The sequence below is a fragment of the Halomicrobium sp. IBSBa genome (assembly GCF_017612575.1).
Taxonomy (GTDB): Archaea; Halobacteriota; Halobacteria; order Halobacteriales; family Haloarculaceae; genus Halomicrobium.
The window spans coordinates 1-54929 of record NZ_JADPQC010000004.1 but is presented as its reverse complement, the minus strand read 5'-3'; the positions used below and the strand labels follow the sequence as shown (position 1 = coordinate 54929).

The following is a 54929-nucleotide window of genomic DNA, read 5'->3' as shown; positions in this document are numbered from 1 at the left end:
GCGATGGAGTACTCGTCGAAGTGGAAGATCGAGGCCGCGAGCCCGGCGTCGGCACCGGCCTCGGTGAACACCTCGTACATGTCCTCGGGACTGCCACAGCCCGAGGAGGCGATCACCGGCGTGGAGACGGTGTCACAGACGGCTTTCGTCAGCGGGATGTCGTAGCCGTCCTTGGTGCCGTCGGCGTCGATCGAGTTGACGAACAGCTCCCCTGCGCCGCGGTCCTCGGCCTCGGTGGCCCACTCGACCACGTCGAGGCCGGTGCCTTCGCGGCCGCCCTTGACGGTACACTCGAACCAGCAGGACTCGCCGTCGACGTCAGCGTAGTGTTCGCCCTGCTCGTCGAAGCGTCGCCGCGCGTCGACCGAGATGACGATACACTGGCTGCCAAACGCCGCCGCGCCCTCCCCGATCAGCTCCGGTCGCGCGATCGCACCGGAGTTGATCGAGACCTTGTCCGCGCCGGCCCGCAGCGTCTCCTTGATGTCTTCGCGAGTACGGATTCCGCCGCCGACCGTCAGGGGGATGAACACCTCGTCTGCGACCTGCGAGACCGTGTCGAGCATCGTCTCGCGCCCCTCTGCGCTGGCGGTGATGTCGAGAAAGACGAACTCGTCGGCCCCCGACTCGTTGTACTTCTTGGCCATCTCGACGGGGTCGCCGGTGTAGGCCAGGTCCTCGAAGTTGACGCCCGTGTACACCGCGGCGTTGCCGTCCTCGTCGAGGTCCACGTCGATACAGGGGATGATCCGCTTCGTGAGAGTCATTTACTACCTGTCCGTTCGTCGCTCCGGGCTTTGTCGGTTTCGGCTGGCGCAGCCGGGACGAGATTCCGACAGGAATAGGTACCACCGCGGGGAACGACCGGACATGAGCGACGACCACGGGCACGACGAGGACCGTCCCGACTACGACCCAGCACACGTCGAACTGCCATCGCGCGAACCGCCGCTTCGCGAGACCGCACCCCAGAGTGACTTCACGATGGGACAGGTCGCCCGCGGGGGCGCGGTCGCCGCCGTCGGACTCCTCCTGATCTTCGGACTGGCGTTCGTCCTGGTCTGAGACTGTCGCCGTCACTGCTTCTATCGCCGAAACCGAAGAGAGCGTGTGCGCCCGCCGTCGACGAACGAGGGCGTCCAGCGGACAGCCGACGACGGCGTCATACGACTTATTGTAGCGGTTCACCGCTGATCGTCTCCCCCGCGGTGCCGATCGTCGGGAAGCACCAGGAATAAACCGTATCAGGCCAGTTCGTCGGCGATGATCGACCGCAGGCCGGCGATCGTCTCGGCGTCGTAGCGCAGCGACTCGCCGGCAATCGTCAGATCGAGCCGTCCGCTGTCGTCCGCGGAACCCAGCTCGTAGACTGGTGCGACACCGTCGAAGGCCTCGCGTACCGCGCGGGCGTCCGTCGTCTCGATCACGACGCGTCCCGGCTGTTCGCCGAACAGCAACTCGGCTCCAGTGCCCTTGTTCGCAGCGTCGATCTCGACGCTCGCGCCCCCATCCTCGTGGACCATCTCCGCCAGTCCGACGGCGAGGCCGCCGTGGCTCAGGTCGTGGGTCGCGAGCGTCGCCGCGTCGTCGGCTACGTCGGCGAGCGTGTCGACGAATGCGTCGGGGTGGTCCAGCAGCGTCGGGAACCGGTCGCTCCCGCCGAACTGCCCGAGATACTCCGAGCCGCCGAGACGTGGCTCCGCGTCGCCTTCGAGCGCCCGCGCTCCCACGAGCAGGAGGTCACCCTCACCCGACAGCGACAGCGGCGGCGCGTCGTACCCGTCCTTGGTGCCGACCATCGCCAGCGTCGGCGTCGGCGGGATCGGACCGCTGACGGAGTCGTTGTACAGCGAGACGTTGCCGCCGACGACCGGCACGTCGAGCGTCGAGCACATGTCGGCGAGCCCGTCGACGATCCCCTTGAACGCGCCGTACACGTCGGGCTTCTCGGGGTTGCCGCCGTTGAGACAGTCGACCGCCGCCAGCGGCGTCGTCCCCTTGGCGGCGAGGTTGGTGGCGTTCTCCAGCGCGACGGCGCGTGCGCCCTCGTAGGGTGCCGCGTCCGTCCAGTTGGGATCTGCACCGGCCGTGTAGGCCAGCCCGACGCCGCTCTCGTTGTCGTCGCTCGCCTCCGCGCCAGTCTCTCGGATGGCAAGTACTGCCGCGTCGTCGCCGGGCGGAGTCGCCGTCCGGACCTGCACCTCGTGGTCGTACTGGCGGTAGATCCAGCGCTTCGAGGCCGTGTTCGGGCTGGCGACGACTGCCTCGAAGGCTTCTTCCAGGGCGACCTCGGGGAGGTCACGCTCTGGCTGGGTCGGCTCCTCGGCCGGCAGGTCGTTGAACGGCGCGCCCTCGCCGAGGAACTCGGCGTCGCAGTCGACGACCGTCTCGCCCTCGAACGTACAGACGTAGTCGCCCGTGTCGGTGACCTCGCCGATGACGGAGGCACCGAGGTCGAAGCGCTCGGCGATGGCCTTCACGCGGTCGACGTTCTCCGGCGCGACCTCGTAGCACATCCGCTCCTGGCTCTCGGCGAGCAGGTACTCCATGGCGTTCATGTTGGGCTCGCGCTCGTGGACTTCGGTGAGCTCGATCTCCGCGCCCAGCCCGCCCTTCGCGACCAGTTCGGAGCTCGCACCGCCGAGGCCGGCCGCGCCGAGGTCGCGGGCCGACTCGATCAGTCCCTCGTCGATGAGCTGTTCGTTGGCCTCGATCAGCAGCTTCTCGGTGTAGGGGTCGCCGACCTGAACGGCCGGGCGGTCCTCCGTCTCGGCGTCCTCTGCGAGGTCCTCGCTGGCGAAGGAGGCCCCGCCGAGACCGTCCCGTCCGGTGGAGTTGCCCACCAGGACGAGCGTGTTGCCCGGCTGCTGGGCCTCGGCGGTGATCATCCGCTCTTCGTCGACCAGGCCGATACAGGAGACGTTGACCAGCGGGTTGCCCTCGTAGTCCTCGTGGAAGGCCGTGCTCCCGGTGACGGTCGGGACGCCGATACAGTTGCCGTAGTGGCTGATCCCCTCGACGACGCCTTCGAGCAGATAGCGGGAGTGTTCGCGGTCGAAGTCGCCGAAGTACAGCGAGTCAGCCAGCGCGATGGGGTAGGCCCCCATCGACAGCGTGTCCCGGACGATCCCGCCGACGCCCGTGGCCGCGCCGTCGAACGGGTCGACGTAGGAGGGGTGGTTGTGACTCTCGATCCCCATCGTGATGTAGGTGCCGTCGCCCTCGGGCAGTGCCACGACGGCGGCGTCGTCGCCCGGACCGACGACGACGTTCTCGCCCTCGGAGTCGAACGCGCCCAGCAGTGGGCGCGACGATCGGTACGCACAGTGCTCGCTCCAGAGGTTCTCGAAGAGGGCCGCCTCGGCCTGGGTCGGTTCTCGGCCGAGCTCCTCGACCACGAGATCGTGGTCAGCATCGGAGAGGCTCATTACCTCCCCGTGGCTTCCGGCCGGCTAAATCGCTTTCCATGCGCGCCCGACGCGGTCCACTCTGTCCACCCATACCGTCGGCCCCTGCATACTTAGGGGGGTTTTCACCTGGTGGGAATCCCCTTGCTCGGCTATAAGGGAGTACTACCTACGCCAAAGTGTAATGACTGATCGCATCGGAGCCCCCGGAACGAGTATGAGTCGCCGAGAGTTCGTCGCTGCAACGGGCCTGAGCGGTTCGCTGGCACTTGCCGGCTGTCAGGCACCCACGTCGTCCTCGAAGGTCTCGACGACGAGCGAGACGGCGACGGAGACCTCGATGGCGAGTCAGTCCGAGTCGCTGCCGACGACGTCGCCCCCGGAGATCGTCAACGTCGACGAGCAGGGCGGCGAGGTCACGATCTCGACCGTCGCCTCGAAGCACATGGTCCACCCCGAGGAGACGATGGGTGGTCCCGTCGAGTTGCCGAAGGTGTGGGCGTTCCAGGCCGACGACGGCGAGCCCAGCGTCCCCGGTCCGATCCTCCGGACGACCGAAGGTGAGGACATGAAGGTGACGCTCGACAACACCGACGCCAACATGCCTCACACGCTGCACTTCCACGGCGTCCGCAAGACCTGGGAGAACGACGGCGTGCCGACGACGACGGGCATCACGGTCAACCCCGGCGAGAAGCACACCTACGAGATTCCGGCCAACGTCCCCGGGACGCACCTCTATCACTGTCACTACCAGACCCAGCGTCACATCGACATGGGGATGTACGGCATCTTCCGCGTCGACCCGAAGGGGTACGAGGAGGCCGACCAGGAGCTGTTCATGACGCTGAAAGACTGGGACTCGACCCTGAACAAGCAGATGGCCGGCATGGACGCCACCTACAGCCCGCGGGACCGCGACCCCGACGTGTTCACGATCAACGGCAAGAGCGCGCCCCGGACGCTCCACCCAGAAGACGGCTCGCCGGTCATCGTCTCGCAGGGTGACACGGTCCGTATCCACCTCACCAACAACGGGTACATGAGCCACCCGATGCACACGCACAACCACCGCTTCCGCGTGGTCGAGAAGGACGGCTCGGAGGTCCCCGAGGCAGCGCAGTACGAACAGGACATCATCAACGTCGCTCCCGCGGAGCGAAAGACAATCGAGTTCGACGCCGACGCCGACCCCGGCATCTACCTCATGCACTGCCACAAGGTCAGCCACGCGATGAACGGCAACACCTACCCCGGCGGGATGGTCGGCGGGATCGTCTACAAGGAGGCGATGGACTCGGACATCTTCGGCGAGCTGATGGACTACGCCGGCTACGAAGGCTAACCGCCGGCAACGACGGGCATCACGCGGATCGCAGTCTACGTTCGGGCACGCGGCGTCGCTGTCGGTCTGCCCTCTCCAGCCTTTGACACTGTCGACGGGCACACTTTCGCATTCTGAAGCTGTGGTGGATGGATTATACTGCTAGCACCGGAACCACCGGGTATGGATTGGTCTCACTCGCACTCGGACGCCGACTCGAACCCACAGACGTCGACTCGACGCCGCGTTCTCGCCACGGTCACTGTCGGCGCGGCGACGGCGCTCGCGGGCTGTACGATCTCGGGGCAATCGGAACGGGACACGACGGACGTGGAGTACAGCGTCGCCGACGTCGACGCGGTGGCCGTCGACGGCGACGACGGCGAGACGACCGTCGAGCCGTGGGACGGCGACGAAGTCCAGATTCAGGCGACGAAGTACGCCATCGGCGGGACGGAGCTGAGCGACGTCCAGGTCACCAGAAACGTCGACGACGGCCAGCTCTCGGTTGGCGTGAAAGACACGACGGGGGTCGCGATCGGGACCGTCGGGGGCGGACTCGAATCGCTCACGGTCAAGGTGCCGTCCGGCGTCCGGGTCACCGAACTCACCGTCGACGACGGTGACGCGACGATCGGCGACGTGGCCGGGGACCTCACGCTCTCGGTCGACGACGGCAGCGCCGAGGTCGGTCCGCTCGACGGGGGCGTCCAGATCGACGGCGACGACGGCGAGATCGAGATCGGCGCAGTCGACAGCGTCGCGGGGACGGTCGACGACGGCGAGATCTCGGTGACCGAAGCGACCACGATCGGCGACGTCGAGGCCGACGACGGGATCATCGACCTCGCCGTCGAGAACGTCGACGGCCCGGCGACCGTCAGGGCCGACGACGGTGACGTGACGCTCCGACTGTCGCCGTCGCTGGATCTCTCGGTCACCGCCCGCAGCGACGACGGGACAGTCACGGTCTCGGACGGTGTCCTCGACGAGGTCGAGACCAGCGAGGACGAGACGCGCGGACGGGTCGGCGAGGGTGGCGACACGCTGACGGTCGCAGTCGACGACGGATCGATCACGCTCCAATCGCTGTAGTGCGCCGCCCACGAAAAGCCGTCTCAGACCACGTAGGACTGCAGTTCACCGCGAGACTGTACGTCGACGAACCGGTAGCGTCGCCCGTCGTCGAGGTCGCCAGCGAAGTCCGGTCCGTCGACGCCGTCCAGCTCGTAGACCTCGTCGGCCCCGCGACAGTCGTGGGCCAGGATCGACTGCTCGACGGGTTCGGGCAGGCTCTCGCCGGGCGGGACCTCGACGACGAACAGCCGGTCGGTGAAGCTCTTTGCCGTCCAGGCGTCCTGGACGCCGTCGCGGTCGGCGATCTCCTCGGCCAGCGCGCGCAGCTGTGTGGCCCGGTCGCTCATACACGACGGACGCAGCGTGAGAACGAGTGCTCGGTGCCGAAGGTGTTCGCCCGTCTCATACGGATTATTGTAGCCGTTTTCCCGGTCGACCGCACCACGGTGTGCGGTCAATCCGGTAAAGATCTACAATAATCCGTATCAGTCGTCGCTGCTCGCTCGCTCTTCCTCGCCACCGTCGGACCGCAGCTCCGGCGAGGCTCCGCTCACTTCGTTCTCGGAGCCGCCGTCGGTCAGCGCGGGCAGTCGCTCGGACGCGAACCACTCGAACTCGCGGGCTCGCATGCCGTCGCGGTCGAGGTCCCACGGGTCGCTACTGGTCACTCGCGGCCCCTCCATCCAGGAGGTGACGACGTTCCACAGGAAGAGGAGCTGGCCGACGACGAGCAGGACGACGCCAAGCGTCGCGATCTGGTGGAGCAGCGTGAACAGGTCGATCGGACCGACGGCCACGTCGTAGGTCGCGTACCGCCGGGGCATCCCGGCGTAGCCAAGCAGGATCATCGGGAAGAAGGTGATGTTGGTCCCGATCATCGTGAGCCAGAAGTGGGCTTTGGCCAGCGTGCGCTGGTACCAGCGGCCGGTGTAGATGGGGAACCAGTAGTAGATCCCGGCGAACACCGCGAAGGCGATCCCGCCCATGATGACGTAGTGGAAGTGGGCGACGACCTGGTAGGTGTCGTGCAACAGGAGGTCGACGGGGATCGCCGCCTCGAAGACGCCGGTCATCCCGCCGATGACGAAGTTGGCGATGAAGCCGACACAGAAGAGGAACGGTGCGGTCAGCCGCAGGCGGCCGTTCCACATCGTCGCCATCCAGTTGAACGTCTTGACCGCGCTGGGGATCGCGATCGAGATCGTGATCGCCATGAACGCGCCCCGAAGCCGCGGGTCCATCCCGGTCGCGAACATGTGGTGTGCCCAGACGCCAAAGGAGAGGACCCCGAGCGCCAGCGTGGAGTAGACGACGAACTTGAAGCCGAACAGCTTCCGACCGCAGAACTTCGGGAGGATGTAGCTGATCAGTCCCATCGGCGGGAGCACGAGGATGTACACCTCCGGGTGGCCGAAGAACCAGAACAGGTGCTGCCACAGCAGCGTCCCGCCGCCGTCGCCGATCGCGAAGAAGGTCGTCCCCATGTTGCGATCGAGCAGCAGCATCACGAGGGCGCTCCCCAGCAGGGGGAACGCAAAGAGGATCTGGCCGGACTGGACCAGGACGGTCCAGCTGAAGATGTCGAGGTTGGCCCAGTCGATGTCCTCGCCCTGTTCCGTGAAGATGGTCGCGATGAAGTTGATCGCACCCATCGTCGCGGAGACGCCGGTCAGATGCAGCCCCAGAATCATCAGGTCGATCGCGGGACTGGGCTGGTCCAGCGACAGCGGCGTGTACATCGTCCAGGCCGTCTGTGCGGGTGCGATGCCGGGGATGAAGAAACCGGCCCAGATCAGGACCGCCCCGAAGGGCAACAGCCAGAACGCGATCGCGTTGATCCGCGGGAACGCCATGTCGTCGGCCCCGATCAGGATCGGGACGAAGTAGTTCGAGAACGCCGCCAGGATCGGCGTCCCGAACAGGAACAGCATCGTGATCCCGTGGCTGGTCAGTAGCGCGTTGTACATCGCCGGTTCGAGGAAGTTCGAGGTCGGGGTGACCAGCTCGAACCGCATCAACACGACCGCCACGCCGCCCCAGGCGAAGGCCAGCACGGCGAAGGTCCCGTAGAGCAGTCCGATATCTTTGTGGTCGACCGTCGTGAGCCAGCGGGTCAGTCCACCGGGCTTCTCGCCGTGGTGGACCGTCTCGTCGGCCGTCCCGCCGCCGCCGACGGCCGGCGTGTACGAGCGCCAGTTCTCTAGCCTCGTTACGACCGCGGCCGCACCGGCCACCAGTGCGACCATCACCGTTGTCAGGACGAGCTGCGTTGCTGCCATTGCAGGCCGGTTTCGCCGCTCTCCACATCGGCGTTACTCCGAACACGTTCGTGCGGGCATTGATGGTCGTTCCCACGACTCACCCTCGCGCCACCTAGAACGGGGTGTCGAACCCGCCTTCGTCGGCCACGTCGTCGCCAGCCGTGGCGTCGCCCGCGTCGATATCGGAGGGGATCTCGCCGGTCTCTCGGAACACCGATTCGAGCTCTCGCAGCTTCGCGTTGATGGTCTCACTCTGGTGGTGCATCGGGTCGACCCGGACCCGCACGAGGTCGTACTCGTGGGACTCGCGACAGCCGTTCCAGGCCCGGAACGCGCCGACGGTCAGCGTATCGCTCTGTGGACAGAACTCGGTCGTCGGCGTGAACTCGGCCCGGAGGACGCGCTCGCCGTCGGTCTCGGTCTCGCGGGCGTACCGGAACCCCGACTCGGGATGTCGCCGGTCGAGGTTCAGCCGCGCGAGGTTGTAGCCGAAGGTCATGTCGATGACGCCCCGCCGCTCGAAGAGCGTCCGCGTCGCCCGGTGGAAGGCGGCGTGTTCGCGGCCGGTCAACACCGCGCCGTCGAGGAACGGTCCCGGGTCCGGGAGGTGTTCGGGGGCGAACTCGTCGTAGTCGTCGTACTCGGGGCCCTCGCCGTCGCGAGCGAATCCGGAGAGGAGGCTCATACGTCAGCGTTGGACCGCCAGCCCGCTGTGGTTGCTGGCGAACACGTTCGGGCAAACCCAGACCGCCGTCCCGGCCGACGCTTCGATTGTGACCGCAACGTCGATCGACGCCGAACGACGCTACGACGACGCACAGTTCTCCGCACAGACGATCCACGAGACCGAGCACCAGAAGGTCGTCCTGGGATACTTCGAGCCGGGACAGTTCATCCCCGTCCACGCGCCCGACAGCGACGTGGCGATCACGGTCGTGTCGGGTTCGGGCGTGATCCGCGACGGCGAGACCGACCACGCGGTCGAGCCGGGGAGCGTCGTCGTCGTGCCCGCAGGAACGGAACGCGGGGTGAAAGCCGACGACGACGAGCGACTGGCGGCGACGCTCGTCACCGCGCCACCGCCGACCGACGCCGAACACGAGCCGGTGCGTCGGGGCCTCCAGACGGGACAGTTCGATCCGGACTGACACCGCCGCCTCGGACCGAACACGTTCGGCCAAAGTCCTTCCCGCTCGTGGCCACTACCGTCGACCGATGCCAGCCGAAACACTCGATCTGCGCGAGGTACCGCCGCCACAGCGCCACCCCATGATCCACGAGGCGTTCCAGACCCTCGACAGCGGCGAGGCCCTGGAGATCGTCAACGACCACGAGCCAAAGCCGCTGTTCTACGAGTTCCAGGCCGAGGTCGAGGCCTTCGACGCGGAGGGGTACTCCTGTGAGGAACGGGACGACGGCAACTACGTCGCACGGCTCCCGAAAGCATGAGCGACACCGAACTGGTCTCGCTGGACGACCTCGACGACGACGGCCGGGCGACGCTGTTCGAGCACGAACCCCACACGGTCCGACTCAGCCTCGCGGCCGACGAGGGCGTCCCGGCCCACCAGCATCCAGACCGCCAGATCGTCTTTCACCAGCTCTCGGGGGAGCTGGACCTCCACCTCGGCGACGAAGTGGTGTCGCTGACGGCCGGCGACGTGGTCCGGTTCGACGGCGATCAGGACATCTCCCCCCAGGCCCGGACCGACAGCGAGGCGCTGCTGGTCCTCGCGTCTGCGACCTGACCTCTCGGTTCGATCGTCCCCGGCCTCACTCCCCGTTCTCGCCGCGAACGCACTCACCGACTGCCAGAGAACAGCTCCAGAGCGGCCGCCAGCGTCTCCTCGTCGCCGTCGCTCGCGGCCCGTTCGAGTTGGGCTTCCGGGACCGCCAGGAGCCGCTCGACGAGGCGGTCGCCGAGTCGCTCGACGGCGTCGCGCTCGCGTTCCGACAGCTCCAGTTCCGACAGCGCTCGCTCGACCTGACGGTCGCGGACGGACTCGCCGCGCTCTCTGATCCGTTCGATCGCCACGTTCTCTGCCGACCGCGTGGCGTCGCTCGCTCGCTCTCCCTCCGCTTTGCGTGTCCCGCTCTCTGGCCCGGTCACACAGTCGGTCATGCCTTCCAGATCGTCGTCACGGTCACGTCATCGCCCTCGACAGTGTCGTAGGCGAAGCCGCGGTCGTCGAGTTTCGGGTACAGGAACTCCGGCGCGCGATCGTTGAACTGGACGACGACCTCGTCGTCGTCGATCTCCGCCAGGGTTTCGAGGGTGTTTTGCAGTGGCTTCGGCGGGCCCAGCGAACGCACGTCGAGTTCGCGGGTCGGTGCGTCGTCGGGTGCGTCGGTCGTCTGCAGGGCCTCGGTCGCGTCCATACACGAACGGACGGCCGCCCCCGGAGCAACCGTTGTCCCGAACGTGTTCGGCCACACCGACAGCACGCTGGCGGACGAACGGACGGGTATGAGCGTCATTCCGGCCGCCGTCGACGAGTCGAGCGGTCCGCCGACTGCGATCCCGCTCGCGCACTTCCTCGTGGCACTGGCGTACCTGGTCGCGGGAGTGGCGACTGCCGCGGTGACGACCGGCTGGGCGGGGCAGGTCGCTCACGTCCACCTGTTCGTCGCGGGCTGGATCTGTCTGACCATCCTCGGGGCGATGACGCAGTTCGTCCCGGTCTGGTCGGGCGTCTCGCTGCACTCCAGACGGCTTGCGATCCTCCAGTTGCCCCTCGCGGGGCTCGGATTCGCCGGCCTCGCGGCTGGCTTTCTCACGGGCGCGCTCGGACTGCTCCCGATCGCTGGCGTGCTCGCGGTCGGCGGTGTCTGGCTCTTCGCCTACAACCTCGCCCGGACGCTCGCCGGGGCCCGTCCCTTCGACGCGACGGAGTCACACTTCGCCGTCGCCGTCGGCTGGTTCGTCGTCGTGACCACGCTGGGGATGGTGCTGGCGATCGACTTCGCCGCGAGCGCGTTACCCGTCGCGGGCCTCACCCACGCGACCGTCCGCTCGGCCCACGCGACGGCGGCGATCTTCGGTGCCGTGCTCACGACGGTGCTCGGGGCGCTCTATCAGCTGGCGACGATGTTCACCCAGACCGAGCTCGGCCCCGTCGAGCGCCGTTTCCAGCGGGTCGAAACGCTCGCGTACCCGGTCGGCGTGGCGGCGCTCGTCGTGGGGCGGCTGTTCGGCGTCGCTCCGATCGCCCGCGCTGGCGGGGTGGTCGTCGCCCTCTCCGTGCTCGGCATCGCCGTCGTCGTCGCCAACAGGCTCCGCCAGACTCGCGTCGAGTGGACGCCGATGCTCACCCGCTACGGACTCGCGGCCGCGGGGCTGGGCGTGTGGGCGGTCCCGGCGCTGGTCGGCTGGTCGCGGAACGCACTCGGGCCGGCCGTCACCTTCGGCGGCCCGGCGACGGGGTCGCTGTTACTGGCCGGTGGTCTGGCCTTCGTCGTCCTCGGAACGCTGTACCACATCGTCCCGTTCCTCGTGTGGGTCGACCGCTACAGCGATCAGGTCGGCCTCGAACCGGTGCCGATGGTCGACGATCTCTACCTCGACCGGCTGGCGGTCGTCGACGGCGTCGCCTACACCGCCGGGATCGCGCTGGTCGTCCTCGGCTCGGTCGCGCCGACGCTGCTCCCGTCGCCCGCGATCACTGCGGGCTGGGGACTGGCGGCCCTGGGCGCACTCGCCTTCGCGGCGAACCTGCTGCTGGTCGTCGTCGAACACGGCGACTACTCCGTCGGGACCCTCGTCAGTGCGTAAGTAAGGTCGCGTCCGCCAGCGGTGTCGTCAATCGACGTACAGCGAGTAGAGGATGATGGCGAAGGCGACCGTCGTCAGCAGACTCTGGACGAAGACACTGACCACGAGCCAGTCCTGAAAGCCACTGCCGGGGAGCCACGAGAGGCGGGCCAGGATCCTGGGGACGAAGATGTCGATGACGCCCCCTATCAACGCCCCGAATGTCATTATCCCGAACCCCCACGAGAGGGCCTGTAACTCTCTGGCGCTCGTTCGCTGGTAGGCCCGGTAGGAGTAGTACGTAATCAGCCCACCGAGGATGAGTGTGAGCGTCTTCGTCGCGACGATACCGACCTGTGAACTGGGGACATGTGGGCTCATGTTTCTTTTCTGACCTCCGACCAGAGGTTTTCGAGGCGTTCGTCCGGCGTCCGAGGCCGGTGAGAGATCTCGACTTCGAACGTCCGGTCGTCGTCCAGCGAGATGACGACGTCTTCGAAGCTGATCGCGTAGCGGCTGGCGTGTTGTCCGTCGGGACGCACCTCGACGCCCTCGTGAAGCAGCGACGCCTCCGTCAGTAGTTCGAGCTTTCGGTAGGTCGTCGACAGTGGCACGCCGCTTTCCTCCGCGATTTCGCTGGCTGTCATCGGCTCTTCCAGGACGCTGACGATCGCCCGACAGTCCTCGTCGTCCAGCGCGTCGAGTACGTCCTCTAGCGCTGGCGATAATTCGTCTTCGAACGGGTCCCGGACCATCCGTGACAGAGTCTCACCTGTCGAGGGGTAAAACAGCACCGACACGGATCGCCGAGTTCGGCCGCCATACTGCGGCTCTTGTCGCTATCGTCGCCGCCCGCGCCGACAGCGAACATGTTCCCCCCGTCGCCCGGTGCTGAGAACCCGACGCGGATTGATGTAGGGAGTCGGCCAATCGCCACCTGTATGCAAGTACAACGTGCGACGATCGCGAAGATCATCGCGGTGGTCTTCGTGTTCAATCTGATCGTCATGGGCGGTGGTGCGTGGCTCGCGTACCAGTCGGCACCGCCGATCCCCGACGAAGTCGTCGGACCCGACGGCGACACGATCGTGACCGGACAGGAGATCAGAGACGGCAAGAAGGCGTTCCAGAAGGACGGGCTGATGAACCACGGCTCGATCCTGGGCAACGGTGCGTACTACGGACAGGACTACACTGCGGACACGCTGGACCTGAAAGTCCAGCACATGCGGGACTACTACGCCCAGGAGCGCCACGGCAGCGCGTACGACGCCCTCGAAAGCGACGAACAGGCCGCCGTCGCCGACGTGGTCGAACGGGACCTCGACGGCGAGTACGGCGGCGGACCGATCGAGTACTCCGCGGCGGAGGCCTACGCTCACGAGCAGGTCCGCCAGGAGTACGTCGAGCGCTACCACGAGGGCGACCACGAACGGGGCGTACCCGTCGACATGATCGACAGCGAGGAGGAAGCCCGCCAGTTCGCGGACTTCGCGCTGTGGACGGCGTGGTTCTCCCACACCGACCGACCGGGCGGCGACCACTCCTACACGAACGACTGGCCCTTCCAGCCCGGTGCCGGTAACGACGCGACGGCGGCCGCGATGACCTGGAGCGTCATCGCGATGGTCCTGCTGGTCGCCGGGGCCGGCTTCGGCGTCTGGCTGTACAAGTCGATCTCGCTCCCCGAGCCGTCCGCGAAGGGTATTTCCGTCCCCGAACCCGGCGACGTGAAGGTGTTCCCCAGCCAGCGGGCCGCCTTGCGCTTCGTGCCCGTCGCCGCCGGACTCTTCCTGGGACAGGTGTTGTTGGGCGGGTTACTGGCGCACTTCTACATCGAACGCGCCGGCTTCTTCGGCATCGAGGAGATCTTCGGCGTCCACATCCTCCAGTTGCTCCCCTTCGCAATCGCCAAGACCTGGCACATCGACCTGGGGATCCTCTGGATCGCCGCGACGTGGCTCGGGGCCGGACTGTTCCTCCCGCCGCTGCTGACGGGCCACGAGCCCGATCGCCAGTCGACGTACGTCAACGGGCTGTTGGCGGCGATCGTCGTGGTCGTCGTCGGCGGTCTCGGTGGGATCTGGCTCGGCTCCAAGGGGTACATCGACGGGAGCCTCTGGTGGATCCTCGGCAACGAGGGCCTGGAGTACCTCGAAGTCGGGAAGCTCTGGCAGTTCGGCATCCTCGCGGGGTTCCTCATCTGGGCCGTCCTCTCGGTGCGCGGTCTGAAGCCGCTGCTGGACAGAGAACCCAGCTACGGGCTCGCACACATGATCCTCTATGCCGGCGGCTCGATCGCCCTCCTCTTTACCGCGGGCTTCCTCTTTACCCCGGACACCAACATCGCCGTCACGGAGTTCTGGCGCTGGTGGGTCGTCCACATGTGGGTCGAAGGGGCCTTCGAGTTCTTCATCGTCGCCATCATCGGGCTGACGCTGGTGTCGATGAACCTCCTGAAGCGCCGCAGCGCCGAGAAGGCGGTCATGCTCCAGGCGCTGCTGGTGATGTCGACCGGCGTCATCGGCGTCTCGCATCACTACTGGTGGATCGGGATGCCCGACATCTGGGTGCCCATCGGGAGCGTCTTCTCGACGCTGGAGCTGATCCCGCTGGTGTTCATCCTCTACGAGGCGCTGGGCCAGTACCGCGCCATGACCGGGGCCGGCGAGAGCTTCCCCTACCGGCTCCCGTTCATGTTCATCATCGCCAGCGGCGTCTGGAACTTCGTCGGTGCCGGGGTGCTTGGCTTCTTCATCAACCTCCCGTTGATCAACTACTACGAGCACGGCACCTACCTCACCGTGGGCCACGCCCACGCCGCGATGTTCGGGGCCTTCGGATTCCTCGCGCTGGGGATGGTCACGTACATGCTCCAGATCGCCATCGAGCCCGACCGCTGGGACGGCACCTGGCTGCGCTATGCCTTCTGGTGCTGGAACGTCGGGCTGGCGCTGATGGTGTTCGTCTCCGTGCTGCCGGTGGGCTTCCTCCAGTTGGAGGCGATCTTCACCGGGAGCTACGCGGCGGGTCGGAGCCTGGCGTTCTACAATCAGCCGCTGATTCAGGACCTCTTCTGGGCGCGTCTGCCCGGTGACACCCTGATGATCCTGGGGACGGTCATCTACGCGGCCGACATCGTCCGCAAGCGGTTCGTCCTCCGAAAGACCGCGGCGGACCCGGACATCGACGACGTCGCCGTCGCGAAAGGCGTCCTCGACGACGACTAACCGCGCGTTACCGCCGCTCTTTCGCGTGTTACTGCCGGCAGGCATCTCGACGGGTTCTCCTCGGTATGGTCTCTCTGACGAGAGGATAGGCAAGGGTTAAGCGGATCGAAAGCATACGGTTGCTACTCCTTCGATGACCACCGACGACCTCGGGGCCGTTCCCGAGTCGCCCGCCGCACTGCTTGCCGACCCTCGCATTCGCTCCGATCACTTCCGGCTCCTCGAAGACCCGGACGGAGCCGTCCTCCTGATCGGCGTCGTCCACGACCACCCTGCCAGCGTCTACCGGGTCGACAGCGCGATCCGGGCGCTCGACCCCGACACGGTCGCGGTCGAACTCCCGCCACTGGCACTGCCGCTGTTCGAAGCGGGCGGCGAGGGAGAGATGAGCGCCGCACTCGCCGCGACCGACGCCGACAGTGTTGCGATCGACGCCCACGGCCCCCGGTTCTTGGCGGCGCTGGCCGACGAGATCCGCGACCGCTCGCCAGGCTGTCAGACGATCGGTCGAATCGCCTCCAACGCGCTCACGGTCGGCCGGCAGGCACTGTCCTGTCGCCTCGCGAGCGTCTTCGGTCGCGATCGGTTCTCGACGCCACTGGCCGACGGGGGGATCGATCTCGACATCGAGCGGCCGACCGATTCCGCGGCCGTGGCCGCACACGAACGCCGACACCTCTCGCGGAGCTTCTCTGTCCTGCGGGCGTTCGAGCGCCCGGCGGCCGACGAGATCGTCGACGCCGCTCGCGAGCGCACGATGGCGCGGGCGCTGGCCGGAACCGACGGGACCGCGGTCGCCGTCGTCGGCTTCGAGCACCTCGACGGAGTCGCCACGGAGCTACGGGAACGCGGGGCGACGGCGCTGTCGGTCGACGCCGGGAGCCTGCGCGAGTACGCGGAAAAATAGCGGTCCGGAACACGACCGAGGTCGGTACGGGGCTTACTGGTGATTCGTGGTCGAGTCCGGACGGTCGGCACTCTCAGGGGTTGCGTTCGAGATGTACCTCGTCGTCCGATATCTGGGCGACCGACGAGTGCGAGAGCTCGTACACGTCTTCGCCCTCTGTCGTCCAGCCCAGTTTGGTGCGGACGCTCTGGTCCAGCGAGGACGACGGCGTGACGTGTGCGTTGCTCCCCTCGATGTTCTCGATCGTTCCGATCATATCGCCGTCGGCTGTCAGTACGTTCTTTCCTCTGTCTTCGGCCATGAAGTCTCGTGGCATGGTGAACTGCCGTCCCGGGATCGCCGGGCGGCAGACGAGATGTGAGACCAGTCGGCATTAAGTATACGTCCGTTATATTCTCGCGACCGAATCTGGATGTCCGTTCGCTTTCGTTACCACTCCGTCTGACCGCTCTCCGCCGGGCTACCGTTCGTAGGGTCGGCTTTTCGCCGCTGTCTCCCCGAACCGGTACGTCCCGTTCCCAGCCGATGGGAACGCGCTCCCCCGGTTTTGTGGGTCAGGACGTAACCGTCGGGTATGCCAGACGATCCCCTCTCTGTCACCGTCGACGAACCGCGCGAGGCCGTCACCCGCGAGTGGGAGCTGTTCGTCCGCGAGTCGTCCGAGGACACCCTGACGCACGCGGGCAGCGTCAGCGCACCGTCGGCCGACATCGCCCGCGAACAGGCTCGACAGCTGTTCGAGTGGACCGCCGGGGCGCTGTGGCTCTGTCCGGCCGACGAGGTCGAACGCGTCCAGACCGAGGCCGCGTCGCCGGTCGCCGCCACGGAGGTCGACGAGGCGTGATCTCCGTCAGCAAACTCCTCTGTGACCTCGACGCAGAGGGCGACGGCCTGCGCTACGACGCGGCCGAGGAGTCTCGCAAGGAACAGATCCGCGACCGCAAACAGCGCCGTCCGGTCGTCGTCTGGAACGTCACCAAGCAGTGCAACCTCTACTGTGACCACTGCTACGCCGCCGCCGACACCGAGGTCGCGGACGGCGAGCTGTCGACGGCCGAAGGGAAGGCGATGCTCGACGGACTGGCCGACTACGGCGTGCCGGTGGTCCTCTTCTCGGGCGGCGAGCCTCTGGTCAGAGACGACCTCGAAGAACTGATCGCCTACGCCGACGAGCGCGGCGTCCGCCCGGTCCTCTCGACCAACGGGACCCTCATCACCGAGGAGCGCGCCCGGTCGCTGCGCGACGCCGGGCTGAAGTACGCCGGGGTCTCCGTCGACGGCCTCCCCGAGCGCAACGACGCCTTCCGCGGGAAAGAGGGCGCGTTCGACGCCGCCGTCCGGGGAATCCAGAACTCCCTGGACGCCGGGCTGAAGACCGGCCTGCGGTACACGATCACCGAACGCAACGCGCCGGACCTCACGGGCGTCGTCGACCTGCTCAGCGACAAGGGGCTCGATCGGTTCTGCTTCTATCACCTCGACTACGGCGGTCGGGGGACGGAGATCCTCGACGCCGACCTGACGCCCGACCAGCGCCGCGACGCCGTCGAGACGGTCTGTGACATGACCCGGTCGTACCACGAGCGCGGCGAGGAGATCGAGACGCTGCTGGTCGGCAACTACGCCGACGCCGCCTACATCGTCGAGTACGCGCGCGACCACTACGGCGAGGCGAAGGCCCGCACCGTCTACGAGTACCTCCGGACCAACGGCGGCGATCCCACGGGCGAACGGGTCGCCGACGTGGACTACCAGGGCAACGTCCACCTCACGCAGTTCTGGCAGAACTACTCGCTTGGCAACGTCCGTGACCGTCCCTTCGGCGCAATCTGGGAGGACGAGTCGAATCCCCTGCTCTCGGCGCTGCGGGACCGCGAGTCCCGCCTGACCGGGAAGTGCGCCGACTGCGCGTACAAGGCGGTCTGTCGCGGCGGCTCCCGCCTGCGCGCGCTGACCGTCGAGGACGACCTCTTCGCGCCCGACCCGCAGTGTTACCTCACCGACGAGGAGATCCAGACGCCACCGCCGTCGCGGCCCGACACGGGGACGGCGGACTGACAGCGAGAGGCCGTCGCGCGACGACGCGCCGCTGGCCGCGACCGAGGCGCTTTTGCCGACCGCTACAGTACGTTCGCCCGTGCTAACGGTCGAGCTCCACTCCCACTCTGCGCTGTCCTACGACGGCCGCGATCCGGTCGAGCTCCTGCTCGAACAGGCCGAGGCGGTCGGCCTGGACGCGCTGGCCGTCACCGACCACGACGAGATCGACGCGAGCCTCGAAGCCGCCCGGCTCGCGCCCGAGTACGGACTGATCGGCATTCCGGGGGCGGAGATCTCCAGCCAGGCCGGCCACGTCCTGGGGCTGGGCATCGAGGAGCTCGTCCCGGCCGGGCTCTCCTTCTCCGAGACGCTCGACCGCATCCACGAGCAGGGCGGGGTCGCTGTCGTCCCCCATCCCTTCCAGGAGTCTCGCAGCGGCGTCCTGGACGAGATCTCGAAAGACGAGCTGACGGCGGCCGACGCCATCGAGGTGTACAACTCCCGGCTGTTGACCGGGCGCTCGAACCGCCAGGCCCACCAGTTCGCCAGTCGCCGCGGGCTGCCGATGACCGCCGGCAGCGACGCCCACATCAGCGAGATGGTCGGGCAGGCGGTGACACACGTCGACACCGACGAGCGAAGCGTCGCGGCGATTCTCGACGCCATCCGGGAAGGACAGACGACGGTCGAGGGCAAGCGCACCCCCTGGCACATCAGCTTCCGCCAGGCCGCTGGCGGGGCCAAGCGCCGGGTGAAGAACCGCTTCTCGCAGCTGATCGAATGATCCGGGGTGCCGACGCGTCGCTCGTCCGGCGAGCGATCCGGGACCGCGATCCACTGCCGGGAACACGGGGGTTCGCCGGACGAGTGTCCGTCGAGGGCCGGCCCACGCTCGTCAGGGACGTGCTCGGCCGGGTCCCGCTGTTCGTCGAGCGCGGGGCCGCCGATCCGACCGCCGACGGCGCGTGGGCGTTCGATCCGACGGCGCTCGACGACCCGGTGTCGGTGCCAGCGGGCCACTGTCTACCGGCCGACGTGGACGACGCTCGCTGGACGCTCCCCGAGGGCGACCGGAGCGACGACGACACCGCGGTCGCTGCCGTCCGGCGGGCGATCCGGACCGCGACTGACGCCGTCGACGCGGCGTCGACCGCCGTCGCCTTCTCTGGCGGCGTCGACTCCGCGCTCCTGGCCGCGCGCCTCGACGCCCCGCTGTACGTCGCCGGCTTCGAGGGGAGCCACGACATCGAAGCCGCGCGCTCGGCCGCGGCGGCCCTCGACCGCGAGCTGACCGTCGTCGAGTTCACGCACGACGATCTGGTGAGCGCGGTCCCTCGGATCGCCCGCGCGACGGGACGGACGAACGCCATGGACGTACAGATCGCGCTCCCCCTCTTTCTGACCGCTGGGCGCGTCGCCGCCGACGGCTACGACCGCCTCGTCGTCGGACAGGGTGCCGACGAACTGTTCGGTGGCTACGCGAAGGTGGCAAACGCCCCCGACGATCACCGGATCGAGGCCGACACGGTCCGTGGCGCTCAGCGAGAGGTGATCGCCACGCTGCCCGAGCAACTGGAACGGGACGTGTTGGCCCTCGAAGCGGCGGGCGTCGAACCGGTCGCACCGCTGCTCGCAGACCGCGTCGTCGCGACGGCGCTCGGTCTCGCTGGCGAGCAGCTGGTCCGGGGCGAGGACGAGCGCAAGTGGGCGCTGCGACGGGCCGCCAGCGAGTGGCTCCCCGAGGAGATCGCGCGGCGAGACAAGAAGGCGGTCCAGTACGGCACGTACGCCGCCCGCGAACTCGACCGACTGGCTCGCCAGGACGGGTTCAAGCGCCGGATGGACGATCACGTCACCAGGTACGTCGAGTCGCTACTGTAACGCGACGCCCAGCAGCGTCGCGGTGTTCGCGACGACCGTCGCGACCGTGACGAGGGCAAAGAGCCCGAGGAAGATCGCCGCGTTCCGGTCCGAGAGCAGCGCCCAGCCGGCGACGAGCCACACCATCGCCGCGAACTTCACGAGCCACAGGCCCGGCAGTCCGAGCAGTCCGATCGCGGCCTCGACGACCGCGTTTCCCTCCTGCAAGCCACGGGACAGCCCCACCATCGTCGTCAGGATGTCGAGCGTGGTCGCGACGAGGACGACCGCCCAGAGGACGGCGTGAGTCCGCGTCATCCGGCGTTCGACACCCAACAGTGCTGCCAACACGTCTAGTCGTGTATACGGCGCTGGTCGCAAAAGTGCGATGCCGACCGATCTGTGAGACGCCACGGCAAGGTCGGGGCTGTCGACAGCGCCAGTTTCGTCAGGCGTCGTCGAGGTCGGCGTAGGTCCGAACCAGTCCACACTCGGGACAGAGTCGCCCCTCGACGGAGTGGTTCTCCGTCATCCCCAGCGAGCCCAGCAGCCCCTCGCGGCGCTCGTCGGTGTTGATCTGGAGTTTGAATCCCTCGCCAGTTCGGAGCTCGACCGGTTCCATCGTCACGCCACAGTCCGGACAGCGTCGGTCCATAGCGGCGCTTGTGCGACCGCGCCGTTAGGCGTTGTGCTCGCCTCCGACCGCTTCGATCGCTCGCTGGCCGATCTCGGCCACGTCGGCGGGCAGGTCGTCGCGGTTTCGCAACGCGGCCGCAGTGAGCCACTCCCAGTCTTCGGCGGGCTGTTCGCCGGGTTCGGGATCGATCTCGCGGTGGGGCGCTTCGCCGTAGAAGATGAAGTCGACGTGCTGGTGGCCGACGCCCTCGTCGGTGACGTTGATGTCTTCGAGCAGGAAGTGCTGGGGTTCCGGGATCGAACGGGCCGTCTCGCTCTCCAGATCGCCCTCGGGCGCGAGCAGGGCCACGTCGAAGCCCAGTTCCTCGCTGGTCTCACGCAGCGCCGCCTCGTGGGGGAGTTCGTCGCGGTCGATGTGGCCGCCGGGCGGGAGCCACATGTCGAGCTTGTCGTGTTCGTGCAGTGCGACGGCACCGTTCTCGACGACGTAGACGGTCGCGACGAAGTGGCGCGTAGTCTCCATACAGCCACAGAAGAGAGAGGAGACCGTCGGCGTTTCGCTCTACACTTGCTGGATCTCTTCTTCGGCTTCCAGCAGCTCGTGGTAGCGGTTGCGGATCGTCACCTCGGAGATGTTCGCGACTTCGCTGACCTCGCTTTGGGTGACCTTCTCGTTGGTCAGCAGCGAGGCGGCGTACACGCCGGCCGCCGCGAGACCGACCGGGGACTTGCCGGAGTGGACGCCCTGCTCTTTGGCGTTCTGGAGGAGCTGGCGGGCACGGCGCTCGACCTCGTCGGACAGTTCCAGATCGGAGGCGAAGCGGGGCACGTAGCTCTCGGGGTCGGCGGGCTGGATCTCCAGGCCGAGTTCGCGGACGACGTAGCGATAGGTCCGGGCGATCTCGTCTTTCTCGACGCGAGAGACGGCGCTGATCTCGTCGAGCGAGCGCGGCGTGCCGGCCTGACGGGCGGCGGCGTACAGCGACGAGGTGGCGACGCCCTCGATGGAGCGGCCGGGCAGGAGATCCTCGTCGAGTGCGCGGCGATAGATGACACTGGCGGTCTCGCGGACGTTTTCGGGCAGGCCCAGCGCCGAGGCCATGCGGTCGATCTCGCCCAGCGCCTGTTTGAGGTTGCGTTCCTTCGAGTCGCGGGTGCGGAACCGCTCGTTCCAGGTGCGCAGGCGCTGCATCTTCTCGCGCTGGCGCGAGGACAGGGAGTTACCGTATGCGTCCTTGTCCTGCCAGCCGATGTTGGTCGACAGCCCCTTGTCGTGCATCATGTTGGTCGTCGGTGCGCCCACGCGGGACTTCTCGTCTTTCTCGCTGGCGTCGAACGCGCGCCACTCGGGACCGGGGTCGATCTCGTCTTCCTCGACGACCAGTCCACACTCTTCACAGACGGTCTCGCCGCGTTCGCTGTCGGCGACCAGATCGCCCCCACACTCTGGACAGACGTGCTCTGACTCGTCTTCGGTCTCCTCTGTGTGCTCGTTCTCGTCCGTAAATCGTCGGATAGTGGTATCGGTCATTGGTTGGGGTGACAGCCGGGTCAGGTACCCGAGAAACCTTCTAGCGATTACACTGTTGTTGTTGCGTCGACTTAAAAGTTTTGGCTATCAGGGAATTCAGATTTTCCGAATCACAAAACAAGCTTTGCTGGTGCGATATCGGTTTCGTGCCGGACGGTCGTCGAACTGCGTTTCGGGCGGCCGTTCCCAGGGTATCGAAACCCTTACCGCCGGGCCACCGCTCCGGGAATGTATGAGCGAATCCGTCGTCGATCCAGACGAGGTCCGTCACGTCGCGGATCTCGCCCGTGTCGACCTCGACGACGACGAGGTCGAACGGTTCACCGAACAGTTCGCGGACATCCTCTCTTACTTCGAGACGCTGGACGAGGTTCCCGAAGTCGAGCGGGAGGCCGAACTGACCAACGTCATGCGTCCGGACGAGAGCCACGAGGGGCTCAGCCAGGCCGAGGCGCTCGAAAACGCGCCGGACAGCGAGGCCGGCCACTTCAAGGGGCCGAAGGTGTCGTAAGATGGCGACGGAGTACAACGCCTACATCAGCGACGAGACGATCGAGGGCGCGGACGAGGGGCCGCTGGCCGGGAAGACCGTCGCGGTCAAAGACAACATCTCGACGAAAGGCGTCCAGACTACCTGTGGCTCGTCGATGCTCGCGGGGTACGTCCCGCCCTACGACGCGACGGTCGTCGAACGACTCACGGCGGCCGGCGCGACCGTTCCCGGCAAGACCAACATGGACGAGTTCGGGATGGGGACGACGACCGAGACCTCGGCCTACGGACCGGTCGAGAACCCCGCCGCTCCGGGCCACGTCCCCGGTGGCTCCTCGGGTGGCTCCGCCGCCGTCGTCGCTGGGGGCGACGCCGACATGGCTCTGGGGACCGACACCGGCGGTTCGATCCGCTGTCCCGCCGCGTTCTGTGGCGTCGTCGGCATCAAGCCCACCTACGGGCTGGTCTCCCGGTACGGGCTCGTCGCCTACGCCAACAGCCTCGAACAGATCGGCCCGATCGCGCCGACCGTCGAGGAGGCCGCGGAACTGCTCGAAGTGATCGCCGGCCCGGACGAACACGACGCGACGACCCGAGACCACGAGGGCGCGACCGAGGGGCTCGCCGACGCCGCCGACGGCGACGTCGACGGACTCTCGATCGGCGTGCCGACGGAACTCGTCGAAGGCGCGGACGAGGCGGTCGTCGAGACGTTCTGGGACGCGATCGACGAACTCGAAGCACAGGGCGCGAGCTACCACGAGGTCGCCCTCCCGAGCGTCGAACACGCTGTCGAGGCCTACTACGTGATCGCGATGTCGGAAGCCTCCTCGAATCTCGCGCGCTTCGACGGCGTCCGCTACGGGGTCTCCGCGAGCGAAGGCTACGAGGGCAACTGGAACGAGAGCTTCGCCAACGCCCGCGAGGAGGGCTTCGGCGAGGAAGTCAAGCGCCGAGTCCTGCTCGGGACGTACGCGCTCTCGGCGGGCTACCACGACAAGTACTACAAGAAGGCCCAAGACGCCCGCGCGTGGGTCAAGCAGGACTTCGACGAGGCCCTCTCGGAGGCCGACGTGCTGGCCTCGCCGACGATGCCGATCCCGCCCATGGAGATGGGCGAGAGCCTCGACGATCCACTGACGATGTATCTGGCCGACGCCAACACGACGCCGGTCAACCTGGCGAATCTCCCGGCGATCTCCGTGCCTGCCGGCGAGACCGACGACGGACTCCCAGTCGGGCTGCAACTGGTCGGTCCCGCGTTCGGCGAGAAACAGCTGATCCGAGCCGGTAGCGCGCTGGCGTAGGCCGCCACTCGAACGCGGTTCTACGAAGCACGAACGACCGTGCCCGTTCTCTCATCCACACCGATACTTTTTCACTGCGGCCGCGCCAGGATTCGGACGATGCCCTCCCACAACGCCCTCGGTATGCGGTTTCGGCTGGCGGCGCTGGTCGCGTTGCTGGTCGCCTTCGATGCGGTCTTCGTCGTCGCCGTCTACTGGCTGGGCCACCTGGCAGCCGGCCTGTTCTCGTGGACCATCACCTACGAGTTCGCCGCCGGGCTGGTGGCCGACGCGTTGCAGTTCCGGACGCTCCCGTCGCCGCTGGTCGTCGCGGTCGGGACCGCGGCGACGCTGGCGGGCCAGTCGGTGTTTGGCTACCGGATGAGCGCCAACACCGTCCCTGGCGAGCGACAGACGTTCCGGGACCTCTTCGCGCCGGTCACCGAACCGATCGAACCCGGACGGCCCTTCGGCGGCCTGCTGGCCGACCGCTCGCACGCGGTCTCCGAGGACGGAGACGACGAGCCCGATCCACGCGTCGTGCCGACGTTCGACTACGGCGAGTACCGCGAGCGCGTCGCGGCCCGGCTCGCCGGGCTGGCACAGCTCTCGGACACACCGATCCCGGACGTGCGGGTCGTCGACAGCGAGACCCCCAACAGCTACGTCGCCGGCCGGCCCGGCGAGCAGATCCTCGTCGTCACGACGGGGCTGCTTCGCAGGCTCGACGACGAGGCACTCGACGCCGTCCTGGCTCACGAACTCGCCCACCTCAAGCACGGCGACGCGTTCGTGATGACGGCCGCTGGCTTCCTGCCGACGGTCACGGCCCGCGTCAACGGGGGAACGATCGAGTTCCTCCGCCGATCCGGACTCGGGTACCTCCCCGGCGTCGAGCAGCCCGAGGACAGCGACACGGTCGCGTTCGGCCAGTTCCACGTCGCGATGCTCGCGCTCTCGCCGATCGTCCTCGCGCTCTCCTCGGCGCTGTGGCTCGCGAGCACGGCCTGTTACCGATCGCTCTCGCGAGTGCGCGAGTTCCACGCCGACGCCGGGGCGGCCGCGATCAGGGGGTCGCCGGCCGATCTCGTCGGCGCACTGGAGACGCTCGACGACCTGCGTCCGTCCGAGGACCTGCGGACCGCCCAGACCGGCGTCCGCGAGCTGTGCGTGTTGCCCGACGCGATCGACGACGGAGACGGGATCGACGGCGACGACGCCGTCGCTCGGACGCGGCGTCGGTGGCGCTCGGTGGCCGCTCGCGTCCTCCCCTCCTCGCACCCGCCGATCGAATCACGGGTCGCCGCGCTCCGAGAGCGGGAACGATCGGAGCGGTGAGACGCAGAGCGCTTTCGCTCTAGAAGAAAAAGAGGCGCTCGGCGGCCTCCTCGGTCAGCGGCGCACCGTACTCGGAGATCTCGACGGCTTCGGCGTGGTCGACGGCGGCACCGGCGTCCTCGCCGTAGCGGTCTTTCAGCTCGGCACGGAAGCGGTCGGCGACGTTGATCTCGGTGTTGGCGGCGAGGTGATCGACTCCCGCCTCGGTGAGCCACTCGCGGCGGGCGTCAGCGCCCTCGGGGACGTTCTCCAGTTCGCCGAAGGTGTAGGGGAGCCACTCGTACATCTGGGAGACGTGGCAGTCCATCGCGTCGATCTTGCGCTCTTCGACGTCGCTCACGTCGAGGACCACGTCGGGCTCGAAGGCTTCGGGCTTCTGGAAGTGATCGGCGACGTAGCCGATGACCGGGTTCGACGCCATGGGCTGGGTGTCGGGGACGATGTTGGGGACGATCAGCGAGTACGCGGCGTCCCGGAGCAACTGCGCGGTGTAGCGGTGGTCGGGGTGGTAGTCGTTGGGCCGGGGTCCGAGCACCAGATCGGGGTCGACCCGGCGGATGTAGCGGATGAGTTTCTTGCGGTTGGCGAGCGTCGGTTCGAGCAGGCCGTCGGCGATGTCGAACACGTCGTAGTCGATGCCCAGCGTCTCCGCGACGGCCTCGGTCTCGCGCTTGCGTCGCGCAGCGAGCTTCTTGCGGTTCATCTCGTGGTGGCCGGCGCTGCCGTCGGTGACCGAGAGGAAGGTCACGTCGTGGCCCGCTTCCACGTACTTTGCCGCGATACCGCCCGCCTTGATCGAGCAGTCGTCCGGATGTGCACCGATCACGAGGAGGTGCTGTGTCTCGCTCATACCTATGTCTCGTCAGGGGTGAACGAAACGTTTTGGATATTTTCCGGCGAGAGAACCTGTCAGCTGACCTGTTCGTAGATGTCCGCCAGTCGCTCTACGGAGTGCTCGACGCTCGTCTCCTCGCGGCGGTCCAGGCAGCGCTCTCGGAGTCGCTCTGACTCGTCGAGCGCCCGCTCGATCCCGTCGCGGAAGGCGTCGGTGTCGCCCTCGGGGTACTTGTAGCCGGTGACGCCGTCGTCGATCGTGCCACTCAGCGCGCCGCTGTCGACCCCGACGACCGGCGTCCCACAGGCGTTTGCCTCCAGTGCGACCAGTCCCTGGGTCTCGACCGGGCTGGGGAACGCGAACACGTCGAGCGCGGCGTACAGCTCGGGCAGTTCCGCTCGGTCGAGGAACCCCAGGAAGTGGGCATCGACGGCTGCCGCCTCGGCCGTCGCTTCGAGGTCCTCGCGGGCGGGTCCGTCGCCGCCGAAGACCAGCGTCACGTCCAGTCCCTCTGCGGCGGCGACGATGTCGTCGAGGCACTTCTCGTAGCCGTGTCTCCCGGTGTACCCCACCAGCGGGCCGTCTGGGAGGTCGTGGCGCTCGCGAAACGCCGCCGTCTCACTCGGCGCGAAGAAGTCGGTGTCGACGCCGTTGGCGAGCACTTCCACCGTCGTCGAGACGCCGACGGTCTCGCGGAGGTGTCGAGCGGTCCGTTCGCTGGGCGTGATGACGACGTCGGCACCGTTCAGGAACCACCGCTCGTAGCGCGTCGCGCAGTTGCGAATCAGTCGCTCGATGGTGCCGTTGAGGGAGACGTACTCGGCGTACTCGCTGGTCGGTGTGTGGTAAGACGCCACCAGGGGCGCGTCGTTGCTCCGGGCGAAGCGCTTTGCGGCCAGCCCGAGACTGAACGGGGTGTGTGCGTGGACCACGTCGGCCGCCTCGACGGCCGTCGGGATCTGCGGTGCCGCGACGCGAAACCCCTCGTAGAACGGGAACGGGAGGCTCGACACCGGGTGTTCCCCGGCCGTCGCCTGGTGTTCGCTCCGGGGATAGATCACGTCCATCTCGCTGTCGCGGCGGCTCCACTGCTCTCGCCAGGTCTTGACAGTGTAGGTGACGCCGTTGACCGTCGGGAGATATGTGTCGGTGAACGCAGCCACGCGCGGCAGTGCCATCGGCGACGTTTGATCGACCACGCGTTAAACCGTTGCTATCTCTCGCCGACAGCCTCGGGCACGTTCCCGTCGAGGACCTGCCCGTAGATGTCCGTCAGCTGTTCGCCGACCCGGTCGAGTCCGTGCTCGCGAGCGGTCGCTTTCGCGTTCTCGCCCAGCCGTTCCCGGAGGTCGGGGTTCGCTTCCAGCCGTTCGAGCGCGTCGACGAACTCCCGTTCGGACGAGCAGATCAGGCAGTCGTGGCCGTCCTCGTAGTACTCAGCGAAGGCCGGGATATCCGAAATCACGCAGGCTTTCCCGCAGGCCATCGCTTCGAGCACGACGATCCCCTGGTTCTCGACCTTCGCGGGGAACATGAACACGTCGCCGGCCCCGTAGGCCCCGCGGATGTCGTCGACCCACCCCGAGAACGTGACGTTCGCGGGCGGATCTCTGGTCCACTTTCGTACTGCCGAGGACGCGCTCGGCCCGGTCTCGTAGGTGCCAAACCAGGTGAAATCGTAGTCGGTCCGCTGGGCGACCCGACAGAAGGTCGAGAGTCCCTTGCGCTCGAAGACGTTGCCGACGGCGAAGACCCCCATCCCGTCGATGTCGTAGCGCTCGCGGTACTCCTCGCGGTACTCCTCGTACCCCGTCAGCCGGTCGAGATCGATCCCGTTGGTGATCGGCCGGATCGGCGCGTCGATCGGATACGACTGCAACACCCCTCTCGTGTACTCGCTGGGACACAGCACGAGGTCGGCCTGCGAGTAGAACCACTTGAGGTACTTCCCCAGGACCGGCGCGACGACGTTGGCCCCGCGGAAGCTGTCCCGGAAGTCCTCGCGAGTGACGTGCGAGTGGAGGATCACCGGCGTGTCGGTCCGCTGGGCGTGCTTGATCGTCGCGGCCGTTCCCGGCCCGATCATGTTGCAGTGGACGAGATCCACGTCGGTGAACGCGCGCCCGCCGGTGAGTTTCGACCGGACGGCGTCGACCGGGTGATCGCCCTCCCACGGCGAGGTAACGACCTCGACGTCTCTGTCGGCGAGCGCCGCTCGCTGGTGCTCGACCGACGTACCGATCCCGCTGCGGTCCAGCCAGCCCGCGACCTCCAGGTAGTTCAGCGTGCGCACAGCGATCTGTCCTCCAGTATCCGACAAAAGGCTGTCGGTCCGATGCGAAACGTATTCCCGTCGGGTCGGCGGAGGTGTGGTCGATGACGCCCGGTGAGTCAGAGATCGCTCGCGAGCGGATTCGACGGCTCCACGACCTCGCTCGCGAGGCGGCCGGCGACGGCAACGACGAGCGTGCCCGCGAGTACGTCCGCCGCGCTCGCCGCGTCGCCGAGCGCAACCGTCTCGGGCTCCCGCGGCGGTTCAAGCGGTTCACCTGTGACGCCTGCGACGCCTACCTCCGTCCGAGCGTCAACGCGCGGGTCCGCCTCCAGGACGGCCACGTCGTCGTCACCTGCGACTGTGGGACCCAGGCGCGCTATCCCTACGAGTGACGGCCGATTGCCTGCGTTCTCGTTCGGCCCGTTGGCCAAGTGTTTAAGTCCTCAACAGTAAAATCGGGACAGTATGAGTAACAAAGACCGCCGACAGCGGATCCACGAACTCGACGCCACGCTCCGTGTCGGCAAGCAAGGTATCGATCCGGTCGCCGACGAACTCTCGAACCAGCTCGACGACCGCGACCTCGTGAAAGTGAAGTTCCTCCGGGCTGCGCTGGGCGGGACGACGACCGAGGACGAGGCCGACGAGCTCGCCGATCTCGCCGGTGGGACCGTCGTCCAGACGAGGGGCCACACCGCCGTGTTCGAACGATGACGCAGGGGACGCCGGTCGTCGACGACCCGACGCCACTGGCCCAACTCCTCGCCGATGTCGGGGTCCCCTACGCCGAGTCGATCGGACAGGCCCTGACTTTCGTGGTGGTCTTCCTCGTGATCTACCTGTTCGGTCGCGCCGTGATCCTCCCGGTGGTCAACCGCGCGCTCAAATCGCGGGACCTCGACGCCCACGCCCGCAAGCCGCTGAAGAAGATCGTCAGCATCGCCGTCGTCTTCGTCGGGATCTCGGTGGCGTTCGGCATGGCCGACTACGGCGACTTCCTCCAGTCGCTGGCGACGATCGCCGCCGCCGCGACGCTGGCGATCGGCTTCGCGATGCAGGACGTGCTCTCGAACTTCGTCGCGGGCATCTTCATCTTCACCGACAAACCGTTCCGCATCGGCGACTGGATCGAGTGGGACGGCAACGCCGGCGTCGTCGAGGACATCTCGTTGCGTGTCACTCGTGTCCGGACCTTCGACAACGAGCTGCTGACGGTGCCCAACTCCCAGCTGACCGACGGCGTCATCAAGAACCCCGTCGCCAAGGAGCAACTGCGCCTGAAGTTCGTCTTCGGCATCGGCTACGACGACGACATCGACACAGCGACCGAGATCATCCTCGAAGAGGCCGACGAGCACGAGGGGATCCTCGCCGACCCCGAACCGTCGGTGCGACTGATCGAACTGGGCGACTCCTCCGTGGGGCTCCAGTCTCGCATCTGGATCGCGAACCCCTCGCGGGCCGACTTCGTCAAGATCCGCGGCGAATACGTCAAAGCCGTCAAGCAACGCTTCGACGAGGCAGGCATCGACATCCCCTACCCGAACCGCACCATCGGCGGCGGTCTCGAACTGGCCAACGTCGACGGCCTCGTGGAACCGACCGACGACGACGACTGACTGCACTTTTGCGCAAGTGGTGCGCCCAGCGCACCCGCTGTCGAAGAGCGAGCAGCGTATGAATGAGATGGACAGCGAGATTGCCCGGCGTTCGGGCGCAGGTAGTCCCGTTTGCCTCCTCCACCCCGCGATCCGACGAGCGACAGGTGTACGAGGGTCCGCTGCTCACTTCCGTGCCTGGCGGAGTGCCCTCGTCTAACCACAGGCGAACGCCCCTGCAGGCGCAGCCGTGTGGACCGCTGTCCCCGTTGGACGAGGCTTCGACGTTAGCTCACGGGGCCTGCGTCCGGCAGACCGGACGCCCCCGAGTTCGGTCCCCGCTCAAGACCGTAGTGCGGGCGAGGAGGGGGGCCTAACCCCTCGACCTAGTCCACTCGGAAGTCCGCCGCCACAACTTAAGGACCTTTCGGAAAGACGGGACGGCGTGGTGGTCGTCGCCACGCGGCCGGCTAGATGAGCCGCTGGGCGCGTGCGTACCACGCTGCGGCGGCGGTGACACAGAGCGCGGTGACCACGAGCGCCCCGCGGTGATACCCCAGCACGTCTGCCGTCGTGAGCTGTGTCACCATGCTCTGGGGAACCGTGGCTGCCCAGACCGTAGCCAAAACCGTCATGAACACGCCCAGGACGAGCGTCGCCCCGGCGACCAGATCGGGTGGCGACCGGCCCTGTCGCCCCGCGGCGAAGACGATGATCGCCACGCTCGCGAAGAGGCCGACGACGAGCGGACTGATGGCCCCGGCGGCGAAGTACGTGCTCACGGCGCTGCTCTGCTCGACGACCGCGTACGGTGCCGCGAGGACCGCGAGGACGGCCAGCGATGCGACGATGCCCACGGTCGGTGCGAGCCGCAACTGCTCCATACTCGGTGGTGGATCTCCCCCGGTCTTATACTGTCGGTTCGTGGCAGGCGCGGCTTCTTTCCACACGTGGTGTCGGAGCCGAAAGGGCCACAAGGATGACTCACGATAGCTCGGCCATGGGACTCGGAAGCACGGCCAAGAAGGTCCAGAAACTCGCTGATCTGGCCGAGAAGATGTACAAGCGGATCAACCACATGGTCGAGCAGCTTCAGGACCTTCGGGGGACGGTCGACGAGACGGGGGCACGCGTCGAGGAGATCGAACGAGAGCTCGAACAGCACCGCACGCTGCTGGAAGCGATCGCCGAGGAGCACGACATCGACGTCGACAGCGCCGTCACCGACGCGGTCATTCAGGACGCGGAGGGAGCGGACCCGAGCGGCGACGCGACATCGCCGGACGACCCGGACACTGCCGGAGCGCCGTCGGAGACGACCGAAGACGCCGACGGACCGAGCCCCTAACTGGGCCGTCGTGTCACGGACTCACCGCAGTCGCTCGTGCTCGACTTTGAGACACCGATCCTGGACGACCTGTAGCCCCGCGTTCTCGGCTCGCTTCGCGGCGTCGTCGTCACGGATTCCCAGCTGGGTCCACAGCACGCGCACGTCCTCGCGGTCGAGCGTCTCGTCGACGATACCGGCCACCTCCTCGCTCGGCCGGAACACGTCGACGATGTCGATCGTCGCTTCCACGTCGGACAGCGAATCGGACGCACGCTCTCCGAGGATCTCGTCGGCGAAGGGGTTGACCGGAACGATACGGTAGCCCTGCGATTGCAGGTAGGCCGGCACGTCGTGGGCCGCCTTCCCGCTCGTCGTCGAACAGCCGACGACGGCGATCGTGTCGTAGTCGAGGATCTCCCGGAGCGTGTCGTCAGAGTCGACGGGCATACCGACACCTACCGGCGGCGTCGGCAAAAGCGTGCTGTCGATCCCGTCGTGGGCGATCCTCCGCTGCCAGCGGTGGACAGCCTACGGGTTCGCCGACTCGGCCTCGGTCGGGAGATCGACCCCGACGATGCCGCTCTCGTCGAGTTCGACCGTGCCGTCGAACAACTGCTCGATCGTGTGTAGCGTCTGTTCGTCGTGAGCGGTGGACTCGATGACGTGGACGCCGACCGCGTCGACGTCGTCGACACGGCTCGTGATCGCGTGCATGAACTCGAAGACCGTCTGTAGCGTCGCGTACATCAGCAGCGTCGACAGCGAATCGACCATCACGCGGTTGCGCTCTCGGCCGAGGTCGCCGTAGAAGTACTCGATGAAGTTCGAGAACCCCAGCCCGATCCCCGTTATGTCGACCGGCGACGTCGCGTACTTGACCGTCAGCGTGTCGGTCGTCGACCGCCCGACGTGCTCGGTGACACAGTCGACGATCCCGATCGCTCGCGCTTCGTCCTCGTCGTCGAACCCGAACTGCCTGGCGACCCGGCGGGCGCTGTCACGCGTCGTAATCACGATCGCTCCCTGGTCGGCGTCGAGCCCGTGGGCGAGAATCTGACGAGCCAGGCGGCGCTTTCCCGTCAACGGCGGCCCCTTCACGAGGATGTTCGTCCCCGGTGCAACCATCCGTCCGTCCAGTTGTTCCCCCAGATCGTACATCGGTAGTCGTCCGTGTGCGACGCTAGCCAGGCGTGCACAGATACGGTACGCCATGCTTCCCGTTCAACAGTTATTGCTTTTCGGGATTCGGCAGCAATCGTGGGACGCGAACACGTAACCCGGTGCCCGCGAACCGGGGGGTTTAAACCGGGACGCCCTCATAGCAATCAGTACAGGGCGCTTAGCTCAGCCTGGACAGAGTACGTGGCTTCGGACCACGTTGCCGGGGGTTCAAATCCCTCAGCGCTCGTGATTTTGTGACGAGCAGATACGAGAAACAAACCACGTACAGCTGAGGGTTCGAGCAGGCGAGACGAGCGAAGCGAGTCTCGACGTGGTTCAAATCCCTCAGCGCTCGTCGCTTTTCGCGAAGAATCTCTCGGTGTTCCTGATCTTTTCGACGAGCGAAGCTGATACTGCCGGCTGTCACTTCGTGAGGATCTTCGCCACCCCGGGGTGGCGAAATCGTTCACAGATGTACAGCCGGCAGTATGAGAGAGTCACACCGAATGTATCGATCGTCCGCTGTGAGCGTGTTCCTCACAGACCGACAAATGCCACACAGTAGCATTGTCCATACACCGAAAAATAGCGGCCATTATTATCGAAGCTGAATATTTGGCCCCCGATACTTTTATGCGGATAGACGTAGCCAGTGGTATGGTCGACATTTCGGTGTTCGCCCCGATGGAAGTCGTCGGGCTCCTGGTTGCGGTTATCGGGTTGATCCCCGTCCTCACTCAGTACAGAGAGGAGACACGCTGGTTCACGGCCGGGTACTGTCTGCTCGTCGTCGGAATGGTGGCGACGAACCTCGAAGCGGTTGTCCTCGGCGAGGTGCTGAACTTCGTCGAGCACGGGATCGGTATCGGCGTCGCGGGCCTCACCTTCTTCGCGGCGGCGTACCTTCGGCGAAAGAACCGGATCGAAACGGGGAGCTAACCATGGTCGGAATCGCACCTATCTTCGACGGACTCGGCGCACTCGGATTCGTCGGTGCGACGGTACTGGGCTGGCTCAACTACCGTGACACCGACGCCGAATCTGCCTTCTGGCTGACGTTCAGCTTCGCGTCGACGCTGGGGACCGTCTGGACGGTCAGCCTCATGTTCGAGAAGGCGGGCATCTACGAGGAGGTGTTCAACCTCGCGACCGGTCCGTTAATGACGTCGACGGTCGCGGTCTTCGCGATCGGCGGGACGGCGACGCTCTCGCTCGTCACGGAGATGCAGGAACTGGTCGAATCGGCCGAAGCCAAACAGCGGGAGGCCGAGCAAGCGAAAGAGCAGGCGAACGAACAGCGCGAGCAAGCCAAAGACGCACAGCGTGAGGCCGAACGCGCTCGCGAGGAGATCGAAGAGCGGGAAGCGGAACTCGAAGAGTTGACTGCGGACCTCGAAGCGAAAGCCGGTTCCTACGCGGAAAGGATGGAACGGGCAGCAGCCGGTGATCTGACGGTTCGGATGGACCCGGACAGCCAGAGCGACGCGATGGCCAAGATCGGTGCGGCGTTCAACGCGATGATGGACGATCTCGAATCGGTGGTCGCCGACATTCAATCGTTCGCAGACCGAGTCGACACCGAGAGTTCGGAGGTCACTGCCGGCGCGTCGGAGATCCGATCTGCCAGCGCGGAAGTCGCCGAGAGCACCGAGGACATCTCCGCCGGGACCGAAAAGCAGAGCGACAAGGTCAACGCAGCGAGTGCAGAGATGAGCGATCTCTCTGCGACGATCGAAGAGATCGCCTCGTCTTCACAGGAAGTCGCCAGCCAGTCACAGCAGGCGGCGGAACTCGGTCAGGACGGCGAGCAGGCGGCCGCCGAGGCGGTCGAGAAGATGGCGTCGCTGGAGTCTCGAACCAACGAGACCGTCGCAGAGGTCACGGATCTCCAGGAGGCAGTCGAGCGGATCGAAGAGGTCGTGAAGCTGATCAACGACATCGCAGAGCAGACGAACATGCTCGCGCTCAACGCCTCTATCGAAGCCGCCAGAGCCGGCGAAGCAGGGGAAGGGTTCGCCGTCGTGGCATCAGAGATCAAGTCACTGGCCGGTGAGACGGCCGACGCGACACAGGAAGTCGAGTCGCTGATCGAGGGGATCGAAGACTCGGCCGACAGCGTCGCAGCCGACATCTACGACACACAGTCGGAAGTCGAAGAGAGTCGCCAGACGATCGACCAGACGGCAGACAAACTGAACGAGATCGTCACGCAGGTCGAGGAGGCGAACACCGCCATCCAGTCGATCAGTGAGGCGACCGACCAACAGGCTGACTCCGGGCAGGAGGTCGTCTCGATGCTCGACGAGGTCACGTCGATCAGCGACCAGACGGCCGACAAAGCACAGGCCGTGTCGGCAGCGACAGAAGAGCAGACCGCCACGATTCAGGAAATCGCGACCAGCGCTGACTCGCTGTCGGACAGCGCCGAGCAGCTCCAGTCGATGGTCTCACAGTTCGACGTGACACAGCGCCAGGATCGGTCGGTCGAGGGGAGCGAACCGGTGACGACTGACTGATCGGACCCGGGGAGTGTCGGCCACGGTAGGGACCAGCCCGACGCCGACCAGCCGTGTTCGCCATCTTTTCCTTCCGACCCGTTCCCCGACCGGATCGAACGCAAGCGCTTTCAGTCGGTCCCGTGATGTCGCTCTCACGACCATTGAGATGGTGGACCGAACCGAACCACCGGAGCCGGCACGGCTCGTCGAGATCGTCGAAACGGAACCAGTCGACCGGGTGCGGGACGCACTGACGGCACTCGCCGCCGCGCCCCCGTCCGTTCGGAAGGACGCGGTACAGGCGCTCGGCGACCTCGCGGGCGACGCTCCGTCGCGTTTCGACGGGCTGGCTCCCGCGATCGCCTCGTTTCTCACAGACGAGGAACGCGCGATACGGCTCACGACCGCGAAGCTGTTCGTCGCCGTCGCCGAGGCCGAACCCGACGCCGTCCTCGGGGCCGTCGACGCCCTCGGTGCTCGCCTCGCCGACGAGGACGAGTTCTACTACGTCCGTGCTCGCTCGGCCGAAGCGCTGGGGTACGTCGCTCTCGAACACCCCGACGCGGTCGCAGCGCCCGACGTGCTCGCCGATCTGCGCGTCGGCCTCGCGTTCGACGAGCCCGAGGTCACGGCGAAACTCGCCAAGGCGCTGGCGTTCGTCGCGCTCGGCGACCCCGACCGACTCCGGCACCTCGTCGAACACCTCGGCGACCACCTCGACGCCGAGAGCGAACTCGTCAGGTACCACGTCTGTACGGCGCTGGTCGCGACCGGCTGCGAGCACCCGGAGCGCCTGACCGACGTTCGGAGGGCGCTCGCTGCGCGCCTGGACGACCCGAACCCCTACGTCCGGGGTCGTGCGGCGGAAGCGTTCGGCACCGCCGGGGCCGACGTGTTCGAAGACTACCCGACCGCTCGACTGCGGGCACTGACCGACGACGAGGAGTCGTTCGTCACAGAGCGTGGAGCGTTCGCGCTCGCGGCCGAGCGTGGCCGATCAGGCGATCGGCGCTCGGAGGAAAGCGATCTCGGAACGATCGCGTCGCTTCGCCGGACGACCGATTCGGTGATCGAGGAGTTGACGACCGCCGACGCCGTCGACGACTGTCCCCACTGTGGGGCTGCACTGCCCGAGTCGGGGCCGCCGATGTGTCCCCAGTGTGGCGCGCCGCGGTAGTTTCGGCTCGCCTAAAATCCACAACGCATATATGTCTTTTAGGCGAGCCAAATCCTATGGCGCGCAACTCGAACGACGCGAACGGAGCGACCCGACGAGAGTACGTGTTGTCCGGTGGTTCGCTGGTGCTCGCTGGCCTGGTCGCAGGCTGTAGCGGTACCAGCAGCGACCGGTCGACCGAGACAGCCACCCAGACGGACGCACAAACCGAGTCGAGCGACGGGGACGCGTACTCCGTCTCGATGGCCCCCGCTGGCGAAGTGACCTTCGACGCCGTCCCGGAGACGTGGGTTCCCTACGGCGGCGACTTCGCCGACATGGGCGTCGCGCTGGGCCAGGCCGACGGGATGGTCGGGATCGGGCAGTCTGGCGAGTATCACACTGGCGTCTACGACGAGCTCCCTGGCGTCAGTGTCGACTTCGAGCGGATCGCCGCCAACGATCTCGTCGAGGCCGACATGTCTAGGGAACTGTTCTACGAACTCGACAGCGATGTCCACGTCATCGACACGGGCATGCTGCGAAACTGGTTCGACTGGAGCGACGACGACATCGCCGAAATCCGGGAGAACGTCGGCCCGTTCTTCGGAAACATGATCTTCCGGCGGTCCGACGAGTGGCACGACTACCGGTACTACACGCTCTATCAGGCCTTCGAGAAGATGGCCGCGATGTTCCAGGAGCGGGCCCGTTTCGAGGCCTTCGAGACGCTCCACGATGAGTTCCTGGCCGAGCTCCAGTCTCAGCTGCCGCCGGCAGACGAGCGTCCGAGCGTCTTTCTCACCTACGAGGGAACGGACGAGCCGGAGACGTTCTCGCCGTACCGACTCAACGACGACGGCACGAGCAAGAAGCAGTGGAACGACCTCGGTGTCAGCGACGCACTCGCCGGAACGGGTGTCGAGAACCTGAGTACCGAGAACCGGGGGGAACTCGACTACGAGAACCTGCTCACGATCGACCCGGACGTGTTGTTGATTCGCGGTCACGAGGAGAAGTCGGCGACCGAGTTCCGCGAGACCGTCCTGGGCTCCCTCCGTGAACATCCCGTCGGCGGGAAACTGACGGCGGTCGAGAACGGTCGCGTCTACCGCGGTGGGCCGCTCCGACAGGGCCCGATTCAGAATCTGTTCCTCACCGAGCGGGCCGCCAAGCAGCTGTACCCGGAGACGTTCGGGCGCGTCACCGACGATGCGGAACTCTTCGATCGCCAGCGGGTCGCGGATATCGTCACCGGAGCGATCTGACGATGGGCGAGACGACGCCTGCGAACGGAGCGACCGACCACGAGGTCGTGATCGTCGGCGGCGGCCCCGCGGGCTGTTCGGCCGGCGTGTTTACCGCCCGGTACGGCCTCGACACGGTCGTGTTCGACCGTGGACGCTCGTCGCTCCGGCGGTGCGCTCACCTCGAAAACTACCTCGGCTTCCCCGTCGGCATCGACATCGAGACGCTCTACGAGCTGTGCCACGACCACGTCCGAGCGGCCGGCTGTGACCTCCGTGCGGACCTCGTCGAGTCGGTCCAGCGCCGTGACGACGGCGGCTTCGTCGTGGCACTCCAGTCGGGCGATCCGGTTACGACCGACCGAGTCGTCGCTGCGACGCGGTACGGCGGGGAGTATCTCCTGTCCCTGGACGAGGCGGCGATGGTGACGACCCGGGAGCACGACGGCGAGGTCCACGAGACCTTCGACGACTCCTATCCCGCGGCGGACGGGACGACGCCGATCGACGGGCTGTACGTCGCCTCGCCCTCCGAGGCGTCCCGGCAGGCGATCGTCGCTGCCGGGCGGGGCGCGCGGACGGCGCTGAGCGTCGTCGAGGACGTTCGACGCGACCGCGGCGTTCCCGAGCCGGTCGTCGATCACTACGACTGGGTCCGTCGGCGCGCGGAACTCGACGAGGAGTGGGACGATCGGGACCGGTGGCGCGAGTGGTTCGCCCAGCAGCTTCCGGACGACCTCGACCCCGAATCGCCGGCACTGGCGTCCGTTCGCGAGTCCGAGATCGATCGGGTGTTCGAGAGCTACGTCGACGAAGACGAGATCGAGCGACGGCGCGAACGCGGCCAGGAACGCCTCCTCGATCACGTCGACGACGATCTGATCGTCGAACGGGCCCGCGCCATCGAGGACCGAACCACGGCAGCGCACGTCGACGACAACCCACGGTGAGAGACAGATGATCGGGACGACACTCGCAGAGCTTCGAGAACGCGTGGAACGGCTCGCCACGGACGACGGCTCGTACCGCGTCGTCTGTGGTCGGACTGGCGAGCGACCGGTCCCCGTCGCGACACTGCGCTTCGACAGTCGCTCGACGGCGCGCCTCGCGGTCCGTGCGACCGAACAGTACCGGAGCACGCTTCGCACGTACGATCCCCGGACGCCGCGATACGACCTGATCGTCTGCGAGGAGTCCGACCCGTTCGGCGACCGGGCGCTTTCTGGGGGTCCGCGTCCGGACACCGACGCCCCGGTGTCGCCGGTGTCCGACGACCGCGATTCGAACGTGGGGAAGCAACGGCGCATCGAGTTCTGTCACCGGGTCGCCGCCGCCGTCTTCGAGGCGCTGTCCGACGGCCCGTACGACGATCTGGAGACCGCCGTCGTGGACGCGTACTTCGAACTCGCAGAGACCGTCGACGACCCCGACGACCTCTGTCTGTGCTTGCTGGAGTCGCTCGCCGCCGAGTTCGACGCGCGACTGAGCCCCGACCAGCAGGCGGCACTGTTGACCGACGCGGCGTCGCAGCTGACGCCCGTCGATCGGTCCGGGCAGCCGGTCGCCACGGCACTGGCGGCGCTCCAGCGTCGCGGCCTCGTCGGGGAGTTCAGCTGTCGCTCGACGTCGATCGACCGGGCGAACCGACGACGGACCGTCCAGGTGACCCTCTCTGCGTACGCACTGTCGGTCCGGGACGGTCGACTGCCGGTGCTCCCGGTGGCGGTCGAGCTGTCGCGCCACCAGCCCGAGTGGTCACTGTCGGGGTTCCGCGTCGTCGACGCGGAGCGTGGCTGGCGTCTCGTCGTCGAACTCGGCGGCAGCGAGCCGATGTCGCTCTCGACCGTGCCAGTCCAGTCGCCGTAGCGTCCCGGACGGTCACCCGCTCCGCATCGACTGCGATCGGGTGTCGTTCTCAGTCGGCAGGAACGCCACGCTCGCTTGAAGGGATCTCACACGGTAGTTACACGTAGATAGGTCGGCGTCCCCGTTGTGCCCCACAGGACGCAGAAACGCAGCAGCCAAACCCACACCAATGTTACCGAACGCCACCACCACGGTCATGGTCATCGTCCTCGTGATCAGCACGGTCGTCTTCGGCGGGCTCATCGCGTATCTCGCACACCGCGCCGCCCGCCGATCACACTCCCGGCCGATGCAGTTGTTCAGCGTCGGGTTCGCCATTCTGACGGCCGGCCTGGCGACCAGCGGCGTGCTCGCAGTGCTCTTTCGGCTCGACGCGAAGGAGGGACTGCTGATTCAGGGCGTGTTCGTCCTCGTCGGTCTCGGTGTCCTCCTCCGGTCGATCTACATGCGCCGCCCGAACGTCGGCGTCTGATGCCGTCGCCCGTCGCTGGCGACGCCCGACCTCGGGCGAACGAACGTCATCGGGTGAAGCTATAGCCCCGTTCACACCCTACAGTCACCTATGGCCCACGAGTACCAGACGGACGCCGACAGACGCCTCGACGCCCGCGAGATCGACGGCGAACCGTTCGCCGACATCATGAATGCGATCGAGTCGCTACCCGCGGACGAGACACTGCTGCTCGTGAACAGTTTCGAACCCGTACCGCTGTACGACGTCCTCGAAGAACGCGGCTTCGAATACACGCCACACAATCCGTCGTCGGATCTGTGGGAGATAGAGATAACACCTGCATAAACGTTCTGTCTAGTTCGAGGGCTGCGGACCACTCTCTTCTTTATAGACAGTTATCTGATTTTCTGTTTATATTGGCCACATTTGACAGTCTATTTTCCTCGCTGCCGCCGGCCCGACTCGGAGACGAAGCCGTTCGGGACAACCACTTCCTCGAACGGCACAAATTGTCCGACCGATGACCGAAGACTACGACGACCTGCCGCTGGTGTACTCGTGCTCTGGGTGTTCGAGTGCGGCCCAGATGGCCAACGACCTCGCCGTGCGACTCGACCGCGAGCGCGTGGCGGAGATGTCCTGCATCGCAGGCGTGGGTGCAGACGTCGACCCGCTCGTGGAGACGGCGACCGCCGGGCGACCGATGGTCGTGATCGACGGCTGTCCGCTGGAGTGTGCGCGCAACAGCCTCGAACGCCACGACGTAACTCCCGACCGTCACGTCAACCTCGCCAAACGCGGCGTGGCCAAAGAGTACCACACGGACTACGACGACGACCAAGCCGAGCGGCTGTTCGAAGACCTCCGCGCGACGGTCGAAGAACTCACCACGACGGCCTGACCGACTGGTCGGCAGTGCCGAGTGCGCTTCGAGCCCGGCCGGTGCTCCGCCTCGATCCCGGTGCGTTGAAGCCGTCGCAGTCCTGGGTCCCGATATGCAGAGTCCCGAAGAGTGGACGGCGGCGGACGTCCGCGAGTTGCACGACGACCTCGTCTCGCTGTACGAACCGGTCGCACAGACCGAGGCACACGGTGCCGACGCCGACGCGGAGCCGGGCGAGGGCGTCCGACAGCTGGTGACGACGATCCTCTCGCAGAACGTCGCCGACGAGAACACGCGCCGAGCCTCGGAGTCGCTGTTCGAAACCTACGACGACTTCGCGGCCATCGAAGCGGCCGACCACGACGAGCTGGCCGAGACGATCCGCGTCGCCGGCCTCCCGGACCAGAAGGCGGCCCGCATCCAGCGTGCGCTGGCGGCGATCCGCGAGGAGACCGGCGGGGCCTACTCGCTTGCCTTCCTCGACGCGCTGGCGACAGCGGAGGCGAAGGCGTGGCTCACCGACATCAAGGGCGTGGGTCCCAAGACCGCGAGCGTCGTGCTGAACTTCCACTTCGGGAAGCCGACGATGGCCGTCGACACGCACGTCGAGCGCGTGTCCAAGCGATTCGGGCTCGTCCCCGAAGACGCGAGCAACGAGCGCGCCCACGACGTGCTCGACGCGGTCGTGCCGGACGAACTCACGTATCCGCTCCACGTCCTGCTCATCCGCCACGGGCGCACGCACTGCTCGGCGCGGAACCCGGACTGTGACAACCCGGTCTGTGAGCGGTACTGCGACTGTGAGGGCTGTGGGAGCGACTGACGGCTGGGAGCTCCCGACCGACGGGAACAGTGGTCGCCGTTTATGATCCGGGGACGAGTCTGTCCGAGTGAGAACACCATGTACGACACCGTTCTGGTTCCGACCGACGGCAGCGAGCACGCGGAACGGGCTGGAGCCCACGCCGCGTTCCTCGCGCGGGCGTTCGACGCGTCGATCCACCTCCTCAACGTCGTCGACCTCCAGGCGGCGGCCGGCCCGATCAACGCCGGTGGCGTCGACGAGGCCTACGTCGAGCGCCTCGAAACCGAGGGCGAAGCGACGATCGGGGCGCTCGAACCGATCTTCGAGGACATCCCGGTCGAGACGGCCGTCGTCCGGGGACGGCCCAGCGAGGCGATCCTCGACTACGCCGCGGAACACGACGTGGATCTGCTTGCGATGGGGACCCACGGCCGGACTGGTCTCGACCGATACATCGCTGGGAGCGTCGTCGAACACGTCGTTCGTCACGCGACCGTCCCGGTCCTGACGACCCGGGCGGTCGAGACCAGCACCGTCGACGACGGCTACGACGAGATCGTGATCCCGACCGACGGGAGCGAACCGGCGACGGCGGCGGTCGAGCACGGCCTGGCCATCGCCGAGCGGGCCGACGCCCGAGTCCACGCGATCAACGTCGTCAACGTCGCGACGCTGTCTTCGGGCCCGGACCACACCGCACCGACGGAACTGCTAGAGGAACTCACCGCCCGTGGCGAGCGTGTCACCGAGGAGATCGCGACGGCCGCGGCCGAGCGCGGGCTCGACGCCACGACGACGGTCCGCGAGGGATTCCCGGCCCGGGACATCCTCGACTACGTCGAAGCGAACGACGCCGATCTGGTCGCCATGGGGACGGCGGGGCGAAGCGGCCTGAACCGCTTCCTCCTGGGCAGCACCACCGAGCGCGTCGTCCGCCACTCCTCGGTGCCGGTCTGTGCGGTCAACGCTCGGGACACGGAGTAAGCGCCGACCCGCCCGGCGCTCGATCACAGGGCGTAGGCGAGGCGTTCGCCCACGTCCAGACCGTTGCGAAGCGCCGCGTGGAGCCGCGCCTCTCCGGCGACCCAGTCGCCGACCGGATAGAGCCCGTGCTCGTTGGCCGAGTCGACCGGGGCGGACTGGACGCCCGCGTCCGGGAGCGCGTAGCGCCACCCCTGGTGGTCGGTCCAGTCGGGCTCGGTGAGTCGGTCGTCGCCGACGACGGCCGCGGTCAGTTCGGCCAGCTCGGCGACGTTGTCGGCCGGATCGTCGTCGTAGTTGTCGGCCGACCACTCGGGGCTGGCCTGGACGACGAGCAGACTCTCCCCGTCGGGGACGTGGCCGCGCTTGCACTCCTCGCGAGCGATCCAGCCCACGTCGTGGTCGTCGTCGGTGTTGATGAGCGCGTAGTAGGGCCGGTCGAGTTCGAACTCGTAGTGCAGCACGGCCGTCCAGATCGTCCGGTAGGGCACGTCCTTCGCGGCCGCGGCCAGCCGTTCACGCACGGGGTGGTCCCACTGTGCGTCGTCGAGCAGCGCCGCGGTCTGGGGTGCCGGCGGGTTCAGCGCCAGCGCGTCGAAGGGGCCCCACTGCCGGCCGTCGGCGTCCGTCAGCTCCCACTGGTCGGTCTCCGGGAGCCGGCGAACGGCCTCGACCCGCGTCCGGCGGTGGACGGTCGCGTCGGTCTCGGCGAACAGCCGCTTCGCGATCTGAGTGAGGCCGGACTCGTAGCTCCACCGGTGTTCGTCGGTGTCTCGTCCCTCGGAGACCGTTCCGTCCCCGTCGAAGGTGTAAATCGGCTCGGTCACGTCGACCCGTCCCGCCTCGCCCAGCGTCTCGCGGACGAGGTCCGCGACGCGCTCGTCGTCGGACTTCAGGTAGTTCGCGCCGTAGTCGTAGGTCAGCGAGCCGTGCCGCCGGGTCGCGGCCCGCCCGCAGACGCCGCCGGACTTTTCGAGGACCGTCAGATCCGCCGACGGGTGGGCTCCGTCGACCACGTAGCTGAGTGCCGCTGCGCCAGCGCCCGCGCCGACCACGCCAACATCGACCATACGGGTAGGAGGGCCACCAGGCAGATAAAACGGCGACCAACACAGTTGGACCGGTCGCGTTCGCGGCGGCATCGCGACGCCCGATCCGGCCGAAACCGGTGGTAGGATCGGCTTATACTGCCGGCTGTAACTTCGTGAAGATCTTCGCCACCTCGGGGTGGCGAAATCGTTCACAGATTTACAGCCGGTAGTATTACTCGCGCACGAACAGCCGCTGTACGACGGTGACGAGCCGGGAGGCGGAGTTAGACTCGCTGTGGCCGTCTGCGCTCGCGTCCCCAGTCACCTGCCTGACCGTGTTGCGAACGTCGCGGACGAACGGGCCGGGATCGTCGGTCGAGAGGTAGTCGAAGCGGGGCTGCCCGAGTAGCGACGCCGCGATCTCGCCGGCACGGACCGGGAACGAGGGGCGTTCGACCAGCGGGTACTCCTCGGTCAGGACGCTGTGGAGATGCAGCGCTTCGCCCCGGAGGAGGTGCCCCCCGATCCCGACCTCGTAGTCGGGTGGGCCGTCGATGGGGCGATCCGTCGCCTGCGCCCAGGCGAGCAGGGGGAAGTCGACGCCGGCCTGGACGGTGAAGGGCAGCGACGACCAGAACCGTGGGTTGATCTCCATCAGCTTGAACGCCCCCGTCCGCGGGTCTCGCAGGAACTCCACCATGGCGACGCCGTGCCAGTCGAGTTCGTCCAGCAGCGCCCGCCCGGCCCGCTCCAGGGCCGGGATGTCGACGGACTCGCGGAACGCGCTCGGGCCGCCACAGTACTTCCAGCCGCGACGCTGGCGGTGCTGAAACGTCGCGACGGGGCTGCCGTGGTCGTACTGGGCGAAGAAGCCGTACTCCTCGATCGTCGGGACGTACTCCTGGACCAGGGGCACGTGGCCCATCTCGTCGACGATCGCCTCACTGTCGGGTCGCTCGCCCGGTTCGAGGTACGTGGTCGAACTCCACTGGGTCTCGGGGTCGGCGAAGCGGTCGGCGTACTCGGGTGCGCGGAAGGTGTAGCGTGGCTTGACGATACACTCTGCTTCCCAGTCGCTCCACTCAGAGAGCGTCCGCGTCCGGGGCGTGGCGACGCCGGCCCGGTCGGCGGCCTCAAACAGCGCCACCCGATCTTGCACCTGTCGCAGGGTCCCAAGCGTCGGCCACGGCGTCCCGACGTGCTCGCGAAACTGGTCGCGGTTGCGCGCCAGAGCGTACACGTCCGGTTCCCGAAACGGGAGGATCGTCGCCACGTCGTCGCGTCGGGCCAGTTCCAGCAGCGCCGTCTCGTAGCCCGGAAAGTCCACCGCCGGATCGGGGACGGTGACCGATTCCTCGCAGTACGCCGACGCGGCGGCCGGTGGGGTGTCGTGCTCGGAGGCGACGATCGCCGGGATCGATCGACGACCGAGCGACCGGACCGCCGCGGTGCTGCTTGCCGTATCGATTCCGGGCACGACCACGCCCTCTCGGCGACCGTCTCGCGTACCTGCCATACGCCACCCGTCGGTGGCCTGTGGTTTTGTTACGGAGTTCCTGTCGGCGCGGGCAGATCTGCGCAGCGAGTGCCGACGATCCTGCCGGAGTAAGAGTGCCGTCTGCGGAGAGTAACCGCCGCCTACGACCACTGTAAGCTCCCCGTACCCGAGCGGTGACCGACTCCGCGTCCGAACGCCGCTCGGACTTCGAAACGGCCGTTCTTACCGGTAGCCGCAACCAACCTGCCGGTAACAGCCGTCTATCGCGATCGTATCCGGCGGCTATCGGTGGGCAAAACAGTCAGAACGCTTAGGTGTGTAATCACTCGCTACTCGTACATGGCTGATGAACAGTCTGACCGTACCGACAGTAAGACGACGCTACTGGACCGCCGCGACGCGCTGAAAGTGCTCGGGGGCACCGCGCTCGTCGGGATGGGCGTCGGGTCCGTGAACGGCCAGAGCGAGACCGAGTCGTTCGTCATCGACGCCAGCGAGGCGACCTGGAGCTACGTGATCGAGACGACCGGCGACGTGACACGCGTCCCGACCGACGGCGAGGTCGACGACAGCATCTCCGACGGAACGATCCAGGGCACCGTCTCCTCGGGCCTCGCCGCCTACGAGCTGGCGGGCGACGTGACGGCTCTGACGCTGGACGGCCCGTCGACGTTCTCCTTCGGGCCCGACGCCGGGGGCCAGCTCGAGGAGCGCCACGAGATCGCGATCTCCTCGCCGACGGAAGTCGCCTACGAGCTGACGACCACCGGCGAGATCACGAAGCTCACGGACGTGGGCACACTGTCCGCCGAGACCGAGAACGACGTGATCGCCGAGAACGACGACGGGACGTACACCGTCACCGGCTACACGGGCAACGGCTACGGCGACTCCTACGAGTTCCTGGGCAGCGTCGTCGCCTTCTCGCCGAAAGACGCCGACGCGAACGTCACGCTCGACGGGGACTCGATCTCCCCGTACGACCTCGTCGGCGAGGACGAGCCCAGCCAGACGCTGGCGGTCGTCTCTCAGACGGAAGTTTCCTACGAGTTCACCGTCGACGGCTCCGTCGAGAAGGTCCTCGACGCCGGCCGGAACTCGGCCGAGACCGAGAACGACGTGATCGCCGAGAACGACGACGGCACGTACGGCGTCGCCGGCTACACGGGCAACGGCTACGGCGACTCCTACGAGATCACGGGCGAGGTGAGCGACTTCGCCCCGGTCGATGGCGACTACACGCTGTACCTGGACGGTGACCAGATCGCGCTCTCGGAGCTGACCGGCCAGGAGTCGACGGACGACTCGACGGACTCGACCGACGACGGCTCCGACGACGACTCGACGGAATCGACGAGTCCGGTGATCGGCGGCGGCGACGGCTACGCGGACGCCGTCGAGCCGAGGCAGGCGACCGTCACCGTCGACTCGGTGTCCGAGCTGGTCGACGCGCTGGGCAGTGCCACCAGCGGCGACGTGGTCTACGTCGACGGGAGCGCCGAACTCGACCTCGGTTCGCGGGACATCACCGTCCCGGCCGGCGTCACGCTGGCGAGTGACCGGGGCGTCGACGGGGCTGCCGGTGGCCACCTCTACACCACGTCGGTCATGTGGCCACTGGTCTACGTCTCGGGGGGCGCTCGCGTCACCGGACTGCGCGTCAGCGGCCCGAGCTACTCCTACCGCGAGTACGACGCCGACGCGGTCGACATGGGACTGCGGGTCACTGGCAGCGGCGTCGAGATCGACAACAACGAGATCTGGGGGTTCACCCACGCGGCGGTCCGGCCGGCCGGCGATACGCACGTCCACCACAACCACGTCCACCACAATCCGATGGACGGCCTGGGCTACGGGGTCAGCACCACGTCGGGCCAGCCGCTCATCGAGTACAACGAGTTCAACTACAACCGCCACAGCATCGCCAGCGGCGGCGGCAACGGCTACGTCGCCCGCTACAACCACTTCGGGTCGGCGGCCGTCGACCACGTGATGGACATGCACCGACCCGGCGGCACGACCATCGAGATCCACCACAACACCGTCGAGGCCGTCACGCACGTTCAGGACAGCGGCCGCACCGAGGCCGTCGCGATCCGGGGGACGCCGAGCGACGTGGCCGACATCCACGGCAACTGGTTCTACAACCCCAACGAGCCCAAGTCGACGCCGGAAGGGTGGGACGGCAGCGCGATCACGCAGGTCCACACCAGCAGCTGGCAGAACGTCGAGTTCCGGAACAACCACTACGGCAGCGACGAGCCGGCACCGGACATCGGCTGCCCGCGATAGCGAGTCGCTCGCTTCGCGCTGACGGCTCTCTTTTCGGGGAACGCCGGAGACACCCAGCCGAACCGGTACCCGTCGCTTACCAGTTCGTAAGAACTACCATTACAATGACGCCGGGCGGTCACGCTCCGCCCGTGTCACGAGATTCCCAGCCCCGCCGCTCTCGCCGTGCCTTCCTCGCGCTCACAGCGGCAGCCGTCGGCTCGCTCGCCGGCTGTCCGGGTGGTGGTCCAGCGACGGAGACGCCGGTGCCGCCCGACGACGGGACCCGGACACCGGGGGAGACGCCGGTCCAGACGACCGAGAGACAGTCCCGGTTCGACGAGGTGATCGACATCACCGAGGTCGGCGGTGCGGCCGACGGCTCGGAACCGATCACCGATCTGCTGGCCGAACACGCGGCCGGCGATACGCTGATCGAGTTCCCGGCCGGGACCTACGCGGTCGATCACGTCTCGCTGACCGGGCTCCGCAACGTCGGGCTCCGTGCGGTCGACGGGGCCGACGTGTCGCTCGTTCCGACCGCTCCCGCCAGCGAGCTGGGCACGACGCTCTTGCGACTGGTCGATCTCAAGCGGTTCCTCTTCGAGGGGATCGACCTCGACTTCCGAGCCGAGGGGTACGGCGGCATGATGTACGTACTGGGGACCGACGACTTCGCCGTCCGCGATGTCACGGTCAGGGGCCAGTACCCGACCGACGTGTCCGGGTTCCGGTTCGAGGCGGTCACGCCAGACAGCACCGCCCTCGTCGAGAACGTCCATCTCTCCGGTGGCTCGACCGACGACTCAGACTCCGTCGGGATCTACGTCGGCCACAACCACGCCGGGACCCTGACCGTCCGGGACTGCGTGGTGGAGAACTTCCCAAACAACGGCATCTACGCGTCGTCGCCGGGCCGCCAGGACGGCCTCTCGGGGTCGAACGGACCCGTCCACGTCCGGGGCGGGCGCTACCGGAACAACAACATCGCCAACGTCAGACTCGGCTCGACCGGCTCGTCGGTCAAGCGCGCGACCGTCGTCGTCGACGAGGTGCCGCCGCGTCACACCAACGGGCTCGATCCCCGCGGGATCCGGATGCGGGCCCGCGAAGGACAGGTCGTCGAGGACTGCGAAGTCCGCATCGAGGGGCAGGTCCCGACAAGTTCCGGCGGGATCGTGCTCCACTCGGAGGCGGGCCAGGCGACGATCAAAGACTCGACGGTGAGCGTCGACACTGACGGCGTTCCGGCGATCAACGCCCTCCGTCCCGCCGACAGCCAGCGGGGGCCGGTCGTCGAGAACGTCACCATCAGCGGCCGCGCGGCGACCGAACACGCGATCGACATCACCAGGCGAAACGGCACCCGTATCCGGGGCTCGCGGATCGAACAGACGGGGCCACGCCGCTCCGGGATCCGGTTCGAACAGTCGCGTGACTGTCTCATCGCCGACACGAACTTCGACGTGACGGGTGATCCGATCACCGCGATCGACTCCGAAGTCGTGCGACAGAACGTCTCGCTCGAACCGCCGGAAAAGCGATTCGAGTAGCGCGGCCCGGCGGCACTTCTCCGAGGCCGACACGTCCGAGAGCGGCGGCTGTCGTCGCGATCTTCGATCGCCGAAAAGAGTGTAGCCGCGTTACCTGATCCGGACGCGCAGCCAGCGAACTGCGCTCTCCCGGGACGGTTCTGCCGGTGGCTCCCCTTCGTAGAGGAGGTAGGTCAGTTCGAGCGGGCGGTCGCCGCGTTCGAGATCGAGTTCGTACGTCGCCGTCCCGGTCCCGCCGTCGCCGAGCGTGAGCGACGTGCGACCGAGGGTCCGCTCCTCGACGAGGCCGCGGTCGGTTGCGATGCCGGTCCGGGCGACGACGGTGTAGTTCGCGCCGGGACGTGCCGGGCTCTCGACGACCAGTTCGTGGACCGACTCGTTGCCGATCGTCTCGGCGGTCGCCATCACCTGTTCCCCGTCGGGCCCGTCGGTAGTGAGGTAGAACTCCGTGACCCCCTGACCGCTGTCGTCCGTCGCGACGACGCCCCCGGCACCGACGGCGGCGACGCTCAACAGGACGGCGACGATCAGGAACACCTGCGTCTTCGGCCGTTCGGTCGTCCCCGCCAGCGCCCGGCGAAGCGGGGTCGTCACTTCGAATCGCTCTCCGGCCGGCAACCGCTCGCGTCTGACGAGCGCGATCACGCCCGCGGCGATCGTCACCGCGGCGACGGTGTCCAGGACGGGGACGAGCGTCAGCGACCAGACGGCCTCGACGGCGACGCCGACCAGCGGAACGACGAACAGGCTCAGTCCGACCGCGAGCGCGCCGCGCTCGATCGCAGTCGGGCTATCCACGGTCGTCCCGTTCTCTCGACGGGCCGCCGGATAGAGAGCCGCGACGACGGCGTACCCCGGTACGAACAGCAAGAGCGGGACCGCGAGGACGGCCCTCGCGGCGACTGGGAGCCCGAGCGGGAGCGAGAACAGGATCGCCCCCACGAGGGCCAGCAACACGACCGCTGCGACGTCGATCGACGACGCCAGCCGCGGCAGCGCGACCGGCGACGACTGGACAGTTCTGTCTGACATTGGGCTGGATTCCGAATCTCCGCGCATAGTTATGCTCCGTCTATCCCGTCGATTCCGGTACAGACGGTGACGTTGCTGTTCGCGTAGAGGCGGTGCATGTCCTCGCGACACACCTCCGAGGGGGCGAGCCGCCGAGTCTGTGACTCGTTGCCGACGAGGACTACCGGTGCGCCGGTCGACTGGTACTGTCGGTAGACGACGGTGTCGTGGACGATCTCGCCGTCCTCGACGGCCAGCATGTTGGCCGGCGTCGCGCCGCTGCGCTCGAACACCGTCCGATAGGGGTGGTCGGTGTAGATCGGATCGGCCACTTCGGGCCGCGTCGCGCCGACCGTCTCGACGGCCGACAGCTCCGTCTCGTCGTAGGCGTAGGTCGGGAACTCCTGGTCGAAGACCGGGCTGTCCGGGGTCCCCTTGTGGTTGATCGCCATCGCACCGGGGACCACCAGCGCGAACACGAGCAGGCCGGTCATCGCCATCCGTGGCGAGAGCCGGCGCACCGCGAACCGGCAGCCAAGCGCCGCGAGCAGCGCCATCGGGACGTACATGAACGCGTACCAGCGGCCGGGCAGGAAGGTCGTGAAGCCAAACAGCGGGAGCCCGAAGGTAAACGTCGCCAGCACCACCGCGGCCGCGGCGTAGGTCACCGTCGCCGGGGTGGCGTTGCGTCGGCGGAAGACGGCGACGGTCCCGATCACGACCGCGAAAAACAGCGCGAAGAAGCCGAGCGCGTCCGCGAAGGCGACGTCGATCGGGACGCCCGCAGCGCTGCTGGCACCGCCCGCGCCGCTGGGGTCCGGACCGGCGAGGTTGAGGAAGCCGACGGAGGTCGCGATCGCCCGATCGACGGTGTCGAGCAGTTCCAGGGCGAACACGCTGTCTCGGTACGGCGTGATCGACCAGAGCGCGGCCACGAAGGCGGTGACGAGCGCGAAGACGGGCCACAGCGACCCCGCGCGGTCGAAGTCGCCGGGCAGCACCGATCCGAGCGACCCCACCACGGCACCGACGCCCAGCACCACCAGCAGGATGAACGCCGAGATCTGGTGGGTCAGCGCGGTCGCGATCCCGAAGGCCACGACGATCGCGTACGTGGCGCGTCTGGTGTCGCCAGCGAGGAGCCGCGTCGTCCCGGCCAGCGCTCCGAGGAAGAAGACCAGCCCCATGCTGGTCGGGATGATGTGGACGCCCCACCGGATCACGTGATCGGCCATCACGAACAGGCCCGCTGCCAGCAGCGCCCAGCGGCGGTCGAACAGCAGCGTCCCGATCGCGTACAACAGCAGCGTCGACAGCGGGAGCGCGAGCCCCATCGAGACGTACGTGGCCTCTCGCAGGCCGACACCGATGGCGTCGGCCGCGATCACCACCAGGACGTGAAAGAGCGGCGCGGTCCGGTACTTCACGTCGGCGATCGCCGACAGCGAGTCCGTCGTCTGGATGGCCGCCGCGTAGTCCGTGAGGTGCGTCCAGCTGTCGACGCCGATCAGTCCGGGCGTCGAGAGCAACGCGGTGAACCTGACGACGAGCGCCAGCGCGAGCAACTGGCCCAGCACGAGCCCGGGACCGAGCGCGTCGTCGTCGAGAAACAGGATCTGTGCGAGGATCGCGGTCCCGACGAGCCCGCTTGCGAGGAGGAACGTCGTCGTCCGACCGCCGGCAGTCGCGCCAAACAGCGCGAGTCCGCCGATCCCCAGCGCCGTGAGGCCCGCGACGACACGCCCGTCGACGCCGACGCGGCGACGCTCTGCCGCCCGTTCGTACTCGCCAGCACGGACGCGTCCGACGAGATACACCAGGCTTCCGAGGCCCAGCACCGGCGGGAGCACCTGGATGAACAGCTGTCCGGAGAGGAATCGAAGCGGGAAGAGGACGACCGCGATCGCGAGGCCGGCCAGCCCCACGAGGAGATCCGGCTCCGCCGGGAGTCGATCGCGGGGCGTCGCGCTAGCCATCGACGGTCACCCCCTGTGCGCCGGCTCGTCGATACACCGACGCGATGTTGCGGGCCATCTCCGGCAACCCGAGCGCTGCGACCTGCTCGCGGCCCTCAGAGACCGGTGCGGCCCGGAGCGTCGCGACGAGACGCTCGACGAGTTCGTCGTCGTCGGCACAGACCCCCGAGTAGTCGAGAGCCTCGACGTAGTTGGCCACGTCTCCCACGTCGGTCGAGACGACGGGGCAGTTACACGCCAGTGCTTCCTTCACCGTGTTCGGTGACCCCTCGCGTCGAGAGGTCAGGAGCATCACGTCTGTCGCGTTCATGTATCGTGGTATCTCTCCGTGGTCGACGCCGCTCACCGTTCGGAGCGCGACGTGTCCATCGAGGTGCGACGCCACCTCGTCGACGACCGCGCGGGCCCGTGGGAAGTCCTTGATCGGGCGCTCGGGGTCGTAGGGAAACAGGACGATCCGGGCGTTCTGATCCCACCCGAGTTCGTCGCGGGCGCTCGCCTGTGCGGTGGGGCTGAACCGCTCCATGTCGACGCCGTGGGGGATGACGTGGGCGTCTCGGTCGAGTTCGGTCGCCATCCCGTCGGACATGACGATCACTTCGTCACACCGGTTTGCACACCACGTCGACAGCCGTCCGTAGGCCCCCAGCAGGTCCGACCCCCACAGCGAGAGGACGACCGGGCGACGCTGCTGGGCGAGAGCGGCCGGCGCTGTCAGCCCGTAGTTAGCGTGGACGATGTCGTACTCCGACAGCGACTTGCGCAGCGTCGCCCCGTAGAAGCGCGCGTAGTGGCGCAACTGCCGGGTTCCGTCCTCGCTGTTGGGGACTGCCACCGTATCACAGTTCAGCCCGAGATCTTCGAGGGCGTCGACCTGTTGTCTGTAGAACGACGCGTCTTCGTTGGTCACCAGCATGAGCACGTCACCCATCGGCGATCACCTCGACGACCCGCTCGGCCGCGTCACCGTCGCCGTAGGGGTGGCCCCTGTCGGTGGCGTCGACCGGCGTCGCCAGCGCGTCGTGGATCGCCGTCGTCCGTGCGCCGACGAGCCTGTTCCAGCCCTCGGCGACCGTCTCGTCCCACTCGGTCTCCTCGCGCAACGTCACGCAGGGCGTTTCGAGGAAGAACGCCTCCTTCTGGACGCCCCCGGAGTCGGTGACCACTCGGTCGGCGGCGTCGAGCAGGCGGACGAAATCGAGGTAGCCGACCGGGTCGATACAGTGGAGTTCGGACTGGACCGCCTCGAACAACTCCTGGTCTCGGAGCGCGGCCGCCGTGCGGGGGTGGACCGGAAAGACGACCGGCGCGGGGTGGGTCACCAGCGCCTCCACGATGGCGGCGAGGCGGTCGGGATCGTCCGTGTTGCGGGGTCGGTGTACCGTTGCGAGGACGAACGACTCGTCGAGCCCGAGCCGATCGAGGACGGTCGACTCGTCGCGTGCGATCCGCTCGGCCCAGCGGAGCGCGTCGTACATCACGTCGCCGGTCTCGTGGACCCGATCACCCAGCCCCTCCTGTTCGAGCGTCTCGGTCGCGGCCCGGCAGGGCGTACAGAGCACGTCGGCGACGTGATCCGTGACGATGCGGTTTGTCTCTTCGGGCATCGATCGCGTCCCGCTTCGCAGTCCGGCCTCGACATGGGCGACCGTCACGTCGCGGTTGGCTCCGACGAGCGCTCCGGCGACCGTCGAGTTCGTGTCGCCGTACAGCAAGAGCGCATCGGGCGATTCCTGGGCGACGATCGGATCCAGCCGTTCCATGATCTGTGCGGTCTGAATCGCGTGGGTGTGTGAGCCGACCCCGAGGTTGTAGTCGGGTTCGTCCAGATCCAGGTCGTCGAAGAACACTCCTGACAGCTCTTCGTCGTAGTGCTGGCCGGTGTGGACGAGCACCTCCTCGTGGTCGGGTGCGAGCGCACGCGAGACGGGGAAGGACTTGACGAACTGCGGGCGCGCGCCGACGACGGTGAGGACCTTCATGTTCCCACCGCCACGAGCACGTCCCGGACGAACGAGGCCACGTCGATGGTCTCTGCGACGAACTCGCCCCGGCGGCGGTCCCAGTCGCCGTCGTCGTCCGCGAGCAGCGTCTCGATTCGGTCGTGGGCCTCCGACTCGTCGTCGGTCGAGAACACGAGTCCGTAGTCTGCGAGCCGTCGGAAGTTCGCCATGTCGTCGTCGCCCGCAAAGGAGTTACAGCGCACGGCCGGCGTTCCGAGCAACGCGGCCTCCGTCGCCATCGTCTGGGAGTCGCCGACGTACAGCCGAGCGAACGCCAGCAGGTGGTGGAGGTCGGCCGGCGCGACCGGGAGTCGGTACTGGTCGAACGGCGCGTCGAGTGGCTCCTCGGACGTGATGTACACCTCGCCGGCCTCCGCGAGTGTCTCGACGATCGCCTCCTTGCCGGCCCGCGAGAGGCCCCCCTCGCCCACGTCGTGCTGTGCGCCCCAGGAGACGAACCGGACCAGCGAGTAGTCGGCCGACGGGTCCACCCCGGCCGCCCTGACTACCTCCCGGTCGGGCTCGAACCGGTCGGGATGGAGGTAGGCCAGTTCGTGGAGTCCCTCGTAGCGCACGTGGCGCGCGTCGATCTCCCCGTCGTACCACGCGGGCGTACACACCACGTCGGCGAAGGGGAAGGCGAGACGATTGGTCAGCGCCGCCGGCTCGCTGTCGGTCAGGACGACGCTCTTGGCTCCCAGGGCAGTCGCGACGTGGGCCGCCGCGACCCCGCCGATCGCGGTGACCACGTCGGGCTGGAAACGGCGCGCCGCCGCCAGCAAGCGCAGTTCGTACAGCGCCTGCACGCCGATCCGCTCCAGCGTCGACTGGCCCGAACCGGCGAGCACGCTGTGCTCGATGTCGAAGGCGGTCAGCAACTCGGTGGCAACGTCTTTCTCGCGCGTACAGACGCGCACCTCGTGCCCGTCGGCGGTCAGCTCTTCGATGACTGGGCGATAGAAGTGGACGTGAGCGGGATGCTGAATCGTAATCAGGATCCGAAGCCGCTCGGTCTGTTCTGCTGGTGGCGTCCCCACCCCGTTCTGGTCGGGCGGGACGGTAGCGTTCTGTGGCGTGTCTGTGGCTGTCGCGGCCGAGGCGTGTCTCCGACGCATCACTCGGTGGTGACCGGGTGAGTGTTTTGTTATGGCCGACCTACGCCTCCGGCACACAGCGGCCGCCCACTACAGCGTTCGCGGGGACCTCGCCAGTTCTTCGGCGTCGTCGTCCTCGGTCGCCGCTCCGACTCGATACGGGAGCGGGCGCGATGTGGAACTGGAGACTGCCGTCGTCGGTCCGTCGTGACTCGCCGTCGACGAGCGCGGAAAATGGAAGCGGGGAAAGGGGAGTGGGGTGG

The 54929-nt window shown here is 67.3% G+C and carries 60 protein-coding genes, 1 tRNA gene and 1 other RNA gene (1 of these 62 running past the window's edge); 34 read left to right on the top strand and 28 right to left on the bottom strand.

The features are described 5' to 3' along the window. Positions 1-767, bottom strand: the 5' portion of a protein-coding gene (hisF, locus tag IL252_RS11715; protein ID WP_208628152.1) for an imidazole glycerol phosphate synthase subunit HisF. Its footprint begins 49 nt before the window's first position; only the first 767 of its 816 coding nucleotides appear in the window; it begins with the start codon at positions 765-767; its stop codon lies off the left edge, out of view. A gap of 103 nt (positions 768-870) precedes the next feature. Here hisF and IL252_RS11710 point away from each other — a divergent pair, with 103 nt between their 5' ends. After that, entirely contained in the window at positions 871-1065 is a 195-nt protein-coding gene (locus IL252_RS11710) for a hypothetical protein (protein ID WP_153553109.1), read from the top strand. 179 nt (positions 1066-1244) lie between these two features. Here the strand turns inward: IL252_RS11710 and purL are convergent, their stop codons facing one another. Continuing rightward, on the bottom strand, positions 1245-3428 hold the full coding sequence (gene purL / locus IL252_RS11705; RefSeq protein WP_208628151.1) for a phosphoribosylformylglycinamidine synthase subunit PurL: 2184 nt from the start codon (positions 3426-3428) through the stop codon (positions 1245-1247). A 163-nt stretch (positions 3429-3591) separates the two neighbouring features. On the opposite strand from purL, the gene IL252_RS11700 reads away from it, so the two are divergent. Beyond that, entirely contained in the window at positions 3592-4752 is a 1161-nt protein-coding gene (locus IL252_RS11700) for a multicopper oxidase domain-containing protein (protein ID WP_170093987.1), read from the top strand. A 162-nt stretch (positions 4753-4914) separates the two neighbouring features. After that, positions 4915-5826, top strand: coding sequence for a DUF4097 family beta strand repeat-containing protein (locus IL252_RS11695; protein ID WP_208628150.1), 912 nt, complete (start codon positions 4915-4917; stop codon positions 5824-5826). A 23-nt stretch (positions 5827-5849) separates the two neighbouring features. Here the strand turns inward: IL252_RS11695 and IL252_RS11690 are convergent, their stop codons facing one another. The 3 genes from IL252_RS11690 to IL252_RS11680 all read right to left on the bottom strand — a co-directional run bounded on the left by IL252_RS11690 (position 5850) and on the right by IL252_RS11680 (position 8754). After that, positions 5850-6155 (bottom strand): hypothetical protein, encoded by a 306-nt coding sequence (locus IL252_RS11690; RefSeq protein ID WP_208628149.1) that lies wholly within the window; start codon positions 6153-6155, stop codon positions 5850-5852. A gap of 138 nt (positions 6156-6293) precedes the next feature. Next, positions 6294-8087 (bottom strand): cbb3-type cytochrome c oxidase subunit I, encoded by a 1794-nt coding sequence (locus IL252_RS11685; protein ID WP_208628148.1) that lies wholly within the window; start codon positions 8085-8087, stop codon positions 6294-6296. A 94-nt stretch (positions 8088-8181) separates the two neighbouring features. Further along, complete coding sequence (locus IL252_RS11680; RefSeq protein WP_208628147.1) at positions 8182-8754, bottom strand: hypothetical protein; 573 nt, start codon at positions 8752-8754, stop codon at positions 8182-8184. 88 nt (positions 8755-8842) lie between these two features. Between IL252_RS11680 and IL252_RS11675 the strand changes: the two genes are divergently transcribed. The 3 genes from IL252_RS11675 to IL252_RS11665 all read left to right on the top strand — a co-directional run bounded on the left by IL252_RS11675 (position 8843) and on the right by IL252_RS11665 (position 9817). Continuing rightward, positions 8843-9217 (top strand): cupin domain-containing protein, encoded by a 375-nt coding sequence (locus IL252_RS11675; protein WP_208628146.1) that lies wholly within the window; start codon positions 8843-8845, stop codon positions 9215-9217. A gap of 67 nt (positions 9218-9284) precedes the next feature. Continuing rightward, a complete protein-coding gene (locus IL252_RS11670) occupies positions 9285-9518 on the top strand; it encodes a DUF2249 domain-containing protein (RefSeq protein WP_015762928.1) in 234 nt (77 codons plus the stop codon). Then, the gene (locus IL252_RS11665; RefSeq protein WP_208628145.1) at positions 9515-9817 is read left to right on the top strand and encodes a cupin domain-containing protein; all 303 of its coding nucleotides are present in this window, start codon (positions 9515-9517) and stop codon (positions 9815-9817) included. The genes IL252_RS11670 and IL252_RS11665 overlap by 4 nt, the downstream gene beginning before the upstream one ends. Before the next feature lie 53 nt (positions 9818-9870). Here the strand turns inward: IL252_RS11665 and IL252_RS11660 are convergent, their stop codons facing one another. Beyond that, positions 9871-10191: a hypothetical protein gene (locus IL252_RS11660; RefSeq protein WP_208628144.1), complete on the bottom strand. Its 321-nt coding sequence runs from the start codon at positions 10189-10191 to the stop codon at positions 9871-9873. Then, a complete protein-coding gene (locus IL252_RS11655) occupies positions 10188-10448 on the bottom strand; it encodes a DUF2249 domain-containing protein (RefSeq protein WP_015762931.1) in 261 nt (86 codons plus the stop codon). The genes IL252_RS11660 and IL252_RS11655 overlap by 4 nt, the downstream gene beginning before the upstream one ends. 88 nt (positions 10449-10536) lie before the next feature. Between IL252_RS11655 and IL252_RS11650 the strand changes: the two genes are divergently transcribed. Beyond that, positions 10537-11841, top strand: a complete 1305-nt coding sequence (locus IL252_RS11650) for a hypothetical protein (protein WP_208628143.1) — start codon at positions 10537-10539, stop codon at positions 11839-11841. A 27-nt stretch (positions 11842-11868) separates the two neighbouring features. On the opposite strand, the gene IL252_RS11645 is transcribed toward IL252_RS11650, so the two are convergent. Both IL252_RS11645 and IL252_RS11640 read right to left on the bottom strand, forming a co-directional pair. After that, entirely contained in the window at positions 11869-12201 is a 333-nt protein-coding gene (locus IL252_RS11645) for a hypothetical protein (protein WP_015762933.1), read from the bottom strand. Then, the gene (locus IL252_RS11640; protein ID WP_018258763.1) at positions 12198-12575 is read right to left on the bottom strand and encodes a helix-turn-helix domain-containing protein; all 378 of its coding nucleotides are present in this window, start codon (positions 12573-12575) and stop codon (positions 12198-12200) included. Before IL252_RS11640 ends, IL252_RS11645 begins: the two co-directional genes overlap by 4 nt. Positions 12576-12761: 186 nt before the next feature. Between IL252_RS11640 and IL252_RS11635 the strand changes: the two genes are divergently transcribed. Then, a complete protein-coding gene (locus tag IL252_RS11635) occupies positions 12762-15050 on the top strand; it encodes a nitric-oxide reductase large subunit (protein WP_208628142.1) in 2289 nt (762 codons plus the stop codon). Positions 15051-15183: 133 nt separating this feature from the next. Continuing rightward, entirely contained in the window at positions 15184-15957 is a 774-nt protein-coding gene (locus IL252_RS11630) for a hypothetical protein (protein ID WP_208628141.1), read from the top strand. Positions 15958-16030: 73 nt separating this feature from the next. Here the strand turns inward: IL252_RS11630 and IL252_RS11625 are convergent, their stop codons facing one another. Then, positions 16031-16273: a DUF2171 domain-containing protein gene (locus tag IL252_RS11625; RefSeq protein WP_153553122.1), complete on the bottom strand. Its 243-nt coding sequence runs from the start codon at positions 16271-16273 to the stop codon at positions 16031-16033. Between the two features lie 258 nt (positions 16274-16531). Between IL252_RS11625 and IL252_RS11620 the strand changes: the two genes are divergently transcribed. From IL252_RS11620 to IL252_RS11605, 4 genes are all read left to right on the top strand, one after another. Further along, positions 16532-16801 carry an Htur_1727 family rSAM-partnered candidate RiPP gene (locus IL252_RS11620; protein WP_170093999.1) on the top strand — a complete coding sequence of 90 codons (270 nt, stop codon included), beginning with the start codon at positions 16532-16534 and terminating at the stop codon, positions 16799-16801. Further along, positions 16798-18015: a TIGR04347 family pseudo-SAM/SPASM protein gene (locus IL252_RS11615; protein WP_170094000.1), complete on the top strand. Its 1218-nt coding sequence runs from the start codon at positions 16798-16800 to the stop codon at positions 18013-18015. Before IL252_RS11620 ends, IL252_RS11615 begins: the two co-directional genes overlap by 4 nt. Before the next feature lie 79 nt (positions 18016-18094). Continuing rightward, on the top strand, positions 18095-18781 hold the full coding sequence (locus tag IL252_RS11610; protein ID WP_153553125.1) for a PHP domain-containing protein: 687 nt from the start codon (positions 18095-18097) through the stop codon (positions 18779-18781). Then, the gene (locus IL252_RS11605; protein WP_369334729.1) at positions 18781-19878 is read left to right on the top strand and encodes an asparagine synthase C-terminal domain-containing protein; all 1098 of its coding nucleotides are present in this window, start codon (positions 18781-18783) and stop codon (positions 19876-19878) included. Before IL252_RS11610 ends, IL252_RS11605 begins: the two co-directional genes overlap by 1 nt. Here the strand turns inward: IL252_RS11605 and IL252_RS11600 are convergent. The 4 genes from IL252_RS11600 to IL252_RS11585 all read right to left on the bottom strand — a co-directional run bounded on the left by IL252_RS11600 (position 19870) and on the right by IL252_RS11585 (position 22024). Further along, on the bottom strand, positions 19870-20175 hold the full coding sequence (locus tag IL252_RS11600; RefSeq protein ID WP_153553127.1) for a DUF5658 family protein: 306 nt from the start codon (positions 20173-20175) through the stop codon (positions 19870-19872). The genes IL252_RS11605 and IL252_RS11600 overlap by 9 nt on opposite strands. 130 nt (positions 20176-20305) lie before the next feature. Beyond that, on the bottom strand, positions 20306-20512 hold the full coding sequence (locus IL252_RS11595) for a hypothetical protein (protein ID WP_153553128.1): 207 nt from the start codon (positions 20510-20512) through the stop codon (positions 20306-20308). 24 nt (positions 20513-20536) lie between these two features. Beyond that, on the bottom strand, positions 20537-21016 hold the full coding sequence (locus IL252_RS11590; RefSeq protein ID WP_208628139.1) for an NUDIX hydrolase: 480 nt from the start codon (positions 21014-21016) through the stop codon (positions 20537-20539). Between the two features lie 39 nt (positions 21017-21055). Next, positions 21056-22024 (bottom strand): transcription initiation factor IIB family protein, encoded by a 969-nt coding sequence (locus tag IL252_RS11585; protein ID WP_208628138.1) that lies wholly within the window; start codon positions 22022-22024, stop codon positions 21056-21058. Positions 22025-22256: 232 nt separating this feature from the next. Between IL252_RS11585 and gatC the strand changes: the two genes are divergently transcribed. From gatC to IL252_RS11570, 3 genes are all read left to right on the top strand, one after another. Continuing rightward, positions 22257-22535 carry an Asp-tRNA(Asn)/Glu-tRNA(Gln) amidotransferase subunit GatC gene (gene gatC, locus IL252_RS11580; RefSeq protein WP_208628137.1) on the top strand — a complete coding sequence of 93 codons (279 nt, stop codon included), beginning with the start codon at positions 22257-22259 and terminating at the stop codon, positions 22533-22535. Position 22536: 1 nt separating this feature from the next. Beyond that, positions 22537-23823 carry an Asp-tRNA(Asn)/Glu-tRNA(Gln) amidotransferase subunit GatA gene (gatA, locus tag IL252_RS11575; protein ID WP_208628136.1) on the top strand — a complete coding sequence of 429 codons (1287 nt, stop codon included), beginning with the start codon at positions 22537-22539 and terminating at the stop codon, positions 23821-23823. Positions 23824-23922: 99 nt separating this feature from the next. Then, a complete protein-coding gene (locus IL252_RS11570) occupies positions 23923-25140 on the top strand; it encodes a M48 family metalloprotease (protein WP_208628135.1) in 1218 nt (405 codons plus the stop codon). A gap of 19 nt (positions 25141-25159) precedes the next feature. On the opposite strand, the gene IL252_RS11565 is transcribed toward IL252_RS11570, so the two are convergent. The 3 genes from IL252_RS11565 to IL252_RS11555 are packed head-to-tail and all read right to left on the bottom strand — an operon-like array spanning position 25160 to position 28268. Beyond that, a complete protein-coding gene (locus IL252_RS11565) occupies positions 25160-25990 on the bottom strand; it encodes a PIG-L deacetylase family protein (protein WP_208628134.1) in 831 nt (276 codons plus the stop codon). A gap of 59 nt (positions 25991-26049) precedes the next feature. Continuing rightward, the gene (locus IL252_RS11560; protein ID WP_208628133.1) at positions 26050-27153 is read right to left on the bottom strand and encodes a glycosyltransferase; all 1104 of its coding nucleotides are present in this window, start codon (positions 27151-27153) and stop codon (positions 26050-26052) included. A gap of 35 nt (positions 27154-27188) precedes the next feature. Beyond that, a complete protein-coding gene (locus tag IL252_RS11555) occupies positions 27189-28268 on the bottom strand; it encodes a glycosyltransferase family 4 protein (protein WP_208628132.1) in 1080 nt (359 codons plus the stop codon). A gap of 83 nt (positions 28269-28351) precedes the next feature. Here IL252_RS11555 and IL252_RS11550 point away from each other — a divergent pair, with 83 nt between their 5' ends. The 3 genes from IL252_RS11550 to IL252_RS11540 all read left to right on the top strand — a co-directional run bounded on the left by IL252_RS11550 (position 28352) and on the right by IL252_RS11540 (position 29869). Next, positions 28352-28642, top strand: a complete 291-nt coding sequence (locus tag IL252_RS11550; RefSeq protein WP_153553137.1) for a ribonuclease P protein component 4 — start codon at positions 28352-28354, stop codon at positions 28640-28642. 73 nt (positions 28643-28715) lie between these two features. After that, positions 28716-28964: a YhbY family RNA-binding protein gene (locus tag IL252_RS11545; protein WP_208628131.1), complete on the top strand. Its 249-nt coding sequence runs from the start codon at positions 28716-28718 to the stop codon at positions 28962-28964. Beyond that, positions 28961-29869, top strand: coding sequence for a mechanosensitive ion channel family protein (locus IL252_RS11540; protein ID WP_208628130.1), 909 nt, complete (start codon positions 28961-28963; stop codon positions 29867-29869). The genes IL252_RS11545 and IL252_RS11540 overlap by 4 nt, the downstream gene beginning before the upstream one ends. A 65-nt stretch (positions 29870-29934) precedes the next feature. On the opposite strand, the gene ffs is transcribed toward IL252_RS11540, so the two are convergent. Both ffs and IL252_RS11530 read right to left on the bottom strand, forming a co-directional pair. Continuing rightward, an RNA gene (gene ffs / locus IL252_RS11535) (signal recognition particle sRNA) lies at positions 29935-30245 on the bottom strand. Between the two features lie 73 nt (positions 30246-30318). Further along, the gene (locus IL252_RS11530) at positions 30319-30732 is read right to left on the bottom strand and encodes a hypothetical protein (RefSeq protein WP_153553140.1); all 414 of its coding nucleotides are present in this window, start codon (positions 30730-30732) and stop codon (positions 30319-30321) included. Positions 30733-30848: 116 nt separating this feature from the next. On the opposite strand from IL252_RS11530, the gene IL252_RS11525 reads away from it, so the two are divergent. Beyond that, complete coding sequence (locus tag IL252_RS11525) at positions 30849-31196, top strand: DUF5798 family protein (protein WP_208628129.1); 348 nt, start codon at positions 30849-30851, stop codon at positions 31194-31196. A gap of 21 nt (positions 31197-31217) precedes the next feature. Here IL252_RS11525 and IL252_RS11520 read toward each other — a convergent pair whose 3' ends face one another. Together IL252_RS11520 and IL252_RS11515 are read right to left on the bottom strand one after the other, a co-directional pair. After that, positions 31218-31625 carry a CoA-binding protein gene (locus IL252_RS11520; RefSeq protein ID WP_170094014.1) on the bottom strand — a complete coding sequence of 136 codons (408 nt, stop codon included), beginning with the start codon at positions 31623-31625 and terminating at the stop codon, positions 31218-31220. Positions 31626-31706: 81 nt separating this feature from the next. Further along, a complete protein-coding gene (locus IL252_RS11515) occupies positions 31707-32336 on the bottom strand; it encodes an ATPase domain-containing protein (protein WP_244257107.1) in 630 nt (209 codons plus the stop codon). Positions 32337-32511: 175 nt separating this feature from the next. Between IL252_RS11515 and IL252_RS11510 the strand changes: the two genes are divergently transcribed. The 12 genes from IL252_RS11510 to IL252_RS11455 all read left to right on the top strand — a co-directional run bounded on the left by IL252_RS11510 (position 32512) and on the right by IL252_RS11455 (position 42232). Further along, positions 32512-32586: transfer RNA gene (locus IL252_RS11510), tRNA-Arg, on the top strand. 410 nt (positions 32587-32996) lie between these two features. Next, positions 32997-33278, top strand: a complete 282-nt coding sequence (locus tag IL252_RS11505) for a hypothetical protein (protein WP_208628127.1) — start codon at positions 32997-32999, stop codon at positions 33276-33278. 2 nt (positions 33279-33280) lie between these two features. Continuing rightward, positions 33281-34855 carry a methyl-accepting chemotaxis protein gene (locus tag IL252_RS11500; RefSeq protein ID WP_208628126.1) on the top strand — a complete coding sequence of 525 codons (1575 nt, stop codon included), beginning with the start codon at positions 33281-33283 and terminating at the stop codon, positions 34853-34855. A 148-nt stretch (positions 34856-35003) separates the two neighbouring features. Continuing rightward, positions 35004-36014 (top strand): HEAT repeat domain-containing protein, encoded by a 1011-nt coding sequence (locus IL252_RS11495; RefSeq protein WP_208628125.1) that lies wholly within the window; start codon positions 35004-35006, stop codon positions 36012-36014. A gap of 56 nt (positions 36015-36070) precedes the next feature. Then, entirely contained in the window at positions 36071-37261 is a 1191-nt protein-coding gene (locus IL252_RS11490) for an ABC transporter substrate-binding protein (protein WP_208628124.1), read from the top strand. 2 nt (positions 37262-37263) lie between these two features. Beyond that, a complete protein-coding gene (locus IL252_RS11485) occupies positions 37264-38190 on the top strand; it encodes an NAD(P)/FAD-dependent oxidoreductase (RefSeq protein WP_208628123.1) in 927 nt (308 codons plus the stop codon). A 7-nt stretch (positions 38191-38197) separates the two neighbouring features. Beyond that, positions 38198-39106 (top strand): hypothetical protein, encoded by a 909-nt coding sequence (locus IL252_RS11480; protein ID WP_208628122.1) that lies wholly within the window; start codon positions 38198-38200, stop codon positions 39104-39106. Between the two features lie 196 nt (positions 39107-39302). Continuing rightward, on the top strand, positions 39303-39578 hold the full coding sequence (locus IL252_RS11475; RefSeq protein WP_240936958.1) for an oxidoreductase: 276 nt from the start codon (positions 39303-39305) through the stop codon (positions 39576-39578). A gap of 90 nt (positions 39579-39668) precedes the next feature. Next, on the top strand, positions 39669-39905 hold the full coding sequence (locus IL252_RS11470) for a DUF2249 domain-containing protein (RefSeq protein WP_170094023.1): 237 nt from the start codon (positions 39669-39671) through the stop codon (positions 39903-39905). Between the two features lie 175 nt (positions 39906-40080). Beyond that, positions 40081-40461 (top strand): putative zinc-binding protein, encoded by a 381-nt coding sequence (locus IL252_RS11465; protein ID WP_208628121.1) that lies wholly within the window; start codon positions 40081-40083, stop codon positions 40459-40461. A 94-nt stretch (positions 40462-40555) separates the two neighbouring features. Then, the gene (nth, locus tag IL252_RS11460; protein ID WP_208628120.1) at positions 40556-41266 is read left to right on the top strand and encodes an endonuclease III; all 711 of its coding nucleotides are present in this window, start codon (positions 40556-40558) and stop codon (positions 41264-41266) included. Positions 41267-41344: 78 nt separating this feature from the next. Further along, positions 41345-42232, top strand: a complete 888-nt coding sequence (locus IL252_RS11455; protein ID WP_244257105.1) for a universal stress protein — start codon at positions 41345-41347, stop codon at positions 42230-42232. A 23-nt stretch (positions 42233-42255) separates the two neighbouring features. Here the strand turns inward: IL252_RS11455 and IL252_RS11450 are convergent, their stop codons facing one another. Together IL252_RS11450 and IL252_RS11445 are read right to left on the bottom strand one after the other, a co-directional pair. After that, positions 42256-43299, bottom strand: a complete 1044-nt coding sequence (locus tag IL252_RS11450; protein ID WP_208628118.1) for an NAD(P)/FAD-dependent oxidoreductase — start codon at positions 43297-43299, stop codon at positions 42256-42258. A 193-nt stretch (positions 43300-43492) separates the two neighbouring features. Next, entirely contained in the window at positions 43493-44776 is a 1284-nt protein-coding gene (locus IL252_RS11445; RefSeq protein WP_208628117.1) for a carboxylate--amine ligase, read from the bottom strand. Between the two features lie 321 nt (positions 44777-45097). Between IL252_RS11445 and IL252_RS11440 the strand changes: the two genes are divergently transcribed. Then, a complete protein-coding gene (locus IL252_RS11440) occupies positions 45098-47050 on the top strand; it encodes a hypothetical protein (RefSeq protein WP_208628116.1) in 1953 nt (650 codons plus the stop codon). Positions 47051-47181: 131 nt separating this feature from the next. Beyond that, entirely contained in the window at positions 47182-48582 is a 1401-nt protein-coding gene (locus tag IL252_RS11435) for a hypothetical protein (RefSeq protein ID WP_244257091.1), read from the top strand. A gap of 90 nt (positions 48583-48672) precedes the next feature. Here the strand turns inward: IL252_RS11435 and IL252_RS11430 are convergent, their stop codons facing one another. From IL252_RS11430 to IL252_RS11410, 5 genes are read right to left on the bottom strand one after another with little or no spacing between them, the layout of a single operon-like run. Next, positions 48673-49614, bottom strand: coding sequence for a DUF1616 domain-containing protein (locus tag IL252_RS11430; RefSeq protein WP_244257088.1), 942 nt, complete (start codon positions 49612-49614; stop codon positions 48673-48675). Positions 49615-49643: 29 nt separating this feature from the next. After that, positions 49644-51569, bottom strand: coding sequence for a hypothetical protein (locus tag IL252_RS11425; protein WP_208628113.1), 1926 nt, complete (start codon positions 51567-51569; stop codon positions 49644-49646). Continuing rightward, positions 51562-52500, bottom strand: a complete 939-nt coding sequence (locus IL252_RS11420) for a glycosyltransferase (RefSeq protein WP_208628112.1) — start codon at positions 52498-52500, stop codon at positions 51562-51564. Before IL252_RS11420 ends, IL252_RS11425 begins: the two co-directional genes overlap by 8 nt. Continuing rightward, positions 52493-53551 (bottom strand): non-hydrolyzing UDP-N-acetylglucosamine 2-epimerase, encoded by a 1059-nt coding sequence (wecB, locus tag IL252_RS11415; protein ID WP_208628111.1) that lies wholly within the window; start codon positions 53549-53551, stop codon positions 52493-52495. The genes IL252_RS11420 and wecB overlap by 8 nt, the downstream gene beginning before the upstream one ends. Continuing rightward, a complete protein-coding gene (locus IL252_RS11410) occupies positions 53548-54687 on the bottom strand; it encodes a DUF354 domain-containing protein (protein ID WP_208628110.1) in 1140 nt (379 codons plus the stop codon). Before IL252_RS11410 ends, wecB begins: the two co-directional genes overlap by 4 nt. Positions 54688-54929: the final 242 nt, after the last annotated feature.

Coding starts and splice junctions, on each gene's coding strand:
- IL252_RS11710 (WP_153553109.1), top strand. CDS start 871: ATGAGCGACGACCACGGGCACGACGAGGACCGTCCCGACTACGACCCA.
- purL (WP_208628151.1), bottom strand. CDS start 3,428: ATGAGCCTCTCCGATGCTGACCACGATCTCGTGGTCGAGGAGCTCGGC.
- IL252_RS11700 (WP_170093987.1), top strand. CDS start 3,592: ATGACTGATCGCATCGGAGCCCCCGGAACGAGTATGAGTCGCCGAGAG.
- IL252_RS11695 (WP_208628150.1), top strand. CDS start 4,915: ATGGATTGGTCTCACTCGCACTCGGACGCCGACTCGAACCCACAGACG.
- IL252_RS11690 (WP_208628149.1), bottom strand. CDS start 6,155: ATGAGCGACCGGGCCACACAGCTGCGCGCGCTGGCCGAGGAGATCGCC.
- IL252_RS11685 (WP_208628148.1), bottom strand. CDS start 8,087: ATGGCAGCAACGCAGCTCGTCCTGACAACGGTGATGGTCGCACTGGTG.
- IL252_RS11680 (WP_208628147.1), bottom strand. CDS start 8,754: ATGAGCCTCCTCTCCGGATTCGCTCGCGACGGCGAGGGCCCCGAGTAC.
- IL252_RS11670 (WP_015762928.1), top strand. CDS start 9,285: ATGCCAGCCGAAACACTCGATCTGCGCGAGGTACCGCCGCCACAGCGC.
- IL252_RS11665 (WP_208628145.1), top strand. CDS start 9,515: ATGAGCGACACCGAACTGGTCTCGCTGGACGACCTCGACGACGACGGC.
- IL252_RS11660 (WP_208628144.1), bottom strand. CDS start 10,191: ATGACCGACTGTGTGACCGGGCCAGAGAGCGGGACACGCAAAGCGGAG.
- IL252_RS11655 (WP_015762931.1), bottom strand. CDS start 10,448: ATGGACGCGACCGAGGCCCTGCAGACGACCGACGCACCCGACGACGCA.
- IL252_RS11650 (WP_208628143.1), top strand. CDS start 10,537: ATGAGCGTCATTCCGGCCGCCGTCGACGAGTCGAGCGGTCCGCCGACT.
- IL252_RS11645 (WP_015762933.1), bottom strand. CDS start 12,201: ATGAGCCCACATGTCCCCAGTTCACAGGTCGGTATCGTCGCGACGAAG.
- IL252_RS11640 (WP_018258763.1), bottom strand. CDS start 12,575: ATGGTCCGGGACCCGTTCGAAGACGAATTATCGCCAGCGCTAGAGGAC.
- IL252_RS11635 (WP_208628142.1), top strand. CDS start 12,762: ATGCAAGTACAACGTGCGACGATCGCGAAGATCATCGCGGTGGTCTTC.
- IL252_RS11630 (WP_208628141.1), top strand. CDS start 15,184: ATGACCACCGACGACCTCGGGGCCGTTCCCGAGTCGCCCGCCGCACTG.
- IL252_RS11625 (WP_153553122.1), bottom strand. CDS start 16,273: ATGCCACGAGACTTCATGGCCGAAGACAGAGGAAAGAACGTACTGACA.
- IL252_RS11620 (WP_170093999.1), top strand. CDS start 16,532: ATGCCAGACGATCCCCTCTCTGTCACCGTCGACGAACCGCGCGAGGCC.
- IL252_RS11600 (WP_153553127.1), bottom strand. CDS start 20,175: ATGACGCGGACTCACGCCGTCCTCTGGGCGGTCGTCCTCGTCGCGACC.
- IL252_RS11595 (WP_153553128.1), bottom strand. CDS start 20,512: ATGGACCGACGCTGTCCGGACTGTGGCGTGACGATGGAACCGGTCGAG.
- IL252_RS11590 (WP_208628139.1), bottom strand. CDS start 21,016: ATGGAGACTACGCGCCACTTCGTCGCGACCGTCTACGTCGTCGAGAAC.
- IL252_RS11585 (WP_208628138.1), bottom strand. CDS start 22,024: ATGACCGATACCACTATCCGACGATTTACGGACGAGAACGAGCACACA.
- gatC (WP_208628137.1), top strand. CDS start 22,257: ATGAGCGAATCCGTCGTCGATCCAGACGAGGTCCGTCACGTCGCGGAT.
- gatA (WP_208628136.1), top strand. CDS start 22,537: ATGGCGACGGAGTACAACGCCTACATCAGCGACGAGACGATCGAGGGC.
- IL252_RS11570 (WP_208628135.1), top strand. CDS start 23,923: ATGCCCTCCCACAACGCCCTCGGTATGCGGTTTCGGCTGGCGGCGCTG.
- IL252_RS11565 (WP_208628134.1), bottom strand. CDS start 25,990: ATGAGCGAGACACAGCACCTCCTCGTGATCGGTGCACATCCGGACGAC.
- IL252_RS11560 (WP_208628133.1), bottom strand. CDS start 27,153: ATGGCACTGCCGCGCGTGGCTGCGTTCACCGACACATATCTCCCGACG.
- IL252_RS11550 (WP_153553137.1), top strand. CDS start 28,352: ATGACGCCCGGTGAGTCAGAGATCGCTCGCGAGCGGATTCGACGGCTC.
- IL252_RS11545 (WP_208628131.1), top strand. CDS start 28,716: ATGAGTAACAAAGACCGCCGACAGCGGATCCACGAACTCGACGCCACG.
- IL252_RS11540 (WP_208628130.1), top strand. CDS start 28,961: ATGACGCAGGGGACGCCGGTCGTCGACGACCCGACGCCACTGGCCCAA.
- IL252_RS11530 (WP_153553140.1), bottom strand. CDS start 30,732: ATGGAGCAGTTGCGGCTCGCACCGACCGTGGGCATCGTCGCATCGCTG.
- IL252_RS11525 (WP_208628129.1), top strand. CDS start 30,849: ATGGGACTCGGAAGCACGGCCAAGAAGGTCCAGAAACTCGCTGATCTG.
- IL252_RS11520 (WP_170094014.1), bottom strand. CDS start 31,625: ATGCCCGTCGACTCTGACGACACGCTCCGGGAGATCCTCGACTACGAC.
- IL252_RS11515 (WP_244257107.1), bottom strand. CDS start 32,336: ATGTACGATCTGGGGGAACAACTGGACGGACGGATGGTTGCACCGGGG.
- IL252_RS11505 (WP_208628127.1), top strand. CDS start 32,997: ATGGTCGACATTTCGGTGTTCGCCCCGATGGAAGTCGTCGGGCTCCTG.
- IL252_RS11500 (WP_208628126.1), top strand. CDS start 33,281: ATGGTCGGAATCGCACCTATCTTCGACGGACTCGGCGCACTCGGATTC.
- IL252_RS11495 (WP_208628125.1), top strand. CDS start 35,004: ATGGTGGACCGAACCGAACCACCGGAGCCGGCACGGCTCGTCGAGATC.
- IL252_RS11490 (WP_208628124.1), top strand. CDS start 36,071: ATGGCGCGCAACTCGAACGACGCGAACGGAGCGACCCGACGAGAGTAC.
- IL252_RS11485 (WP_208628123.1), top strand. CDS start 37,264: ATGGGCGAGACGACGCCTGCGAACGGAGCGACCGACCACGAGGTCGTG.
- IL252_RS11480 (WP_208628122.1), top strand. CDS start 38,198: ATGATCGGGACGACACTCGCAGAGCTTCGAGAACGCGTGGAACGGCTC.
- IL252_RS11475 (WP_240936958.1), top strand. CDS start 39,303: ATGGTCATCGTCCTCGTGATCAGCACGGTCGTCTTCGGCGGGCTCATC.
- IL252_RS11470 (WP_170094023.1), top strand. CDS start 39,669: ATGGCCCACGAGTACCAGACGGACGCCGACAGACGCCTCGACGCCCGC.
- IL252_RS11465 (WP_208628121.1), top strand. CDS start 40,081: ATGACCGAAGACTACGACGACCTGCCGCTGGTGTACTCGTGCTCTGGG.
- nth (WP_208628120.1), top strand. CDS start 40,556: ATGCAGAGTCCCGAAGAGTGGACGGCGGCGGACGTCCGCGAGTTGCAC.
- IL252_RS11455 (WP_244257105.1), top strand. CDS start 41,345: ATGTACGACACCGTTCTGGTTCCGACCGACGGCAGCGAGCACGCGGAA.
- IL252_RS11450 (WP_208628118.1), bottom strand. CDS start 43,299: ATGGTCGATGTTGGCGTGGTCGGCGCGGGCGCTGGCGCAGCGGCACTC.
- IL252_RS11445 (WP_208628117.1), bottom strand. CDS start 44,776: ATGGCAGGTACGCGAGACGGTCGCCGAGAGGGCGTGGTCGTGCCCGGA.
- IL252_RS11440 (WP_208628116.1), top strand. CDS start 45,098: ATGGCTGATGAACAGTCTGACCGTACCGACAGTAAGACGACGCTACTG.
- IL252_RS11430 (WP_244257088.1), bottom strand. CDS start 49,614: ATGTCAGACAGAACTGTCCAGTCGTCGCCGGTCGCGCTGCCGCGGCTG.
- IL252_RS11425 (WP_208628113.1), bottom strand. CDS start 51,569: ATGGCTAGCGCGACGCCCCGCGATCGACTCCCGGCGGAGCCGGATCTC.
- IL252_RS11420 (WP_208628112.1), bottom strand. CDS start 52,500: ATGGGTGACGTGCTCATGCTGGTGACCAACGAAGACGCGTCGTTCTAC.
- wecB (WP_208628111.1), bottom strand. CDS start 53,551: ATGAAGGTCCTCACCGTCGTCGGCGCGCGCCCGCAGTTCGTCAAGTCC.
- IL252_RS11410 (WP_208628110.1), bottom strand. CDS start 54,687: ATGCGTCGGAGACACGCCTCGGCCGCGACAGCCACAGACACGCCACAG.